The 57,671-nt window shown below is 61.2% G+C and carries 50 protein-coding genes, 1 tRNA gene and 2 pseudogenes (1 of these 53 only partly in view); 44 read left to right on the top strand and 9 right to left on the bottom strand.

The genetic code is table 11. The features are described from left to right. Positions 1 to 231 precede the first annotated feature (231 nt). From BLV09_RS37150 to BLV09_RS09590, 11 genes are all read left to right on the top strand, one after another. Positions 232 to 741: a hypothetical protein gene (locus BLV09_RS37150; RefSeq protein WP_433994388.1), complete on the top strand. Its 510-nt coding sequence runs from the start codon at positions 232 to 234 to the stop codon at positions 739 to 741. A 21-nt stretch (positions 742 to 762) separates the two neighbouring features. Beyond that, positions 763 to 1,752 (top strand): formylglycine-generating enzyme family protein, encoded by a 990-nt coding sequence (locus BLV09_RS09635; protein ID WP_146687123.1) that lies wholly within the window; start codon positions 763 to 765, stop codon positions 1,750 to 1,752. Between the two features lie 99 nt (positions 1,753 to 1,851). Further along, entirely contained in the window at positions 1,852 to 3,615 is a 1,764-nt protein-coding gene (locus tag BLV09_RS09630; protein ID WP_146691040.1) for an arylsulfatase, read from the top strand. 79 nt (positions 3,616 to 3,694) lie between these two features. Then, the gene (locus BLV09_RS09625) at positions 3,695 to 4,711 is read left to right on the top strand and encodes an HAD family hydrolase (protein WP_146687122.1); all 1,017 of its coding nucleotides are present in this window, start codon (positions 3,695 to 3,697) and stop codon (positions 4,709 to 4,711) included. A 13-nt stretch (positions 4,712 to 4,724) separates the two neighbouring features. Continuing rightward, entirely contained in the window at positions 4,725 to 6,131 is a 1,407-nt protein-coding gene (locus tag BLV09_RS09620; RefSeq protein ID WP_146687121.1) for a DUF1254 domain-containing protein, read from the top strand. Between the two features lie 12 nt (positions 6,132 to 6,143). Continuing rightward, complete coding sequence (locus tag BLV09_RS09615; RefSeq protein ID WP_146687120.1) at positions 6,144 to 7,190, top strand: DUF1254 domain-containing protein; 1,047 nt, start codon at positions 6,144 to 6,146, stop codon at positions 7,188 to 7,190. Between the two features lie 10 nt (positions 7,191 to 7,200). Further along, positions 7,201 to 7,446 carry a DUF3302 domain-containing protein gene (locus tag BLV09_RS09610; RefSeq protein WP_100381237.1) on the top strand — a complete coding sequence of 82 codons (246 nt, stop codon included), beginning with the start codon at positions 7,201 to 7,203 and terminating at the stop codon, positions 7,444 to 7,446. Then, positions 7,443 to 8,384, top strand: a complete 942-nt coding sequence (locus BLV09_RS09605) for an HlyD family secretion protein (protein ID WP_146687119.1) — start codon at positions 7,443 to 7,445, stop codon at positions 8,382 to 8,384. Before BLV09_RS09610 ends, BLV09_RS09605 begins: the two co-directional genes overlap by 4 nt. 111 nt (positions 8,385 to 8,495) lie before the next feature. Further along, positions 8,496 to 10,589 carry an adenylate/guanylate cyclase domain-containing protein gene (locus tag BLV09_RS09600; protein WP_146687118.1) on the top strand — a complete coding sequence of 698 codons (2,094 nt, stop codon included), beginning with the start codon at positions 8,496 to 8,498 and terminating at the stop codon, positions 10,587 to 10,589. A 178-nt stretch (positions 10,590 to 10,767) separates the two neighbouring features. Beyond that, positions 10,768 to 11,688 carry a methylisocitrate lyase gene (prpB, locus tag BLV09_RS09595; protein WP_146687117.1) on the top strand — a complete coding sequence of 307 codons (921 nt, stop codon included), beginning with the start codon at positions 10,768 to 10,770 and terminating at the stop codon, positions 11,686 to 11,688. Positions 11,689 to 11,886: 198 nt separating this feature from the next. Next, positions 11,887 to 13,146, top strand: a complete 1,260-nt coding sequence (locus BLV09_RS09590; protein WP_146687116.1) for an MFS transporter — start codon at positions 11,887 to 11,889, stop codon at positions 13,144 to 13,146. A 28-nt stretch (positions 13,147 to 13,174) separates the two neighbouring features. Here the strand turns inward: BLV09_RS09590 and BLV09_RS09585 are convergent, their stop codons facing one another. Continuing rightward, entirely contained in the window at positions 13,175 to 14,143 is a 969-nt protein-coding gene (locus BLV09_RS09585; RefSeq protein ID WP_146687115.1) for a LysR family transcriptional regulator, read from the bottom strand. A gap of 151 nt (positions 14,144 to 14,294) precedes the next feature. On the opposite strand from BLV09_RS09585, the gene BLV09_RS09580 reads away from it, so the two are divergent. The 8 genes from BLV09_RS09580 (at position 14,295) to BLV09_RS09545 (ending at position 22,338) form a co-directional block, all read left to right on the top strand. After that, complete coding sequence (locus BLV09_RS09580; RefSeq protein WP_146687114.1) at positions 14,295 to 15,539, top strand: MFS transporter; 1,245 nt, start codon at positions 14,295 to 14,297, stop codon at positions 15,537 to 15,539. Positions 15,540 to 15,600: 61 nt separating this feature from the next. Next, on the top strand, positions 15,601 to 16,854 hold the full coding sequence (locus tag BLV09_RS09575) for an FAD-dependent monooxygenase (protein WP_146687113.1): 1,254 nt from the start codon (positions 15,601 to 15,603) through the stop codon (positions 16,852 to 16,854). A gap of 70 nt (positions 16,855 to 16,924) precedes the next feature. Next, the gene (locus tag BLV09_RS09570) at positions 16,925 to 17,647 is read left to right on the top strand and encodes a PIG-L deacetylase family protein (protein WP_146687112.1); all 723 of its coding nucleotides are present in this window, start codon (positions 16,925 to 16,927) and stop codon (positions 17,645 to 17,647) included. Between the two features lie 55 nt (positions 17,648 to 17,702). After that, positions 17,703 to 18,551 (top strand): hypothetical protein, encoded by an 849-nt coding sequence (locus tag BLV09_RS09565; RefSeq protein ID WP_244549018.1) that lies wholly within the window; start codon positions 17,703 to 17,705, stop codon positions 18,549 to 18,551. Between the two features lie 18 nt (positions 18,552 to 18,569). Next, positions 18,570 to 19,526 (top strand): catechol 2,3-dioxygenase, encoded by a 957-nt coding sequence (locus BLV09_RS09560; RefSeq protein ID WP_146687110.1) that lies wholly within the window; start codon positions 18,570 to 18,572, stop codon positions 19,524 to 19,526. A gap of 226 nt (positions 19,527 to 19,752) precedes the next feature. Continuing rightward, entirely contained in the window at positions 19,753 to 20,712 is a 960-nt protein-coding gene (locus tag BLV09_RS09555; protein ID WP_100381248.1) for an ABC transporter substrate-binding protein, read from the top strand. 68 nt (positions 20,713 to 20,780) lie between these two features. Next, positions 20,781 to 21,566, top strand: coding sequence for an ABC transporter permease (locus BLV09_RS09550; RefSeq protein WP_244549153.1), 786 nt, complete (start codon positions 20,781 to 20,783; stop codon positions 21,564 to 21,566). Further along, positions 21,559 to 22,338, top strand: a complete 780-nt coding sequence (locus tag BLV09_RS09545) for an ABC transporter ATP-binding protein (RefSeq protein WP_146687108.1) — start codon at positions 21,559 to 21,561, stop codon at positions 22,336 to 22,338. The genes BLV09_RS09550 and BLV09_RS09545 overlap by 8 nt, the downstream gene beginning before the upstream one ends. A gap of 288 nt (positions 22,339 to 22,626) precedes the next feature. On the opposite strand, the gene BLV09_RS09540 is transcribed toward BLV09_RS09545, so the two are convergent. Then, positions 22,627 to 23,196, bottom strand: a complete 570-nt coding sequence (locus BLV09_RS09540) for an alpha-ketoglutarate-dependent dioxygenase AlkB (RefSeq protein ID WP_146687107.1) — start codon at positions 23,194 to 23,196, stop codon at positions 22,627 to 22,629. A 177-nt stretch (positions 23,197 to 23,373) separates the two neighbouring features. Further along, the gene (locus BLV09_RS09535; RefSeq protein ID WP_146687106.1) at positions 23,374 to 24,630 is read right to left on the bottom strand and encodes an Hsp70 family protein; all 1,257 of its coding nucleotides are present in this window, start codon (positions 24,628 to 24,630) and stop codon (positions 23,374 to 23,376) included. 239 nt (positions 24,631 to 24,869) lie between these two features. Here BLV09_RS09535 and BLV09_RS09530 point away from each other — a divergent pair, with 239 nt between their 5' ends. Continuing rightward, positions 24,870 to 27,206: a Tex family protein gene (locus BLV09_RS09530; RefSeq protein WP_146687105.1), complete on the top strand. Its 2,337-nt coding sequence runs from the start codon at positions 24,870 to 24,872 to the stop codon at positions 27,204 to 27,206. 46 nt (positions 27,207 to 27,252) lie between these two features. On the opposite strand, the gene BLV09_RS09525 is transcribed toward BLV09_RS09530, so the two are convergent. The 5 genes from BLV09_RS09525 to BLV09_RS09505 are packed head-to-tail and all read right to left on the bottom strand — an operon-like array spanning position 27,253 to position 32,636. Then, positions 27,253 to 28,452, bottom strand: coding sequence for a CaiB/BaiF CoA transferase family protein (locus BLV09_RS09525; RefSeq protein ID WP_146687104.1), 1,200 nt, complete (start codon positions 28,450 to 28,452; stop codon positions 27,253 to 27,255). Position 28,453: 1 nt separating this feature from the next. Then, positions 28,454 to 29,461 (bottom strand): NADPH:quinone oxidoreductase family protein, encoded by a 1,008-nt coding sequence (locus tag BLV09_RS09520; protein WP_146687103.1) that lies wholly within the window; start codon positions 29,459 to 29,461, stop codon positions 28,454 to 28,456. Positions 29,462 to 29,464: 3 nt separating this feature from the next. Continuing rightward, positions 29,465 to 30,262, bottom strand: coding sequence for a crotonase/enoyl-CoA hydratase family protein (locus tag BLV09_RS09515; RefSeq protein ID WP_167558670.1), 798 nt, complete (start codon positions 30,260 to 30,262; stop codon positions 29,465 to 29,467). Next, entirely contained in the window at positions 30,238 to 31,446 is a 1,209-nt protein-coding gene (locus tag BLV09_RS09510; RefSeq protein ID WP_146687102.1) for an ABC transporter substrate-binding protein, read from the bottom strand. The genes BLV09_RS09515 and BLV09_RS09510 overlap by 25 nt, the downstream gene beginning before the upstream one ends. Beyond that, complete coding sequence (locus tag BLV09_RS09505) at positions 31,443 to 32,636, bottom strand: CaiB/BaiF CoA transferase family protein (RefSeq protein WP_167558669.1); 1,194 nt, start codon at positions 32,634 to 32,636, stop codon at positions 31,443 to 31,445. Before BLV09_RS09505 ends, BLV09_RS09510 begins: the two co-directional genes overlap by 4 nt. A gap of 105 nt (positions 32,637 to 32,741) precedes the next feature. On the opposite strand from BLV09_RS09505, the gene BLV09_RS09500 reads away from it, so the two are divergent. From BLV09_RS09500 to BLV09_RS09490, 3 genes are read left to right on the top strand one after another with little or no spacing between them, the layout of a single operon-like run. Beyond that, positions 32,742 to 33,386 (top strand): TetR family transcriptional regulator, encoded by a 645-nt coding sequence (locus BLV09_RS09500; protein WP_197685031.1) that lies wholly within the window; start codon positions 32,742 to 32,744, stop codon positions 33,384 to 33,386. Further along, positions 33,383 to 34,462 (top strand): hypothetical protein, encoded by a 1,080-nt coding sequence (locus BLV09_RS09495; RefSeq protein ID WP_244549017.1) that lies wholly within the window; start codon positions 33,383 to 33,385, stop codon positions 34,460 to 34,462. Before BLV09_RS09500 ends, BLV09_RS09495 begins: the two co-directional genes overlap by 4 nt. An 11-nt stretch (positions 34,463 to 34,473) precedes the next feature. Continuing rightward, complete coding sequence (locus BLV09_RS09490) at positions 34,474 to 35,259, top strand: enoyl-CoA hydratase/isomerase family protein (protein WP_244549016.1); 786 nt, start codon at positions 34,474 to 34,476, stop codon at positions 35,257 to 35,259. A 475-nt stretch (positions 35,260 to 35,734) separates the two neighbouring features. Here BLV09_RS09490 and BLV09_RS37975 read toward each other — a convergent pair. Then, a pseudogene (locus BLV09_RS37975) lies at positions 35,735 to 35,901 on the bottom strand (site-specific integrase); the annotation flags it as partial. A gap of 366 nt (positions 35,902 to 36,267) precedes the next feature. Between BLV09_RS37975 and BLV09_RS09480 the strand changes: the two are divergent. From BLV09_RS09480 to BLV09_RS09385, 21 genes and pseudogenes are all read left to right on the top strand, one after another. Then, the gene (locus BLV09_RS09480; RefSeq protein ID WP_146687097.1) at positions 36,268 to 38,199 is read left to right on the top strand and encodes a sensor histidine kinase; all 1,932 of its coding nucleotides are present in this window, start codon (positions 36,268 to 36,270) and stop codon (positions 38,197 to 38,199) included. Between the two features lie 11 nt (positions 38,200 to 38,210). Further along, on the top strand, positions 38,211 to 38,804 hold the full coding sequence (locus BLV09_RS09475) for a response regulator transcription factor (RefSeq protein WP_197685030.1): 594 nt from the start codon (positions 38,211 to 38,213) through the stop codon (positions 38,802 to 38,804). Positions 38,805 to 38,977: 173 nt separating this feature from the next. After that, positions 38,978 to 39,346: a response regulator gene (locus tag BLV09_RS09470; protein WP_100381265.1), complete on the top strand. Its 369-nt coding sequence runs from the start codon at positions 38,978 to 38,980 to the stop codon at positions 39,344 to 39,346. A gap of 297 nt (positions 39,347 to 39,643) precedes the next feature. After that, the gene (locus BLV09_RS09465) at positions 39,644 to 40,570 is read left to right on the top strand and encodes a formylglycine-generating enzyme family protein (RefSeq protein WP_433994413.1); all 927 of its coding nucleotides are present in this window, start codon (positions 39,644 to 39,646) and stop codon (positions 40,568 to 40,570) included. Then, a complete protein-coding gene (locus BLV09_RS37970) occupies positions 40,567 to 41,040 on the top strand; it encodes a hypothetical protein (protein ID WP_244549015.1) in 474 nt (157 codons plus the stop codon). The genes BLV09_RS09465 and BLV09_RS37970 overlap by 4 nt, the downstream gene beginning before the upstream one ends. Before the next feature lie 42 nt (positions 41,041 to 41,082). Beyond that, positions 41,083 to 41,553: a YidH family protein gene (locus BLV09_RS09455; protein ID WP_146687095.1), complete on the top strand. Its 471-nt coding sequence runs from the start codon at positions 41,083 to 41,085 to the stop codon at positions 41,551 to 41,553. 167 nt (positions 41,554 to 41,720) lie between these two features. Beyond that, complete coding sequence (locus BLV09_RS09450) at positions 41,721 to 43,505, top strand: pyrroloquinoline quinone-dependent dehydrogenase (RefSeq protein ID WP_146687094.1); 1,785 nt, start codon at positions 41,721 to 41,723, stop codon at positions 43,503 to 43,505. Positions 43,506 to 43,555: 50 nt separating this feature from the next. Further along, on the top strand, positions 43,556 to 44,947 hold the full coding sequence (locus tag BLV09_RS09445) for a cytochrome ubiquinol oxidase subunit I (RefSeq protein ID WP_146687093.1): 1,392 nt from the start codon (positions 43,556 to 43,558) through the stop codon (positions 44,945 to 44,947). After that, complete coding sequence (gene cydB, locus BLV09_RS09440; protein WP_146687092.1) at positions 44,944 to 45,984, top strand: cytochrome d ubiquinol oxidase subunit II; 1,041 nt, start codon at positions 44,944 to 44,946, stop codon at positions 45,982 to 45,984. Before BLV09_RS09445 ends, cydB begins: the two co-directional genes overlap by 4 nt. A gap of 61 nt (positions 45,985 to 46,045) precedes the next feature. Further along, positions 46,046 to 47,590, top strand: coding sequence for an arylsulfatase (locus tag BLV09_RS09435; RefSeq protein ID WP_100381270.1), 1,545 nt, complete (start codon positions 46,046 to 46,048; stop codon positions 47,588 to 47,590). A 106-nt stretch (positions 47,591 to 47,696) separates the two neighbouring features. Beyond that, positions 47,697 to 48,956 (top strand): class I SAM-dependent methyltransferase, encoded by a 1,260-nt coding sequence (locus BLV09_RS09430; RefSeq protein WP_146687091.1) that lies wholly within the window; start codon positions 47,697 to 47,699, stop codon positions 48,954 to 48,956. Positions 48,957 to 49,061: 105 nt separating this feature from the next. Beyond that, positions 49,062 to 50,387 carry a H(+)/Cl(-) exchange transporter ClcA gene (clcA, locus tag BLV09_RS09425; protein WP_146687090.1) on the top strand — a complete coding sequence of 442 codons (1,326 nt, stop codon included), beginning with the start codon at positions 49,062 to 49,064 and terminating at the stop codon, positions 50,385 to 50,387. Positions 50,388 to 51,041: 654 nt separating this feature from the next. Next, positions 51,042 to 51,428 (top strand): annotated as a pseudogene (locus BLV09_RS37965) (cupin domain-containing protein); the annotation flags it as partial. A 185-nt stretch (positions 51,429 to 51,613) separates the two neighbouring features. Next, positions 51,614 to 52,087 (top strand): cupin domain-containing protein, encoded by a 474-nt coding sequence (locus tag BLV09_RS37960; RefSeq protein WP_244549014.1) that lies wholly within the window; start codon positions 51,614 to 51,616, stop codon positions 52,085 to 52,087. Positions 52,088 to 52,366: 279 nt separating this feature from the next. Then, a complete protein-coding gene (locus BLV09_RS09415) occupies positions 52,367 to 52,615 on the top strand; it encodes a hypothetical protein (protein ID WP_100386814.1) in 249 nt (82 codons plus the stop codon). A 505-nt stretch (positions 52,616 to 53,120) separates the two neighbouring features. Beyond that, the gene (locus tag BLV09_RS09410) at positions 53,121 to 53,306 is read left to right on the top strand and encodes a hypothetical protein (RefSeq protein ID WP_146687089.1); all 186 of its coding nucleotides are present in this window, start codon (positions 53,121 to 53,123) and stop codon (positions 53,304 to 53,306) included. Between the two features lie 4 nt (positions 53,307 to 53,310). After that, a tRNA-Gln gene (locus tag BLV09_RS09405) sits at positions 53,311 to 53,384 on the top strand. 635 nt (positions 53,385 to 54,019) lie between these two features. Then, positions 54,020 to 55,273 carry an ABC transporter substrate-binding protein gene (locus tag BLV09_RS09400; RefSeq protein ID WP_146687088.1) on the top strand — a complete coding sequence of 418 codons (1,254 nt, stop codon included), beginning with the start codon at positions 54,020 to 54,022 and terminating at the stop codon, positions 55,271 to 55,273. Between the two features lie 145 nt (positions 55,274 to 55,418). Then, complete coding sequence (locus BLV09_RS09395) at positions 55,419 to 56,282, top strand: branched-chain amino acid ABC transporter permease (protein WP_146687087.1); 864 nt, start codon at positions 55,419 to 55,421, stop codon at positions 56,280 to 56,282. A 13-nt stretch (positions 56,283 to 56,295) separates the two neighbouring features. Then, a complete protein-coding gene (locus tag BLV09_RS09390; RefSeq protein WP_100381277.1) occupies positions 56,296 to 57,288 on the top strand; it encodes a branched-chain amino acid ABC transporter permease in 993 nt (330 codons plus the stop codon). After that, positions 57,278 to 57,671: the 5' portion of an ABC transporter ATP-binding protein gene (locus BLV09_RS09385; RefSeq protein WP_146687086.1), read on the top strand. 374 nt of this gene lie beyond the right edge of the window; 394 of the gene's 768 nt are visible here — the first part of the coding sequence; it begins with the start codon at positions 57,278 to 57,280; its stop codon lies off the right edge, out of view. The genes BLV09_RS09390 and BLV09_RS09385 overlap by 11 nt, the downstream gene beginning before the upstream one ends.

Raw genomic sequence — 57,671 nt, 5'->3', positions numbered from 1 at the left:
GAATGATTGATGAATCCGCCGCATCATTTCATCGACGAGGTGAGGACAACCTCTGTGTTCGCACTACCTGTTCGTTGCGCCAGCCTAAAATTCGCTTTTCGGTCAATCTTGGGTTGACGCGCTGAGTTGGCTGGACGACTTTGTTCGAAGGCAGAAATTAAACAGGGAAGAGGTGCTGACTAATCGCCGCTGGGATCAACGACGCGGCGTCTAAACAGAAAGGGCTTGGAAATGCAATCGGCAGTGGTGACTTTCGTTCGTCAAACTGGCTGCGCACCGAAGACCTTCTACGGCATAACCGGCGCGGTCATCCTGAGTTTGGCCAGCTTAACCGTGATGTTTTCGTCGGCGTCGGCGTTTGTTTCCCAAGCGAGCTCTCTTCAACAGCAACTCAAGCAAGATCGTCCGATCACCGAGGTCGTCGTGCGGCGCGGAGGTGCGGCGCGCCGAACCACCGTTGTCGGTCCGCGCGGTGGCGCGGCGAGCCGTACCGTGGTGCGCCGGGGCGCCGTTGTCCGTCCGGGTGTCGCACGCGCGGGTGTCGTGCGTCCAGGCCGCTGGGTACGTCCGGCGCGTTACACCTGGAGGCCGGGCGGTGCGATCGCCGCCGGTGCCGCGATTGGCTTCGTCACGGCCGCGACCGCGGCGGCGTGGGCGGGCGCGCCACCCGTTGCCGGTTACTGCTGGTACTACACCGACGCGAGCCGCACGCAAGGATTTTGGGACGCCTGTCCGCAGTAGTGCATGTCTGGAGTTGGCGTCATGACGGTGCTGCGGACCGATATCAAGCGGGGCGATCGGCAATCGGAAGATAGCCGGACCACTGGCATGGTCTGGATTCCCGGCGGTACGTTCCGCATGGGCTCCGACAAGCATTATCCGGAAGAGGCGCCGGTCCATCAAGTGACGGTCGATGGCTTCTGGTTGGATCGGACGCCGGTCACGAACCGTCAGTTCAAGCAGTTCGTCAAGGCGACCGGCCATGTCACGACGGCGGAAATTCCTCCCGACCCCCGCAACTATCCCGGTGCATTGCCGCACATGCTCTATGCAGGCTCTCTCGTGTTCGTGCCGCCACGAGCGACCCGCGATCTGCATGACTGGAGCCAATGGTGGCAATTCATGAAGGAGGCCGACTGGCGCCATCCTTATGGTCCCAAGAGCAGCATCAATACATCAGACAATCATCCGGTGGTGCACGTCTCCTTTTCCGATGCGCTGGCCTATGCGCGGTGGGCGGGAAAGGAGCTTCCAACCGAAGCTGAATGGGAATTTGCTGCGCGCGGCGGACTCGACGGCGCGGAATTCGCGTGGGGTGATGAATTCACACCCGGCGGCGTGCATGTGGCCAACACCTGGCAAGGCGAATTTCCGCTGCAGAATCTCAACCAGGATGGATATGAGCGCACGTCACCCGTAAGCGCCTTCCCTGCCAACGGCTACGGCCTCCACGACATGATCGGCAATGTCTGGGAGTGGACGACAGACTGGTACGCGCAGAAGCATGAGGCCGATGCGCCGAAGGCGTGCTGCATTCCCGAGAACCCGCGCGGCGGGCGCGAGGAGGGCAGTTACGATCCCTGTCAGCCGAACATCAAAATTCCACGCAAGGTGATCAAGGGCGGCTCGCATTTGTGCGCGCCGAACTACTGCCGCCGCTATCGCCCGGCGGCGCGACATGCGGAGGCCATCGATACGTCGACCAGTCACCTCGGATTCCGATGCGTGAGGAGGACACCGGCCGCGGAATAATTGTCAGTCCTCATAGTGAAGAAGGAGCGTCAAATGCCCGGCGACACTAAAGACAAAGGACAAGTCAAAGAAAGCGCAAAGCAACTCGACAATGGCATCATGAGCCGCCGCAACATTCTGCTGGCGGGAACGACTCTCGCAGCCGCGACCGCGATCAACGCCGTCGATCGCACCCAGGTCGCACAGGCCCAGCAAACGCCGCAGACAACAACCCCATCGGGACGCAAACCCAACATCCTCGTTATCTGGGGCGATGACATCGGGGTTGCGAATATCAGCGCCTACTCCAATGGCCTGATGGGTTACGAAACTCCGAATATCGACCGCATCGGCCGCGAGGGCATCAAGTTTCTTCATTATTACGGCGAGCAGTCGTGCACCGCCGGCCGCGCGGCATTCCTCACTGGCCAGCATGGCATTCGTTCCGGCCTCACTAAGGTCGGCTTCCCCGGCGCGCCGATGGGCATGAGCCAGTTGGATCCCTCGATCGGTGGTCTGCTCAAGAACCTCGGCTACGCCACAGGACAGTTCGGCAAGAACCACGTCGGTGATCGCAATGAATCGCTGCCGACCGTGAATGGCTTCGACGAATTCTTTGGCAACCTCTACCATCTCAACGCCGAGGAGGAGCCGGAACTGCCGGACTATCCAAAGGATCCCGCCTATCTCGCCAAGTTTGGCCCGCGCGGTGTCCTGAAGTGCAAGGCGACCGACCGCGATGACCCCACCGTCGATCCGCGCTTCGGCAAGATCGGCAAGCAGACCATCGAGGACACCGGCGCGCTCACCAAGAAGCGCATGGAGACGGTCGACGACGAAACTTCGGCCGCCGCCGTCGATTTCATGCAGCGGCAAAGAGCCGCCAACAAACCGTTCTTCGTCTGGTTCAACTCGACCCGCATGCACCTGCGCACTCATGTCCGCGCTGAGCATCGTGGTCGCTACACGCATGGCGACAGCGAATATGTCGACGGCATGATGGAGCATGACGATACCGTGGGCCTCTTGCTTAAAGCCCTGGATGATATGGGCGTCACGAACGACACCATCGTCGTCTACTCCAGCGACAATGGCCCTCACATGAACTCGTGGCCTGACGGCGCCATGACCTGGTTCCGCAGCGAGAAGAACACCAACTGGGAAGGCGCCTTCCGCGTGCCGTGCCTGGTCCGTTGGCCTGGCGTCATCAAGCCCGGCACGGTCACCAACGAAATCATGAGCCACAACGACTGGATTCCAACGCTTTGCGCGGCCGCCGGCGAACCCGATATCATCAACAAGCTCAAGGCCGGCTACACGGCCAACGGCATCAACTACAAGGTACATCTGGACGGGTTCGACCAGACCGGATTTTTGCGTAACGTGAGCGGCACCGCAGGGAATAACAACGGGACGAAGAGCGCCCGCGACAAGTTCTTCTATTCCGATGATGACGGCTTGCTGGTGGGCCTGCGCAAGGGTGACTGCAAGTACGTCTACGCGGAGCAGCGGCTGCCCGGCACGTTGGGAGTGTGGGCCGAGCCCTTCACCAAGCTTCGCCTCCAGAAGATCTTCAATCTGCTGCAGGACCCGTTCGAACGGGCTGATATCACGTCCAACACCTTCTGGGACTGGCAGCTTAACCATGTCGGGCAGGTCTACGGCGCGATGGACGATGTCGGCGCGTTCGTGCTGACATTCAGGGACTTCCCGCCGCGTTCATTCCCGCCAAGCTTCGTGCCGGCCACCATCCTTGAAGAGACGTTGGACGACATCAAGGACAACAGGCAGAAGGCAGGCGAAAGGGCCAAGAGCGTCGATCGAATCCGCTCCGGCATAAATCAGATGATCGACCAGCAACTCCAGCAGCGCGGCGTCAAATAGCTGATGTCGCGCACATACCGGTCCGCCTGTGGCGGCCGGGTAGGACTCCGCTTTCGACCTCAAATCTACGAGGGTTGATATGTTCGCGTTGGTTGCGTTCGCCTTGCGGTTCACTTCCGTCGTTATTTTTCTTGCCTTCAGCCTGGTCGCCCTTCCGCACGCCAACGCTCAGACCGATCCCTTGCCGTCCTGGAACGAGGGCGCGGCAAAGAAATCCATCACCGATTTCGTCGCGCGGGTGACGACGCAAGGCGGCACGGACTTCGTGCCGGTGCCCGAACGTATCGCCACATTCGATAATGATGGCACGCTCTGGACCGAACAACCGTTCTATTTCCAGCTCGCGTTTGCATTCGACCGGGTCAAGGCGACGGCGCCGCGGCACCCCGAATGGAAAACGACACAGCCGTTCAAGGCGCTGCTCGACAACGACATGAAGGGGCTTGCGGCGGCCGGCGAGAAGGGGCTGCTGCAGATCGTGGCGGTGACGCATGCCGGGATGACTACGGAGGAGTTCGCCAGGACAGTCCTCGACTGGACGTCGACCGCGCGCCATCCGCGCTTCCACCGTCCTTATACCGAGCTCGTCTACCAGCCGATGCTGGAACTGCTGACTTACCTGCGGGCAAACGGCTTCAAGACCTTTGTCGTATCCGGCGGCGGCGTCGAATTCATGCGGCCCTGGATGGAGAAGGTCTACGGCATTCCGCCCGAACAGGTGGTCGGTTCGTCCGGCGTTGTGAAATTTCAGATCGGCGCCAGCGGCAAGCCCGAGCTGATGAAGCTTCCCAAGATCGAGTTCGTCGATGACGGTTCGGGCAAGCCGGTCGGCATCAACCGCTTCATCGGGCGACGTCCCATTTTCGCATTCGGAAATTCCGACGGCGACCTGCAGATGCTGCAATGGACTGCGGCGGGCGAGGGCGCACGCTTCGCCGGCCTTGTCCACCATACCGATGCGGAGCGCGAATACGCCTACGACCGGTCATCCAAGTTCGGCAAGCTCGACAAGGCCTGGGATGAAGCCGTCAAGCGCGGCTGGCTGGTCGTCGACATGAAGCAGGACTGGAAGACGGTTTTTCCGTTCGAGAAGTAAGGGAGAGACAAGCATGAAGATGCTGCTGATCCTCGCCATCCCGCTCGTCGCCGCAATCTCGCAAGGCTCCTTCGCGCAGACGCCGACACCAGACCAACTCGCGCAGCGCACCCTCGAGCGCCGCGCGGTCGAGGCCGTGAACTGGGGCATGTCGGCAGTCAACTATGACCTGATGCTGCAGGAGATGCTCAAGAAGACGAGCGGCAAGGTCAATCAGGTGATCTATTGGTCGCGTCCGCTCGACTGGCATAACCAGACGCTCACGCCCAATCCGGATGCGATCTACTTCATGGCGTTCTTCAACACCAGGGAAGGGCCGATTGTGGTGGAGGTGCCGCCTGCCGAGGGCGGCTCGCTCAACGCCAATTTTGTCGATGTCTGGCAAATTCCGCTCGAAGACGCGGGCCTTTATGGGATCGACAAGGGCGCGGGCATCAAATTCCTGATCCTGCCCCCGGGTTACAGCGATGCCGTTCCCGCGGGCTATACCGCGCTTCGGCCCGCGACGTTCGGCAGCTATGCGCTGCTGCGCTCGAACCTCGCGAGCCATGGTAGCGCCGATGTCACCAGATCGGTCGCCTATGGCAAGCGGGTCAAGGTCTATCCTCTGTCGCAGGCGGCCAACCGGCCAGCGACAACGTTTACCGATGCCGCGGACGTGGTGTTTGACTCCACGATCCGCTACGATGCGAGCTTCTTTACCTCGCTCGACCGCATCGTTCAGAGCGAGCCGTGGTTGCCGCGCGACCGGGCGATGATCGATCCGCTGCGGTCGATCGGGATCGAGAAGGGCAAGCCTTTCAATCCGGACGCCAAGACCAAGGCCGCGCTCGAAGCCGGGGCGCGCGAGGCGCAAGCCTGGCTCGAAGCCAAATACGACGCCGGACTGCCACCTTTCTATGAGAACAGCAAATGGACGGTGCCGGCTCTGCCTGAACTCCTTGCCGCCGTGCAGAAGGACTTCAACGATCCCGACAAATATCCAGTGGACGCGCGCGGGCTCACCTACTCCTTCGCCTATATCGGCATCAAGCGCCTCGGCGCAGGCCAGTTTTATCTGATCAGCATCAAGGACAAGGACGGCAACGCATTTGACGGCGGCAAGAGCTATCGCCTGACCGTGCCGGCGAACGCGCCGGTCGAGCAGTACTGGTCGGCGACGGTCTATGATCGCGCGACCCACGCTTTGGTCCGCGACCTGCCGCGCGCCAGCCGCTCTTCGCAAATTCCAGAGATGCAGAAGAACGCCGACGATTCGGTGGATGTCTACTTCGGCCCGCAGGCTCCGGCGGGCAAGGATTCGAACTGGGTGCCGACTGATCCGAAGCGCGGCTTCGAGGTCATGTTCCGCGCCTACGCGCCGACCAAGGCGTTCTTCGACAAGTCGTGGAAGCTGTCGGATATCGAGAAGATGAACTAGAGGGAGTAAGACATGAAGGCGAAGCTCGTGATTGGTGTGGCCGTCGCGACGCTTGCGGCAATCAACCCCATTCGGGCGCAGTCTTCCGGCCACTCAGAGGCCGGGGGTGCCGTGCCCGTTACCGTCGACAATTTTGCCCGCGCCGAGTCCGACTTGTATTTTGGGGGGATACTGAAGGACAGCGGCGGGATCGGAAAATTTCTGCATCGGCGCGAGCCGGCGCGGATCGACAATCAAACCGTGATCCGTCTCAACCGCGACACGCTTTACTCTTCAGCGGTGTTCGATCTCGATGCCGGACCGGTCACGATCGCGCTGCCTGACGCGGGCAAGCGCTTCATGTCGATGCAGGTCATCAACGAGGACCACTACGTACCGGAAGTCGTCTACGGCAAGGGCGATTACACCCTGACCAAGGATAACGCCGGCACCCGCTATGTCGCCGTCGCGATCCGGACGTTGGTCGACCCGGCTGATCCGAGGGATATCGAACAGGCCCATGCGCTGCAGGATGCGATCAAAGCCACGCAGAGCAGCGCCGGCAGCTTTGAAGCGCCCAAATGGGATCAGGCAAGCCAGAAGAAGGTCCGCGACGCGCTTATCGTACTGGCGTCAACGATCGCTGACTTCAAGAAAGCGTTCGGCACCAGGGAGCAGGTCGATCCGATCAGGCACCTGATCGGTACCGCGGCGGCCTGGGGTGGCAACCCCGACAAGGACGCGACCTATCTCAACGTCACACCAGCCAACAACGACAGCGGCACGATCTACAAGCTCAGCGTCAGGGATGTGCCGGTCGATGCGTTCTGGTCGGTCAGCGTCTACAACGCCGACGGCTATTACGAGAAGAATGCGTACGACGCCTACACGCTCAACGACCTCACCGCGAAGAAGAACAGCGACGGCTCGATTGCGATCCAGTTCGGTGGCTGCGACGGCAAGATACCCAACTGTCTTCCGATCACCAAGGGCTGGAATTACACCGTGCGGCTCTATCGTCCGCGCCCCGAAATCCTGAACGGCAGCTGGAAATTTCCGGAGCCACAGCCGGCCGGTTAAGGGATCGATCATGTCTGGTCTCGATATCTTCGCCTGGATCGTCCTGCTCATTCTGGCCGCAAGCGCGCTGGCGATGTTCTTCATCGCCGGCTGGCTGCCCGGCCATATCGCCAGGACCCGCGGGCATCCCTATGCGGAAGCGGTGACGGTGGCCGGCTGGGTGACACTGATCTTCGGATTTGCGCTGTGGCCGGTCGCGCTGATCTGGGCCTATGTCGACGTACCAGCGCGCCGCAACGCGGAGAGTGGCCGATGATCGCAGCCATTTTCAACGTCTATCTGGTGCTGCTGTTCGCGATCGTGCGGCTGGGAATCGTGCGCTTCAACCTGTTCTGGAAGGTGTCGCCGCTGATCGTGCTGCTGCTGCTGATGTTCGGGCTATTCATCCCGATGAACTGGGGTGCGCCGCAGGGAACGGCTCTGGTCGTGCGCAATTCGGTCGCCATCGTGCCTAACGTCGCAGGAGAAGTGATCGACGTTCCCGTTGAGGCGAACAAGCAGCTTAAGGCGGGTGACATCTTGTTCCGCATTGACCCCGTGCCTTACCAGGCGCAGGTCGCGGCGATCGAGGCGCAGCTAAAACTATCGGCCACGCGCCTCGCCCAGATGACCCAATTGTACGAGCGCGATTCGGGCCGCGCCTTCGACGTGGAGCAGCGCCAGTCGGAGGTCGATCAGCTCAAAGGCCAGCTCGAAAGCGCGCAATGGAATCTCGACAAGACGACCGTTCGGGCGCCGGCCGATGGTTACGTGACCAACCTTGGGCTGCGCAAGGGTGCGCGAACGGCAAATCTCCCGCTTTCGCCCGTGATGGCCTTCATCGACACGTCAGATACCATCATCGGCGTCGAAATCCCGCAGAACGATGCCCGCTATATCGAGCCCGGCCAACCCGTCGAGGTGACGTTCAAGTTCCGGCCTGGAAAGATCTACAGCGGGAAGGTCGAGAGCATCCTGCAGGCGATCGCAACCGGCCAGGTGCAGACATCGGGAGTGGCCGTGGCGCCCAAGGCCGATATTACGCCGCCGTTCGTGGTTCGCTTCCACCTGGACGACGCCGAGATCGCGAAGGCATTGCCGGCCGGCAGTACCGGCGATGCCGCGATCTACACCGATCACGTCAAGGTGGCGCATGTCATCCGCAAGGTGCTGCTGCGCCAGATTGCGATCTTGAACTACGTCAATCCATTTTGATTGTGGCTGAGATCAAAGAGAGTCGGGGAACAAAGAGCAAATAGACGGAGCATCAAGTATCGCTGCTTATGATCGACATCAATCGCGGGGGTGCAACCGGGTGAACCGAAAATGAAGAACGCAAGCGTTCAGTTCGGATTCAAGACATCCATCATCGCGCTCTTTGTCGCGATCGTTCTCGTGATCGGCCTGACGCTCGTCTATCTGAGTTTTTCGCGGATCACCGAAATCACCAATTCGGCGGCCAGCAAGTTTATCAACAAGGTGGCCGAGGAATCGGCGGACCGGATCGGATCGCAATTGAAGCAGGTCCGTGACAGCGTCGAAGTCTTAAAGGAACTGCCGTCGATTCAGTCGGCTGACATCGAGGACGATCGGCAGCTCAACGAATTGCTTGCCGCCATGCTGAGGGATAACAGGCAGTTGTTCAATCTGTATGTCGGTTACAACGATGGCTCGTTCATCGAAATGGACGCCATCGATAATGCAGGGAACGACGCGCGGGCGAGGCTTGAGGCGCCCGAGCGGGCCTCATTTCGCCTGGTGGTGATCTCGCGGTCCGACCCCGGCCACATAAAATCAAGAAGGCTCTTTCTGTCGGATCAGCTTGAGACGATCAGGGAATTGGCCGGTCCGCTTGATTACGATCCGCGCGAAAGACCCTGGTACAAGGATGCCGACCGCCACGACGGCAGCTGGCTGACCGGGCCTTACGTGTTCTTCGCGACGGGAAAGCTTGGCTACACCGTTCAGTCGACACTGGAGCATGGCAGGAGCGGCGTGGTGGCGGGCGACCTGCTGCTGAACGTGACGGAAGAACTTCTGAAAAGGGAACGGCTGACACCCTCAGGCGTGGCGTTTCTGTTTGACGACGACGACCGCATCCTGGCCCATCCGAACATGTCCGAGTTGCTCGGGCGAGAAGTGTCGGGCCAGGGCATTGACAGTATTCCTCACCTTCGCAAAACAGATATGGCAGGTGTGCTCAAGGCGATCCGAGCCTGGCGCACCAGCGGAATCTCCGAACAGTTCTTCCGCGATCCGGCACGGCGACTGTATGCCGCTGCGTTCCAGACGATACCTCATTCGGGCCCGGCTAATCTGCGTATGGCGATTGTGGCGCCGGTCGATGAGTTTTTCGCCAACATTCTTTCCGAACGCGGGCGGCTATTTGCGCTCACGCTCGGCTTCGTTGCACTGATGGTTCCGATCGTCTTTCTGATCGGCTCGCTGTTGTCTCGATCGTTGCGACGGCTGGCTGAGGAGACCGACAGGATTCAGAGGTTCGAGCCCTCGGCCGCTCCGCCGGTGCGCTCAATCATTCGCGAAATCGATGACCTCGGTCGCTCGGTCTCCACGATGCGCACCGTCACGCAGACGTTCTCGCGTTTCGTGCCGAAGCGGCTGGTCGAACGGCTGATCGAAACCGGGACGCCGCTTCAGCTCGGCGGCACGCGACGGGAAGTCACGCTGCTGTTTTCCGACGTCGTGAACTTCACGGAGATTACCGAAAAGGCCGACCCCACCAAGGTCATGCAGTATACTTCCCGTTACTTCGCGGCCATGTCGCATGAGATCATGAGTCATTCCGGCACCGTCGATAAATTCATCGGCGACGCCATCATGGCGATCTGGAACGCGCCGGCCGATGATCCCGATCATGCCGTCAACGCCTGCGCCGCCGCGCTTGCGTTTCAGCGCGCCAATAATCGCCTCAATGCCGAATTCGAGCGCGAGGGCTGGCCGATCTACCGCACGCGGTGCGGTCTGCATACCGGAGATGCCGTTGTCGGCAATATCGGGTCGGAGGATCGCATGAATTATACCGCGCTCGGCGCGACGGTGAATCTGGCCGCGCGGCTTGAAGGCCTCAACAAGAACTACGGGACGTCGATCCTCGTCAGCTCCGCTCTCAAGAAGCGCGCGGAATCCCGTTTTCACTTCCGCAGTGTCGACCGCATCAGCCCCAAGGGCTTTGCCGAAGCCTTCGAGATCTACGAACTACTTTCGGAATCAGGTGATGGCAGTGCAGATGACACGGAGCTCTGCCGCGAATGGGAGATCGTGTACGCGGCGCTTCGCAACGGGCCGTTGGTCACAGCGGAAGCCGAGCTGGCGGTGTTTCTGTCGAAATATCCGCAGGACAAAGTAGCTCGCTACCATCTGCAGTGTTGTGAGCCCGCGCCCCTCTCTACTCCCAGTTAAGCGCCCCGCTATCGCAAGACGCTGCTTTTTCGGCTATTTTTTGCGGCCGGTCTTTACGGATATTGCGAAGCCGGCGCGGAACGACGAACCGCCTTGCCGAGAAAAAGCCCGCATTCATCCCGCTGGAGGAGCGTGGTAAGGTCGCGATATCGACCCGCGCCGCCTGAGGGAATTCGCGATGAGCTATCTTGTCGGTGCCACCCTGGCCGATCACCCGGCCGGTGTCTGTTTCCGCGATCTTTTGAGTAAACCCGGCATCCTGCAGATGCCGGGAACGCATAACGGCATGGCCGCGCTTCAGGCGCGGGACGCGGGATTTTCCGCGCTGTACCTGTCGGGCGCTGCCATGACGGCGTCAATGGGCCTGCCGGATCTCGGCATTATTACGATGGAGGAAGTCGCTTTCTTCACTCGCCAGGTATCGCGGGCCAGCGGACTGCCGGTGCTGGTCGACGGCGACACCGGCTACGGCGAAGCCCTCAACGTCATGAACATGGTCCGGACGTTCGAAGACGCCGGCGCTGCGGCGGTTCACATCGAGGACCAGCTGCTTCCGAAGAAATGCGGCCATCTCAACGACAAGAAGCTCGCCGACGCGCATGATATGGCGGCCAAGGTCGCCGCCGCCGCGAAAGCGCGCCGGCATCTCTATCTCATCGCAAGGACCGATGCCGCGGCCAGCGAAGGCATGGATGGCGCGGTCGCGCGGGCCCAACTTTATCTTGAGGCCGGCGCCGACGCGATATTCCCGGAAGCGATGATCTCACGTGAGATGTTTGAGGAGTTCGCAAGACGCGTGCCTGATGTGCCGCTGCTCGCCAACATGACCGAATTCGGCAAGACGCCGTTCTTCACGGCATCCGAATTCGAGGCGATGGGGTACCGGATGGTGATCTGGCCGGTGTCATCGCTTCGCGTTGCCAACAAGGCGCAGCAGCAATTGTTCGACGCCATCAAGCGTGACGGCGGCACTCAGAGAATGATCGACCGGATGCAGACCCGCGCTGAACTGTACGCAACAATCGGGCTTCACGATTACGAAGCACTGGACACCTCCATCGTTCAGACCATTATCCCGCAGGGGATGCCGCAGAAATAAGATCAGGAGTCGAAAGGTCATGCGGTCGGGGCGAGCGCCGCGATCGTCGTATCCGCATTAACGGTATTCGCGTGATTGACACACGCGGTTATCGACGCTGTAATCCACTTTGAAAAAAGCGGCTCCAGAGCGGAGAAGTCCGTCTCATGGAATAAAAAATCGGGCAGGGTGGAACGCGATGAACCGCGGCATCGAGTTGTGAGCGGTCGCGCGCGGCCTTCCGCGCTCGCCCCCTTCCGCATCCGGAATTATCGCTTCCAGTGGCCATCCGACCTGCTCACGTCGTGGGCGTTCGAGATGGAGACAATCGTTCTTGGCTGGTACGTGCTGGCCGAGACCGGATCGGTTCTGCTCCTGACATTATTTGCCTCGCTCAACTATACGGGCACGCTGATTGCTCCGCTGTTCGGCGTGATCGGCGACCGCCTCGGCCATCGCGATCTGCTCGGCATAATGCGGGCATCCTATGCCGTGCTTGCCGGCACACTGATGACATTGGCGCTGACCGGCCATTTAACGCCCTCTTATGTTCTGATCATCTCGGCAATCATGGGTCTGGTTCGTCCGTCCGATCTCGGCGTGCGCGGGGCACTTGTCGCCAACATCATGCCACCGGATCAGTTGATCAGCTCGATCAGCGTTTCGCGAACGACCATGGATATCGCGCGCATCGCCGGCGCCTTGAGCGGAGCGGGATTACTCGCCGCTGCCGGCGTGGGGCCGGCCTATATCGTGATCGTCAGCCTTTACGTGGTCAGCACGTGGCTCACCTTTTGTATCGTGATGTCGGCGAAACGCCATCTCGTCGATGAGGCGGCTGGTGGTATGCCGCGGCGCTCGCCGCTTCGCGACCTCAGCGAAGGCGTCGAACACGTCTGGACTTCGCCACGCATGCGCGCGGCGGTCTGGATCGCGTTCCTCACCAACCTGACGGCCTATCCATTTTCCAACGGATTGCTGCCCTATATCGCGCGGGAGATTTACGGCGCCAGCCAGGCAGCGCTCGGATATCTCTCGGCCAGTTTTGCCATCGGCTCGCTGATCGGCTCGGTGATCCTGAGCCTGATCGGCGGGGTGAGGGTGGGACGGCTGATGATCGGCGCGACGGTCATGTGGTACGTCGCATTGCTGATGTTTGCGCAGATTCAGAGCGTTCCGGCTGCCGTCGCTTGCCTGATGCTGGCGGGAGTCTCGCAAAGCATGTCGATGATCACGATCGCGGTCGTCCTGATGCGCACCGCGGGCGAACACTTCCGCGGCCGGGTGATGGGCGTGCGGATGCTGGCCATCTACAGCCTGCCGCTCGGCCTCATGGCGGCCGGCAGCCTGATCGACGAGGTCGGATTTATCGCAACCGCGACGCTCTACGTGGCCGCCGGTCTTGCGCTGTTGATGGCCATTACGCTGCACTGGCGTGCGGATCTATGGCATGTCCATGCGCCGGCGAATGCCAAATAAGGCAAACTTTGCGTTCGAGGCTGCCGTATCACGTCAACATATCGCTCGCCGGGGGCTTGCCGGAAGGGGACTTCTCGATCTCCAGCAGCCGTTCGTTCTGCGATTGCAGCTGTGTTGCGCCAAGCTTCAAAAGGCGAACGAAATCAGCAGCCGCTGGAGACAGCGAACGATCATCGCGATGGGCCACGTCGATCTCGCGCGTGACGGGCGGGTCAACGAGCGGCCGGGCAACGAGCGATTGTTTCGGAATCACGGTCAGTGCGTAGAGAGGAAGCACGGTGACGCCAAAGCCAGCCTCAACCATGGATATGATCGTCGTCATCTGGTCGAGTTCGAATGCCGGCTCCGAGTCCAGCCCCGCTGCCGTATAGCCACGCTCGACCTGCTCGCGGATGCCGTTTCCGCGGCGGAGCGCAATCAACGGCACGCCCGCGAGATCGCTCCAGCGCGGACGCGTGTTTGCGGCGAGCGGGTGGTCTGCCCTGCACACCAATGCGAGCAGATAAGAGACCAGCGGGATTCGCGCGATGCCGTCTTCACTTCGCCGGAAAGTGCCGACGGCGAGATTGATCTCACCCTGTCTCAGTAAATCATAAATGGCTGAAACGGCGCGATCGACAAGCGTCACGGAAACGCCGGGGGATGATTGCGCAAAGGCGCTGATCACCTGCGGCAGCAGCGCTGCGGCGAGAAGCGGCGGAGCGCCGACCCTGATGTGGCCGCGCCGGCGGGCGCCGACATCGCGGGCCCGGCGAACCGCGCCCTCGATATCGCCGGCGAGACGCTGCGCATCCTGCAGAAACTCTGTTGCCGCCTCGGTGAGTTCCACGCGACGCGTCGTGCGATCGAACAGGCGAAATCCAAGCTCGGTCTCCAGATCCTGAATCAGGCCCGATACCATCGGCTGCGCCATCCGCAGCTTCTCTGAGGCGCGGGTAAAGTTGCGGCTCTCCGCCACCGCGATCAGCGCCTCGAGCTGCCGGAACGTAACGCTCACGCGGAATTTTCCCTTCGAAGCCAATTTATAAGAATTCCATATTACTTGATCGATGAAAGCCAAGTTGTCAAATAAATCGGTAAATCCTATGCTTTGGGCAATGTTGTCGCCCCGGTGAGATTTCCCAACAAGCGGCGCACTGGGGGGATTAATGAGCGATTCAGCCGTAAGAGAGCGTGTCGCAGCGCCTGTTTACCTCGAGCAGGTCAATTCCGGCTGGCTTGTCGTTCTGGGCTCCACGCTCGCCCTCATCGTGGGCAACGGTCCCATCATCCTCTTTACCTTCGGCGTTTTGCTGCAGCCGATCAGCGCCGAATTCGGCTGGCAGCGAAGCGTCCTCGCTTCCGCGCTGGTGGCATCGCACACCGCCGGAGCGGTCATGATGCCATTTGTCGGCATCCTGGTGGATCGCTTCGGCGTGGAACGGATCGCGCTTCCGGCCATCGTCATGTTCGCGCTGGCGACCGCTTCCGGCGGATTGCTCGGCGCCAGTCCGGCCGCGTTCGTTCTGCTTTACGCGTTTCTCGGTGTCGTCGGTGCCGGGCATTCGACGCTGACCTATGGGCGCGCGGTCTCGACCTGGTTCGACGCACGGCGCGGTCTAGCGCTTGGCGTGACGCTCGCCGGCATCGGCATCGGCGCGGCGCTGATCCCGAAATACACGCATTATTTCGTCGCCAATTACGGCTGGCGCGAAGCCTATTTTGCTTTGGGCGCGCTGCTCTTCCTGGTCGGTTTCCCTTCCGTGGCGCTGTTCGTCAGGGATCGTCCGCCGCAAAGCGGCAGGGAGCCCGGGCACTTCGAAGGCCTGACGTTGAGAGAGGCCATTCGAGGCTATCGTTTCTGGTTCACCGCTGTCGCGATGATGCTGGTTGCCGCCGCCGTGAACGGCACGATCGCGCATATCGTGCCGATACTTTCGGACCGCGGTATCTCAGCCGATACCGCAACCACCGCTGTTGGAGCGGCGGGGCTGTCTCTCATCGTCGGGCGCATGCTTTCCGGTTTGGCGCTCGACCGCTTCTACGGGCCCGCCGTCGCGGCATTCTTTTTCATCATCCCTCTGATCGGGATGGCGATGCTCGGCTTCGGCGCCGTGGGACCGTTTGCTGTCGTCGCGGCGATCCTGCTTGGCCTCGGCATCGGAGCGGAAGGCGACATCATGGCGTATCTGACCAGCCGCTACTTCGGCATGGCGCATTATGGTGTCATCTACGGCTGCGTTCTCGGCTTCTTCACGCTCGGTTCCGGTCTCGGTCCCTGGGTCATGGCCCATGCGTTCGATGCATTTCGTATTTATTCGGCGGGACTGATTGGACTTGGGATTGCTCTCCTGGTCGCGATCATCCTCGTCCTCACGTTGGGGCCATACCGATATCCGCCAGGCAGTCGCTGACGCGGAGAGGGATCTTTTTTGCACGCAACACCCCGCCGACCGGAGTGAATGAGAGAACGAGATGAACGAGAGAACCATATCGACCAGACCCCTTCGCGCCGCGATCGTGGGAGGCGGCATTGGCGGTCTTTCCGCCGCAAACGCCCTGCATCGAAGGGGGATCGAGGTCACTGTTTTCGAGCAGGCTAACGCGTTGGGCGAGGTTGGCGCCGGCGTTTTCATCTATCCGAACAGTTTGCGGCAATTGGAGCGGATGGGCCTCGGCGAAGCGCTGGCCGCGGTCGGGGCGAAGGTTGGCCGTGGTTCGGAATATTACCGGATGGATGGAACGGTGGTCGGGCCGATCCTCACCGCGGACTCCAGCGGCTGGAACGGCTTGTATGGCATGCATCGGGCCGACTTGTTGAATGCGCTCGCGGCAGCTCTGCCGCAGAGCGCGATACGGACCGGCTACCGCTGTATCGGAATCGAACAAAGTGCCGCGACAGTGCAGTTGAAATTCGCCAATGGCGAGAGCGCGGAGACGGATTTGGTGATCGCGGCCGATGGGATCCACTCGGGCCTGCAGAAATATATCGTCGAACCAAAGCCCCCCGAATATTCGGGCTCGCGTGCCTATCGCGGTCTGATCGCGCGCGATAAACTTCCCAACTGGCGGAATGAGGCGCATCAGGTCTGGATGGGCGACGGCAAGCATTTCATGGTGTTTCCGGTTCGGAGCGGCCAGCTTCTGAATTATGTCGGCTTCGTTCCGACCAAAAACGAGACGATTGAGTCATGGTCGGCGGTCGGAGATCGCGACGAACTGGCGGCATCCTTCGAGGGATGGGACCTGCGCGTCACCGAACTGCTTGGAAAAATCGAGAGTTGCTTTTGGTGGGGGCTATACGATCGCAGGCCGTTGACCACCTGGACCAAAGGACGGCTGACCCTGCTGGGTGACGCGGCCCACGCGATGCTTCCGCATCTCGGCCAGGGCGCCAACCAGGCCATCGAGGACGGCGTCGCTCTGGCGGTCCTGCTCGAGGGGCGCTCTGCGTCCGATGTTCCCGACATCCTGAAGCAATATGAACAATTCCGCCGCGCGCGCACCGATATGATTCAGGCTGAGGCGCGGCAAAACGGGCTCCGTTACGATTCCAAATATGCCAGTCTCGAGCAGCGCGATCGGGAAATAGCGAGCTCGGCCGCATTCCGCAAATCGCTTTACGATTACGATGTCGAAAAGGCAGCCATGACGTACCTAAGCGACAGCCGACACCTGCAAACACCCGCCGCTGCAGCTAGCGCTCCGACCAGCCAGTCGCTCAGATAGCGCGAGACATATCGATCGGGAATGCGGTGATTGCTCGGGTTCGACAGTTGATACAGAGAGGAAAGATCTGATGTCCAATCCCAAAACGGGTCTGGTGGTTTCGGCACACCCCGGGGATTTTGTGTGGCGGGCTGGCGGCGCGATCGCGCTTCACGCCAAGAAAGGCTATCGCGTCAAAATCGTCTGCCTGGCGCTCGGCGAGCGAGGGGAATCCCAGTTTGCCTGGAAACAACCGGGCATGACGCTTGAGAAGGTCAAGGCCGGCCGCAAGGACGAGGCAGAACGAGCCGCCGCGGCGCTCGGTGCCGAAATCGAATTCTTCGATGCTGGCGATTACCCGCTGCGCCTCACCGAGGCGCATATGGATCGGCTGATCGATATCTATCGCGAGCTCAACCCAAGCTTTGTGCTCACGCACTCGCTGGAAGACCCTTATAACGTCGACCATCCGGCGGCGGCAGCCTATGCGCAGGAAGCGCGCATCGTGGCGCAGGCGATGGGCCACAAGCCGCAGGCCGAATACAGCTACAACGCCCCGCCGGTTTTCCTGTTCGAGCCGCATCAGCCGGAGATGTGCAACTTCAAGCCGCAGGTCATCCTCAATATCGACGAGGTCTGGGATATCAAGCGCAAGACGTTCGAGATTCTTGCGGCGCAAAAGCACCTGTGGGCCTATTACGAGCGGGTCGCGCTTCAGCGGGGTATGCAGGGCGGCCGCAATTCCGGCAAGGCCATGACCTACGGCGAGGCCTATCAGCGGCTATTTCCGATGGCGCTGGAGGAATTGGCGTGAACACGGTGGTTGTCCGCAACATCGTCAGGACCGACGCGGGGCGAGTGAGATGACGATGCGACTGCGCACCTTGCTTGGCACCCATCCTTGCACCGCGGCGCTCAAGGATGGGTCGATCAAGTCCGATTCAGTGGCGCTTGATTTTGCGGAGTATTCGCCGGCCCATAAGGGCTTCAAGCCCATGGTGCGCGATGCGGCCTTCGATGTCTCGGAGATGGCGATCGTCACCTATCTGATGGCGAAGAGTTTTGGCAAGCCGATGGTGCTGCTGCCGAGTGTGGTCGTGGCGCGGTTTCAGCATGCCTATGCGCTTTACCGGGCTGAACTCGGTGAGTTGAAGCCACGCGATCTCGAAGGCAAGCGCGTCGGCATCCGCTCCTTCACGACCACGACCGGCGCGTGGCTGCGTGGTATTCTCGCCAACGATTACGGCGTCAATCTCGGTTCGATCGATTGGGTCACGTTCGAAGACGCGCATGTCGCCGAATTCAGGGATACGACCAAGCGCGCGCCGCAGGGCAAAGAGATCATCCAGATGCTGCTCGACGGCGAACTCGACGCGGTGCTCGGCGAGAAAGTCGAGCGCCCGGGCCTGAAGCCGCTGTTTCCGGACGTGGGCTTGGAAGAAAAAGCCTGGTTCGCAAAACACAAGGTACGACCGATCAACCATATGGTTGTGGTCAGCGAAGCGCTATCCGATAAACATCCCGAAGCGGTACGGGAAGTTTTCAGGATGCTGCAGGAGCGCGCGGCCCGTGCGCCGGCCGCGTCGCCGCGGTTCAGCACCGAAGAAATGAGCCGCTCGCTGGCGATGATCAGCCTCTATACCGCGCAGCAGGGGCTCATTCCCCGGGCCTTTTCCGTCGATGAATTGTTTGACGACCTGACGCGGTCGCTGCGCTAGGTCATACGGGAGCTTCGCATGCAGCCAGAACCGATTTTCGATCTCGCCCATCTCGGCCACATGGAATTGCTGACGCCGAAGCCGGACGAGAGCCTGAAATTCTTCGTCGACGTCATGGGCATGACCATCAGCGGCCGCAAGGGCGAGTCGGTGTATTTGCGCGGCTGGGACGATTATGAGCGCTATTCGCTCAAGCTCACCGCCTCGAAAACCTCTGGCATGGAGCACATGGCGCTGCGCGCCCGCAGCCCGCAGGCGCTGGAGCGGCGCGTCGCCGCGCTCAAGGGCTCGGGTTTCGACATCGGCTGGGTCGATGGCGACATGGGGCAGGGGCCGGCGTTTCGCTGCAGGGATCCCGACGGCCATATCGTCGAGCTCTATTACGAGACCGAATGGTACGAGGCGCCGGCCGAACTCAAGCCTGCATTGAAGAACCAGGCGCAGCGCTTTCCCGCCCGCGGCATCAATGTCCGCCGCCTCGATCACCTCAATTGCCTGGCGGTCGACATCAAGGCCAACCGCATCTTCTTTGAGACGTATCTGGGCTGCCGGTTGACCGAGCAGATCGTCCTCAACGACGGCACCGAAGCCGCGATGTGGATGACGATGTCGAACAAGAGCTACGACTTCGCCTATTCACACGATCACTCCAATACGCCCGGCCGATTCCACCACGTGACCTATGCGCTCGATAGCCGCGAAGAGATTTTGCGCGCTGCCGATATCTTCCTGGAGAACGGCATCTACATCGAGACCGGCCCGCACAAGCACGCCATCCAGCAAACGTTCTTCCTCTATGTCTACGAGCCCGGCGGCAACCGCGTCGAAATCGCCAATGCCGGTGCGCGGCTCATTCTGGCGCCGGACTGGAAGCCGATCGTATGGACCGAAGAAGAGCGCAAGAAGGGCCAGGCGTGGGGCCTGAAGACGATCGAGTCGTTTCATACCCACGGGACGCCGCCGGTCACGCGGTGAGGCGCGATGTCGGCTGTTTCTTGATCAGTTAGGACCTCGACAGCCCAATTTTGATGCAGCACGGGGAGACAGGTTTCCCCCCGTGGCCTTCCGTGCCCGCGAAGGCCGGCTTGGTTTGCATCATCGCGCGGTCTATGCGTCACAGCGAGGTGAACGGCTCGGCAGCCAAGATCCTGTGTATCGGCATGTTTGTTGCATTTTGCGGAGCAACAAAGGAGTTGTGTCGATGACATCTGGAATACGCCGTCGTGAATTCATTGCCGGCCTCGGGGTGGGGCTGTTTGCGGCGCCCGCGATCGTGCGGGCCGAGGGCGAGCCGATTGTCATTCGCGCCGGCGCACTGAAGCTGATCCATTCCATCGCTCCCTATTTCTACGATCAGTTCGTGCCGGCGGGTTACAAGATCGAAGTGCTGCCGTTCGAAACGCCGACCGAATGCAAGAATGCCGTCGTGACCAAGTCGGTCGATTTCGGCGCGTTCGGTATCGCGGCCGCGATCCTCGGCGCCGCCGCCGGTGAGCCGGTCGTGGTGATTGCCTCGACCTGCAATCGCGGCATGGCGATCATCGCCAAGAAAGGCGAGGGCATCACCTCGATCAAGGATCTCAGAGGTAAGCGCGTTGCGGTGTTTCCGGGAACCACGCAGGAGGTCTTCTTCCTGGAGCGGTTGCGCATGGAAGGCATGAGCATCAAGGACGTCGAGCCGGTCCGCGTCTCCTTCAGCGAAATGCATATCGCGTTGTCGCGTGGCGACGTCGACGCCTATGTCGGCGCCGAGCCCGGTCCCGGCGTGTCGCTGTCCAGCGGCGTCGGCACGCTGGTTGAATATCCGTATTCGACGGCCATGGGCTCCCTCAACATGGTGTTCGGGACACATCGCGACCTGATCACCGAAAAGCCGGACCTCGTCCGTGTGATGATGGGTATTCACCAGCGCGCAACTGACTTCGCAGCGACCAACAAGGACGCGATGGTCGCGATGGCGTCCAGCAAGCTCGGGCAGAAGAAGGAGGCGATCGAGGCGTCGGTACCCAATGTCGAATTGACGTGGCGGCTTGGGCCGAAGGAGATCGAGGAGTCAAAAGTCTATGCCGACCACATGCTGGCGCTGAAACAGATCAAGCGCGTGCCTGACTTCGCCACCTTCATCGACACCAGTTTCGTCGATGCGATGAAGCCGACCTGATCGTGACCACGCTCGCGTCCCATACCGAGGACGACGCTGCTGCCGCACGCGAACCTTCGGCGGCGGCGGTGTGGTGGCCGCGCCTGCGGCCGGTGTTGCTGGCGATTACATTTCCCGCGGTGCTGCTCGCCTTCTGGCATTTTTCCACCGCGGGGCGGCCGGGAAGTCTCATCCCGCCGCCCTATGATGTCTGGCTGGAGCTGCGGGATCTCGCCTTTGGCGGCATCAATGACGATGCCTATAGCCGGACCCTGCACGTCCATTTGCTGGCTTCGGTCAGCCGCGTCTATGGCGGCTTTGCGCTGGCCTTGATCGTCGCGCTGCCGCTGGGAATGCTGATCGGCCGCGTGCCGCTGGTCCGGCAACTCGTCGATCCCACCATTCAGATTCTTCGCCCTGTCCCGGTTACGGCGTGGCTGCCGCTGGCGATGATCATCTTCGGGCTCGGGCCGCGCTCTGCCGTCTTTCTGGTCTTTCTCGGCGCGTTCTATCCGATCCTGGTGAACACGATATTCGGGGTGCGTTCGGTCGAGCCGCGATTGTTCGAAGCGGCTTCAATGCTTGGCTGCAGCGGCCCGGCACAGTTTTTCCGCGTCGTGCTGCCCGCCGCGTTGCCGTCCATCTTCACCGGCATGCGGCTCGGACTGGGCTTTGCGTGGGTTGTGATCGTTGTCGGGGAAATGACCGGCGTGCAAACCGGCCTCGGCGCCATCATCATGGAAGCACGGCAGCTCTCGCGCACCGAAATCGTGATTTCCGGCATGATCGTCATCGGTATTTTCGGCTTCCTGTCCGACCAACTTGTCATGCTGATCGGGCGCCGGCTTTTGGCCTGGAGCCCGTCGCATGGCTGAAGCCACGATTCCGATTCTGGAAATGAAGAACGTCGGCAAGACCTATTCGCAGAACGGGCGGCCGATCGAGGCGCTGCGCGGCGCCAATCTGCGTGTGAAAAAGGGCGAATTCATCTGCCTGATCGGCGCCTCCGGCTGCGGCAAGTCCACGCTGTTGCGCATGGCTGCCGGTTTTGAGACCGCAACACATGGCGACAATCTGATGTGGGGCGTGCCGATATCAGGACCAGGTCCCAGCCGCGGCATGGTGTTTCAGGACTACGGGCTGTTTCCCTGGCTCAACGTTCGCGACAATATCGGCTTCGGGCCGAAATCGAGGGGGCGCACCAAGGCCGAAATCCGCGAAACATCCGATCATTTCATCAATCTCGTGGGTTTGCAGAACTTCGCCGATGTCTACCCGCACCAGCTTTCCGGGGGGATGAAGCAGCGCGTCGCCATCGCTCGCGTCCTCGCCAACGATGCCGAGATCGTGCTGATGGACGAGCCGTTTGGCGCGCTCGACGCCATGACGCGGGAGCGGTTGCAGGATGAACTGGTCGAGATCTGGTCACGAACCGGCCTCACGGTTCTTTTCGTCACGCACGCGATCGAGGAAGCGATCTTTCTAGCCGACCGGGTTGTGGTCATGTCGCCCGGACCCGGCCGGATCGACACCGAGTACAGTATCGATCTGCCAAGGCCGCGCGATATTGCAAGCGCAGAGTTCAACGAGTGGCGGCGCCTGCTGTCATCGCAATTGCATAGCCATCACGGGCGCAAGGCGGGTTAATCCCGTTATTTGCTGACTTATTCCCTGGCGCTTTTTCCTTCGCTTTCTCGTCGGATTTTCCGGACGTCGCTTCGAACCGAATACCTGCACGCTTCGACCAATGCGCGGCTACCAGGCGCGCCGGGATTCGAATAGGCGTGTCGGGGTCGACGATGGCATTCAAGTTTCGAACCGGGACATTTGCCGCATGTGCTGGGTGATTTCCGGCTCGCGGTGCCGGCCTCCGTCTTCACGAGATATCTTGCCCCGCAGTGGAAAGACCTGTTCATCCCAGGCTGACGCGCGAGCCTATTGATCGACCATCGTCCGAAACGTGATCGAATAGCGCGGAGCCTCGACGGAAGGAATGCTGTGTTCCCATTCTTTTCGGGATGGGCCCGACATCATGTAGATCGAGCGCGGCTCGGCGTTGAGCGTGAAGCGCTGCCACTTTTCGCCAGCCGGCCGCCGAAAGCGAAATTTGCAGGCGGATCCCAGCGACAGGCCGAAGACCCTGTCGTATTGCGGTTTGTCCCGGTGCCAGCCGATGCCGACGCCGGTGTCGTATTCGGTGCAGAGAATTTGCCGGATGCGGGTTGCCGGACCGCCGAACGCCTCGACCTCTGTGATAGTTGGGTTGAGCCATTCCGGGATCGGGTTAGCTTCCTGCATACGGCGCAGCGAATAATCGTAGCGAAATCCGAACGAGGCTACCCGGCGTTTGCCTTCGTATTGGCCGAACTGGAACGGCTGTAGCGGCAGCGCCGCGATGCGCGCGATCAGCTCCCGTTCAACCTCGGGAGAAACGAAGTCGGCAGCGTAGCGCAGGCCCTCCGGAGAAGCGGGCTTGTTGGCAAAAAGGGCAAGCTGCTCAGACAAGCCGGCCTTCCTTTGGCGAATGGTTGATCACCAAAAGATAGGATGCTGCGGCGGCAAATGAAGAGCCGCTTCCGGGGAACCCGGGAGCAGGGGGCTGGCCCAAAGCGGAAAACTGAATCGAACGAGCTCAGTTTATCTTTGGCTGGCCGCGGCGGCGAATAACGTTCCGTGCCGATCTCAATTCCTCGGCCCATATCGCCGCAGCGCCTCGAGGGTAAGACCCTTGCCGACCGCACCAAAAGTGTCACCTTCGACGATCCGCGCCGATGGCACAGCCTTCGTAATCGCCTTGCGGACATGGGCGAGCCTCACCGAACCGCCGGTCAGGAACACGGCGTCGATGTCTTCAGCGGACAATCGCGCCTGCGCCAGGCAGATCTTGATGCGGGCGGCGATGCGATCGGCCAGTTGCCTCGTGTGGCTCACAAGATCGGGGCGACCGATGGCGGCGCTGAGGCCCGGCGCGACCCATTCCAGCGGAATATCCGCCCGACGCTGGTCGGACAGCGCGATCTTGGCTTCCTCGACCTCCATCGCCAGCGTATGGCCGCGCTGTTCGTCGACCACACGCACCAGCCGGTCGAGCAGGGCGGGCTCAGCGGCCTCGTGCCGAACCCGGCGGATATCCGCGATGACGCCCGGCTCATACATGCGGTTGATGTTCGACCAGGTCGCCAGGTCGTGGAAATAGCTCGATGGCACATCGAGGCCAGGGCGCTTCATGGCGCTGCCAAAACCAAACAGTGGCATGACGACACCGAGACTGAGTTGCCGATCAAAATCGGTGCCGCCGATGCGCACGCCGTCATTGGCGAGAATATCCGCAGAGCGATCACCCTTGCCGTGATGCTGGGGGCCAAGACGCACGATCGAAAAATCCGACGTGCCACCACCGATATCGGCGATCAATGCGACTTCCTCGCTTGAGATCTCGCGCTCATAGTCCAGCGCGGCGGCAATCGGCTCGAACTGAAATGTGACGTCATCGAAGCCGATCTCGCGCGCAATCTCCCGCAGGGTTTGCTCCGCCTTGCGGTCGGCGTCGGGCGCGTTGTCGACGAAGTGCACCGGCCGGCCGTGGACCACGTCACGCAGCTCGCGACCGCTGGCCTGTTCGGCACGCCGTTTGACCGCGCCCAGGTAATAGGCGATCACATCGCGAAAGCTGGTCCGTTCGCGTCCGAGCCGGGTGGTCTCGTCGATGAGCGACGTACCGAGCACTGATTTGAGGCTGCGCATGAGGCGGCCGGGTGCGCCGTCGACATAGGCTTCGATCGCTTTGCGGCCGATCAGGACGGCGCCGTCCACCTCGTAGAAGATCGCGCTCGGGATCGTCGTCTGGCCGGTCTCCAGCGCCGTCAAGACCGGCGCATGGCCTTCGATGGTGCCGAGCGTCGTGTTGGATGTTCCGAAATCTAGTCCGCAGATTGACATGAGCGCTCCAGAAGGAACGCCCGTCTACACATTAAAGCGCCATCGATCCACCTTTATCTTGTCGTGCAAATGCATGCGAGCCATCCCGCCCAAACCGGATCAGGCAGCAACTGAATGACCTCCATCCACAGAACAATTTGTTTGATGTGGTGGGTTGAGAGTTCGATCGCTGATGGTTCATAAGCGGTCTCCCCGCGGCCGACGATTCACGCGCCGCCACTGCTTCAGAAAGATTTCGCTTGGCTAACATTCATCGACAGATTGCCCAAGAACTTGGTATCCGCGAGCAGCAGGTCGAGGCGACGGTCGCGTTGCTCGACGGCGGCGCTACGGTCCCCTTCGTTGCGCGCTACCGCAAGGAAATGACCGGCGCGCTCGACGACGCGCAATTGCGCACGCTGGAAGAGCGCCTGAACTATCTGCGCGAACTTGAAGAGCGTCGCGTCGCGATCCTCAATTCGGTCCGCGACCAGGGCAAGCTCGATGCCGCGCTGGAAGCGGCCATTTTGGCGGCCGACAGCAAGGGCCGTCTCGAAGACATTTATCTTCCGTTCAAGCCGAAGCGCCGCACCAAGGCCGAGATCGCCAAGGAGGCGGGACTGGAGCCGCTGGCCGAGTTGCTGTTGACGCAGCCGCAGAACGATCCGCAGGCCGCCGCCGCGCCGTTCATCAATGCCGACAAGCAGGTGGCCGATGCCGCGGCCGCGCTCGACGGCGCCCGCGCCATTCTGGTCGAGCGCTTCGCCGAAGACGCCGACCTGATCGGCGCGCTGCGCGAGCAGATGTGGTCAAGCGGTCTGATGGCATCGAGCGTGCGCGACGGCAAGAAAACCGAGGGTGAGAAGTTCAAGGATTATTTCGATTTCAGCGAGCCGCTCACCAAACTACCGTCGCACCGGATCCTCGCGATGTTCCGCGGCGAAAAGGAAGAGATTCTCGACCTGCAGATGCAGCCAGAGCCGCCAAGCTCGACGCCGGCCGCGGTCAGTCCCTATGAACTGAAGATCATGCATCGCTTTGGTATTTCCGATCAAAGCCGTCCCGGCGACCGCTGGCTGGCGGAGACCGCGCGGTGGGCGTGGCGGACAAAAATTCAGCTCCATCTCAACATCGATCTGCGCATGCGGCTATGGACGTTGGCGGAAACCGAAGCCGTGCGTGTGTTCGCATCGAACCTGCGCGACCTATTGCTGGCAGCGCCCGCCGGCGCCCGCGTCACCATGGGTCTCGATCCGGGTTTCCGTTCCGGCGTCAAGGTTGCCGTCGTCGATGCAACCGGCAAGGTGGTTGCGACCGCCACGATCTATCCGCACGAGCCAGCGCGGCGCTGGGATGAAGCGTTGGCGGTGCTGGGCAAGCTCGCGCAACAGCATCGCGTCGACCTGATCGCGATCGGCAACGGCACCGCGTCGCGGGAGACCGACAAGCTCGCGACCGATCTGGTAAAACTGCTGCCGGAACTCAAGATGTCGAAGATCGTGGTGTCGGAGGCCGGTGCTTCGGTCTATTCGGCGTCGGCCTTTGCTTCCGAGGAACTGCCGGATCTCGACGTCACCCTGCGCGGCGCGGTATCGATCGCGCGGCGGCTGCAGGATCCATTGGCCGAGCTGGTCAAGATCGACCCGAAGGCGATCGGGGTCGGGCAGTATCAACATGACCTCGGCGAGAGCAAACTTGCGCGCTCGCTCGACGCCGTTGTTGAAGACTGCGTGAATGCCGTTGGTGTCGACGCCAACACCGCCTCTGCGCCGCTGCTGGCACGCGTGTCGGGGATCGGTTCCGGGCTGGCGCAGAGCATCGTCCAGCACCGCGACGCCAACGGCCCGTTCACATCACGCAAGGCGCTGAAACAGGTCCCGCGGCTGGGGCCGAAGGCGTTCGAACAATGCGCCGGATTCCTGCGCATCACCAATGGCGACGACCCGCTCGATGCTTCCGGCGTTCATCCGGAATCCTATCCGGTGGTGCGGCGGATTCTGGCGGCGACCAAGAGCGACATCAAGGCGCTGATCGGCAACGCGGAGATCCTGCGCCAGGTCAAGCCGCAAAGCTTTGTCGACGACACCTTTGGTTTGCCGACCGTGACCGACATCCTGCGCGAGCTGGAAAAGCCCGGCCGCGACCCGCGTCCGGCCTTCAAGGCCGCGGTGTTCAAGGAAGGTGTCGAGACGCTCAAGGACCTCAAGCCCGGCATGGTCCTCGAAGGCGCCGTCACCAACGTCGCGGCGTTCGGTGCCTTTGTCGATATCGGCGTGCATCAGGATGGCCTGGTGCACATCTCGGCGATGTCGAGGTCCTTTATCAAGGATCCGCGCGAGGTGGTGAAGTCGGGCGACATCGTCAAGGTGAAGGTGCTGGAGGTCGATGTCGCCCGCAAACGTATCGCGCTGACGCTGCGTCTCGACGATGAACTCGGTGGAAAGACCGAGCGCCCGCAAGGCATGCCGCGCGACAATTCCCGCGCGTCGATGTCGTCATCGGCGCGCAAGCCGCAACAGCCCTCCGGCGGCGGGGCGCTCGCGGAAGCCTTGCGCCGCGCCAGCGAGAAGGCGGGGAACGGCAAACCGAGGACCTAGTGGGAGTGAAGCCGGTAGATCGAGTGCGTATAGATTCGGCTAAAGCCTAGCTTGCTGCCTCGCGGACCGCCCCGGAACTGACGAGTTGATCTACGGTTCGCTCGTCGTATCCGTTTTCGAGCAGCACGGCCCGGCTGTGCTGTCCGACATCCGGCGCCGCCGTCAATCCATCCTCGTGTTCTCCCGTCAGCCCCGGCGTGCGCGCCACGTGAACGATACCCATACCCGGCGTGTCGGTGGCGATCGCAGCACCAATCGCCTTGACGTGGGTATCCTGAAGCCAATCGCCGTTGCTCAGGATCCGGTCTGCGATGATATCGGCTGCCTGCAGGCGGCGGAGCCAGGCCTCCGTTGTGTCCTGCAGAAAGGCTTGGGCAACTTCGGCGATCAGTTGATCCGCGGCGTCCGATCGCTTGGCAAAATCATTGTAGCGCGGGTCTTGCGCAAGATCTTCGCGCCCAAGCACCCGGCACAGGCGCTGGTATTGCGGCTCGCTCACGAGCGTCACCATCAGCCAGCCGTTGCTGGTGCGGTACGAACCCGCGGGCACATTGAGCGCGCGCGGGGTACCTCCCTCAAGCATGTATTCGGCCAGTTTGTGTCCGACTAGCGCGGCCGTCGATTGCGTCAGGCTGACGTCGATCCATCGGCCGGTGCCGACGGTCGCGCGCGCAAACAGTGCCGCCTGCACGGCCTGAAACGCGTAGACACCGGTGGAGATATCGGAGACCGTCGTGCCCACGCGATGCGGCACCTTGTCGTTTCCGAGATTGACCGAAACCAGGCCGGAAAATGCTTGCGCCACCGAGTCCGTGCACGGGCGCTGGTTATAGGGTCCGGTTTGGCCAAAGCCGCTGATCGAAAGATAAATCAGCCCCGGATTTTCGCGCGATAAGGTTTCGTATCCCAGACCCAATCTGGCCGCGACACCCGGCCGAAACCCTTCGATAAAGACGTCGGATTTGCCGGCGAGCCGCTTCGCTATCTCGAGGCCCTTGGCGTTCTTGAGATCGAGACAAAGGCCGCGCTTGCCGCGATTATAGACGGCCGAGAGCGCCGAATGCCTTCCATAGGTCGTCCCTAGCCGGCGCGCCCAATCGCCTTCAGGCGGCTCGACCTTGATGACATCCGCGCCGTAGCTCGCGAGCAATTCACCGCAATAGGGCGACGCAACGCCCTGGCCGAGATCAAGAACCCTAAGTCCGGCGTAGGGCGCGTTGTGAGACGGCGTGTTTGATTTAATCATTTTATTCTCCCGGTCTCAGGACGACCTTGCCGATCGACGCGCGCTGTTCGACGCGCCGCAGGCCTTCGGCGAAATCCGCAAGCGGCAGCGCCACATCGACGAGCGGGTGCAGCAGGCCCTTATCGAACAGCGAGAACAGCTCCTCGAAAAGACCGCGCACCTTTGCCCGCAAGGCATTATCAGGCCGCTGTTTTGCCCAGCCCATGTAGTAACCCCAGTACAATCCGATCACGGTGAGGTTCTTTACGAGAACCAGATTGGCGGGAATTGACGGGATCTGGCCCGACGCGAAACCCATCGGAATCAATCGCGCGAGCGGCGCGACGCACCGCAGTGACTTGTCGAATACCTCGCCGCCCACGGGATCGAATACGACATCGGCGCCGCGGCTACCGGTCAGGTCAAGCACCGCTTGCCGGAAATCATCGCGCCGATAGTCGATGGCGTCGTGCGCGCCATGCTCTCTCGCGATTGCAATCTTGGCATCGCCGCCCGCGGTTGCGATGACGCGGGCGCCCAAGGCGCGGCCGATCTCGACGGCCGCAAGTCCGCTTGCGCCGGACGCGCCATGAACCAGCAACGTCTCGCCGGGCTCAAGCGCGGCGCGCCACTTCAGCGATGAATAGGCTGTCGCATAAATCGTCGGGAAGTGTGTCGCTGCATCGAAGTCCAGGCTATCGGGGATCTTGAAGACATTGTCTGCTTCGATGACAGCTTGTTCGGCGAAGCTGCCGGACGGTTGTCCGGCGCAGACACGGTCTCCGACCCGAAGCCCGGTGGACACGTCAGCAGCGATCTCGGTGACCACGCCGGCAATCTCGGTGCCCGGGATGAACGGCAGCGCCGGCTTGTTTTGATGTTTGCCCTCGATGAACAGCAGGTTCGCAAAACTGATGCCGGCGGCGCGGACGTCGATCCGCACACCGCCGGGTACCATGGCCGGCGGGGGAACCGTCTCGAGCCTCAGATTGTCGATGCCGCCGAACGTGCGGCCCACGACAGCGCGCATGGGCTAGGCCTCCCGTTTCGTGCCGTGCCGTCCGGCGCCGGCTGCGAACGAGGCTGCGCCAGCGCGCGCTTCGAGGCGGCGCGCTTCGGCGGCAAGCAGCATCTCCTGCGCGATGGCTTCCGCCTCGGACAGGTCCCACTGGCGGATGGCGGAGAGCCGGTCCGAGCGCATGGCGATCTGCGGAAAGGCTGATATCTCGTGGGCGAGCTCGATCGCCATCTTCAGCGCCTCGCCATCCGGCGCCAGCCGGTCGGCAAGGCCGATGGCCACAGCCTCTTCGCCGCCGATCTTGCGCGCGGTCAGCAGCATATCCAGTGCGCGTCCGGTGCCCACCAACCGCGGCAGGCGAACCGTGGTCCCGTCGCTCATCGGGACGCCCCATCGTCGCGACAGCACGGCGAACGTTGCGGAGCGTTCCGCAACGCGCAAATCGCAACGCAGCGCGATGCCGAGCCCTCCGGCGCAGGCGAAGCCGGCGACGGCTGCGATCACCGGCTTGCCGAGGATATCATGACAGGGACCATCGACGTCGCCGGCCCAGGGCTTGTAGTCCTGTCCCGCCGCAAGCACTTTCAAATCGGCGCCGGCACAGAAATGGCCGCCGGCGCCGGTCAGGACCGCGACTTTGGCGTCCGGGGATGCATCGAAGGCGCGCAGCGCCTGTGTCAGCGACGCGGCGGTCTCATTGTCCAGTGCGTTGCGGACCGCGGGCCGGTTGATGGTGATCACCGTCACCGGCCCGTCGGTTTCGACCAGCAATTTCGGGTCTGTGCCTGTCATTTCGACGTCAGCAGCGGGCATTCGCTCTCCTGTGCCGGCCGCCAGGCCTTGTCGCCCGGGATGGTCGCGATGATCTTCCAATAGTCCCACGGTCCCTTGGACTCCGCCGGCGTCTTCACTTGCGTCACGTAGAGATCGCGCAGCAAACGGCCGTCGGCCCGGATGGTCGCGTTGTGCGTAAACGCATCGTTGACCGGCATCTCGTGCATTTTCGCCGCGACCTTGGTGCCGTCATCGGTACCGGCCGCGGCCACCGCCTTGAGATAGTGCACAACGGAGCTGTAGACGCCAGCCTGCACGATGGAGGGCGGCCGGCCCATCTTGTCCCAGAAGCGTTTGGCGAAGGCGCGGCTGCCGTCGTCGAGATCATGATAATATGTTGTCGACGAAACCAGGCCCTGGCCGTTTTGAAGGCCCATGGCGTCGACGTCGTTGATGAACATCAGGAACGTCACGACCTGGGTCTTGCCGCCGATAATGTTGAACTCATGCGCCTGCTTGATGGCGTTGCTGGTATCGCTTCCGGCTGTTGCCAGCGCCAGCACTTTGGCGCCGGACCCCTGCGCCTGCAGCAGGAACGAGGAGAAGTCCGGGGTGTCGAGCGGGGAGCGCACGCCGCCGACGACCTTGCCGCCAGCGGCGACGATCCGCTTGGTCGCTTCGCTCTCCATCGATTTACCGAAGGCATAATCGGCGGTGATGAAGAACCAGGTATCGCCGCCGTTCTTCAGCACGCCCTCGGGCGGTGCGGCGGCGAGCGCATAGGTGTCGTACATCCAGTGGAAGCTGTAAGGCGAACATGATTTTCCGGTGACTTCCGCGGTCGCGGGTCCGGACAACAGGATGACCTTCTTGCGCTCGCGCGAGACGTTCTGCATCGCGAGCGCCGCGGCCGAGGACCCGCCATCTGCGATGACGTCGACGCCTTGTGAATCATATTCCTGACGCGCCAGATTTGCCGCGATGTCCGGCTTGTTCTGGTGATCGGCGGAGACGATCTCGATCGGACTGTTCAATACCTTGCCGCCGAAGTCTTCGGCCGCGAGCTCTGCCGCGATGATCGAACCTTTTCCGCCGGCGTCGGCATAGATCCCGCCCATGTCGTTGACGATGCCGATCCGAACCACGTTGTCGGATACCTGCGCGGCCGCCGGCGATGCCAGCATGCCCGCAAGGATCAAGGCACTCGAAAATACTGTTCTCATGATTTCCCCTTTTCTTCTTTTGTTACGTTGATGACTGCACGGGAACCAACAAGACTTTCGATCTCGGAGGCCCCGTAACCGTATTCGGAGAGGATTTCCCGCGTGTGCGCGCCGAGCGCGGGAGCTTGAGGCAGCTTGGTTCCCGCTTCCCCTGTGCCGGGCAACAGCATCAGCGGCATCCCTTCGAAGCCGCCGCCGGTCAGCGTCGCGACATGCGCGGACTGGCGCGTGTGAACATCGTCGAGGAAGGCGTCGTAGTCCTGGACCGGGCCGCAGAGCACGTCGTGCGCTTCGAAGGCGTCTATCCAATGCTGGCCGGGTTGCGTCGCCAGGATCGCCGTGACCGCAGATGTGATCTCGCTGGCGTGCGCAAGCCGGCTGCTTTCCGACGCGAAGCGGGGATCATCGATCCAGTCTGTTCGGCCGATGGCACGGCACAGGCCATGAAACATCGCCGTCGACACGCAGGACAGATTGATGTGACCGTCCGAGGTCGCAAATGTCCCGATCGGTACGCTCAGCGGCGGACCCGGCTGCCCTCGATGCATCGCGTGATCGATGATCGGCATCGACTGGAATGCGGCTGCCACTTCGACCAGGGATATCCTGATGTGACGGCCGCCGCGCCCTGCGAGACGGGAGTACAGCGCCGCGCCGACTTGTTGCGCGGCATAGACACCGGCCGCGGTATCGACCGCCAACATGCCGATCCGGCGCGGTGTACCGCGTGCGTCGCGGTTCATCACCATCATGCCGGTAAAGCCCTGGATCACCGTGTCCGTCGCGGGCCGCTTCGCGTAGGGGCCGGGGCCGAAACCAAGGATCGACAGGTAAATCAGGTCAGGCTTATCCAGGCGAAGCTGCGCATCGCCGATCCCAAGCCGCTCAACGGCGCCCGGGCGGAAATTCTGGATCACGACATCGACTTGCTGTGCCAGGCGCAGCAGAACGGCGCGCCCGTCGGGCTTCGTCCCGTCGATGCAGATCGCGCGCTTGCCGATATTCGGGACCAGACTGAACGCCGTATGTCCGTCGATCGCGCCGCCGATGGTGCGCGCCCAGTCGCCGGCCGGCGGCTCGACCTTGATGACGGTGGCGCCGCCACGCGCAAGGATGGCCCCACAATACGGTCCCGCGAAGCCTTGGCTAACGTCCAGCACCCGTAGCCCCGCATAGTCCGCAGTAGTCACGCTTCGCTCTCCCGTTCCCACCCGTTTTTAGATACCGGGTAGTATGTTGAGGATCAAGCTACTGCGTAGTATGTTGATCGTCAACCAGGCCGGAGGGAGATGATCGTGCGTCACAAGGAACAGGTCGATGTGCCGGATCAGCCGCCGGCGGGTGACCGAAGGATCGAAATTCTCGATGCCGCGGCACGCGCGTTCATGCGCCAGGGCTTCGCCGCGACCTCGCTTGATCGCGTCAGCGACGAGATCGGATCGACCAAGGGCGCGATCTACTACTATTACCGCAGCAAATCGGATCTGTTCTTCGGCGTGCACCGGCGTGGCATGGAACTGACGGAGGCAGCGATCCGGCCGCCGTTCGAAAAGCATGCCGGCGCGCGCGATCGGCTGCATGCGATGGCGTTTGCCCACACGCTATTGGTGATGGACCAGCTTCCCTATCTGCGCGTGATCGCGCAGGGACTGGAACTGCATTTGCTCGAACGCACCAATGAAAGCGAAAGAGCCAACCTTGCCGAGGTCGCAGCCCTGCGTGAGGCCAACGAAAATCTTTACATCCGCGCCATCAAGGAAGGCGTGTCGTCGGGAGAATTGCGGCCGGTCGACGCAAAACTCATCGCAAAGCCGGTTTTGGGCGCATTAAACTGGACATCGCGCTGGTATCAGCCGCGGCCGGGCGAGACCGCGGCCGCACGCAAGCGGCTGGCGACCTCGATCGCGGATTTCGTCGTGGCAGGACTGGTGAAATCATGATGGCAAAGGCAGAGGTAGGGGCCCGCGAGAAAACGGTGGATGGCGCCGCCTACGCGGCGATCGAACTCATCTATCATTCCTATCTGACGGGTTTGATTTTGATGCTGGCATCGCGTGCCGGCGCCTCGCGCACGTCGGAGGTGGTGTTTCGCACCTTCCGCCGCCAGCAGCTCTCCCGCTTTTTGCCGGGCCTGAAGAAGCTCGGCCTCGACAAGCTTCCGCATGCGGTTGCCTGCGCGCAATATCACTACCTCTCGAACCAGGTCGGCGGCGTGAAAGTCGAATACGTCTTGGAAAGCGACCGGAAAGCCTGGGTCCGCTACCCACCGCCGCGATGGATCTGGTCGGGCACTGCCATTTGCGGCATCCCGTCGGAAGTTTCGCGTGCAATGCTGCGCGGATGGCACGCCAACAACGGCGTTGTCCTTGGCAACCCGCGGCTCGGTTTTGTCTGCACCGGGCAGACCGTAGACGGCCAGCCGGGTCTTGAGGGTTATTACAAGGAATGGGATCACGATCTTGCGCCGGAGGAGCGGCTTCAGTTCTCTCCCGGAGAAACCTGTCCGCCGTTCGACGTGGATGCTGCGCCGAAATTACCTGAGAACAGCTGGCCCAACGAACGGTTGCAGAAAGTGCTGCGCAACTACGCGATGGAATATATCACCTCGATCCTGCCGGAGACGATCGCTGTTCTTGGCCCGGAGGAGGGCGGACACCTCGCGGGCGCCGCGGCTCGCCTCGTCGGCATGCATACTTTCGACGAGGTTTCCAAGCTGCTGGGAGGGGTAGGTGAGGGCGTCGCGGGGTTTGCCGAGATGCTCACGCGGTTGTCGGCCGGTCAGGGCGACGATGCCGCCGGTGCTATCGATGGTGGAATAGCCACGGTGCGACAAACGACATGGCGGCTGATGCAGGATCGGCCGCAGCTTTCGCCGCGGGTCTTCGACGCCTGGAACGAATTGTGGATTGGCGCGGCGCTTGCGCACGACCGCTTCCTCGAGATCGAGATGACCAAAAGACGGGATCGCGACGATCCATGTTGGGAATGGCGGATAGCCCGCGGCCCGACGAATTAAGGAGCGCGCTGGTGTCCGAGACCAACCCCGTCAACGAGAGCGTGCGGTACGAATTATCCGGCAACATCGCCCGGATCACGCTCGAGCGTCCGCCGGTGAATGCGCTGAGTCTGGAAATGATCCGCGCGGTTGTCGCTGCGTTCAGGCGCGCTGCGTCGGATCGCCAGGCACGCGCTGTCGTGCTGTCGAGCGCGCTGGCGAAGCGTTTTTCGGCCGGTCTCGATCTCGACATCCTGCTCGGAAAATCCGGAGAGCATATCCGGGAGTTTCTTCAGGAGCTGTATGTCGGATTGTACGATGCGCAGTATGATCTGGGAAAACCTTCGATCGCGGCGGTGGGTGGTGCGGCGCGCGGCGGCGGCATGACCATGGCGGTCTCGTGCGACGTGGTGCTGGCCGGTGAAAGCGCGACCTTCGGCTATCCGGAAATCGACGTCGGTGTATTGCCGGCGATTCATTTCGCGCATCTGCCGCGGCTGATCGGACGGCATCGCGCCTTCGAGCTTCTGTTCAGCGGCCGCGCCTTTGATGCGCGCGAGGCCTTCGAACTGGGAATTGTAAACAAGGTTGTCCGGGATGCCGAACTCGATGACGCCGCGATGGGCCTTGCCGGGACGTTTGCTGCAAAATCAGAGACGGTCGTGCGCATGGGCCGCGCTGCCTTCATGCGCCAGATCGATCTGGACTACCGCCGCAGCATCGCGAACGCGGTGGAGGATTTCTGCAATGTTGCCGTGACCGATGCGGCGCAGGAAGGATTGAGGGCATTCGTGGAGCGGCGAAAACCCAATTGGTGAACGACAGTCGCGGAAGGAGCCGCGCTAGTCCCACGAGCGCGGACCCGCTGGAAAGGCTGGGGTTTGTGCGTCATGCGACGGTCAAATTTCTCTGAGCCATCAACAGTTATCAAAGCCTCGACGCCACCAGCACGGCGATGACGATCACCAGTGCTGCCACTATCGTAACGATTCCTTCAGCGGTGAGATGCAGTCCCCAGAAGCTGACGTGCAGTCGATTGCGCATGGCGCGGCTCTCCATTTGTAGGAAGATGAGAGCCATCGGGGACGGGGACAGTTCATGTGCCCATGATCGGATAGGTCGGTCAATGGTTTGATTCGAGGCACTTTTCCTTGGTAGGGAACATGGCGCCACCGGCAAGATCTTGATGTTGCGCGTCAATGAGCGCCCGATCGAATCCGCTGTGTCAGTTTTGTGCCAATCCGCCTTTTGCTTTTAGCGAACTGTCCACAGTTGATTGCGCCGCTGGCTTTTCTAACCCCAAAGTCTGCTCTCAGCCTCGGCAAGCTTGGCCGAGTCATCACCCGAGGAAAGAGGTGCCCGTAGGTATCGAGGGTGACCGTGATCGAGGAGTGGCCAAGCCGTTCCTGCACGACCTTTGCAGGCAGTTCTAACCCGCCATCGGCCTCGCGGTTGATGCACCGAACACCAACCAAGGGTAATGCGTCAGATTATCCATGACCTCGGTCGACAGTCGGATCCGTGCGCACGCTTTGAGTTCCTGAGTGACGAATAGTGTAGAGGAAGCGGGCGTTGAACCATCACAGTGAACACGTGTCGGAATAGGTGGAAACTTGGCCACTGCCGAAGGGGAGTTCGGTCCTCCTTTCCGCGGCCCGGCCGAGAAGCTGCGACGGCGGCATCAGAGGCAGCGCCGGTCAATCGCACTTATCACAGCTTCGGTCCGTTTCTACATAGTCGCGGCCTGATAGCGGGGGTACTGTAGTAGGACCGCCTCGGATTTGGGTTCGAACTGCTGACCTTTTTAGTATCGCGTGAGGCCGCCCTTGATCGCTTTCCTGAGCGATACGAATCCGATGAACCTTGCCAGCAAGGCGTCGGTGAAGCTCGCGGGTGGCCTCGCACGCTTGCTCGTTGCCGCTATGGCGCTTTGTTTCATGACGGCGCCGCTGCGGGCGGTCAAACCGGAAACTCGGGTCCTGTTCCTCAACGCCACAGACCCTTATTTACCTGCGTATTTGGCAATCGACGCAGCCATGCGCGAGATCCTGGCAAAAAATGCAACGCCACGATTTCAGTACTTCACCGAGACACTCGATGCTCAACGGTTCGCCCTCAGAGATTTCGAGCCGGAACTCATGGCTCTGCTCGTCAAGAAATACAAGGCACTGCAGATCGACATCATCGTCGCTGTCACACATCCTGCACTCGATTTCGTAGTTCAGCACAGGAAAGAGCTTTGGCCGGATGCCAAGATACTCTTTCATAGCATTCCGGCGAAATCGCTCGAACGTATGACGCTTCCGGAGGGCACGGAGGGCGTCGTGGAGAGTCAGAAAATCACGGAGACCGTCGATCTCGCCCAGCGAATGCAGCCCGACGCGCGGCGCCTCCTCGTTGTCGCTGGGGTATCCGACTATGACAAGAATATTACGAACGATACCCGCAGAGTGTTGGCCGAGCGGCGCAACACAATAGAAACGGAATTTCTACTAGGGCTCCCGCAGACGGAACTCATAGAGCGGATAGGACGCGAGCCGGCAAGCACAATAGTATTGTATCTCGCGCAGTTCCGCGATCGCGACGGCCGTCCGTATACGCCGGGTGAGGTGGTCCGCGCTATCAGTACAGTGTCGTCTGCGCCGATATATGGCCTATTTGAAACCTATCTTGGCGGCGGCATTGCGGGAGGAGTCCTGGAGTCCTACAAAGACCAAGGGCGTATGGTAGCTGAGCGACTGATCCGGTTGGGATCGGGTGGCACAATTCCAGCTGTGTCCGAAGTTCCTGCTCGATGCGTAGCGGACGCTCTCGCTCTGCGCAAATGGTCGTTGGACGAGCACAGCTTGCCCCCCGGGTGCGAAATCCGCTTCGCCGAGCGGCCTTTATGGCGCGAATATCCGCTGCAGGTCTTCGCTGCGCTGGCCGTTGTAGTGTTTCAGGGCGCGCTGATCGCGTGGATGCTGTTCGAGCGTCGACGTCGCAAGCTGGCCGCCGAGCAGATGGGAAGGGCTAAGGTTGAAACAGAACAGTATCGCGAAAATCTTGCGCACCTGGTGCGTGTCCATGCCGTCAATGACATGTCTGCGGCGATTACGCATGAGATTAATCAGCCGCTCGTCGCAATAAAGAATTACGCGCTCGCGGCGCGCCGGCGACTAGCCGGCACCGTGGATGCAGCCAAGGTTGAAGACCTGCTGGACAAAATCGGAGAGCAAGCCTCGCGCGCAGGCGATGTGCTGCAGTCGCTTCGTACCATGGTGAAGAAGCATGAACCGAAGAACACCAGAATTGAAGTTGGGCAACTGGTCGCCGATACCTTGAAGCTGGTGGAAATGGAAAGTCGCAGCGCGAATATCAGGTTCGAGTCCGTGATCTCGAGGGATCTTCCACCGATCTTCGTCGATGGGGTTCAGATTCAACAGGTGGTCCTGAACCTGATCCGCAATGCCATTGAGGCGATAGAGGAAGCTGGAATCACCACCAATGTCATCAAAGTTGGAGTTTCGGGCACGGCGGAAAATGAAATCGCCGTGAGCGTCACCGATTACGGTCCGGGAATTAGCCCCGACGCTGCCACGCATATTTTTGAGCCGTTCTATTCGACGAAAGGAGCAGGATTGGGAGTCGGGCTTTCGATCTCCCGCGCTATCATTGAAGCGCATGGCGGCCGGATATCGCTGGCCCCGAACCTGGATGGTGGATGCGTTTTTCAATTCACGCTGCCTATCCCTCATAAAGGGAAACTGACGGCATGAGTGAGCCCACAGTGTTCATCGTTGACGACGATGCCGCAGTATTGGATTCGATTGCAGAACTGGTGATGTCGGTCGGACTGCGAGCGGCTACGTTTCGTTCCGCGCGGGAGTTTCTTGACGGGTTCGATCCCGAGCAGCCGGGTTGTCTCGTGCTTGACGTCCGCATGTCACATATCAGCGGGCCTGCGCTCCAGGACAAGTTAAACACGATTGGTGCGCGCGTTCCGATCGTGTTCATCAGCGGCCATGGAGACATCGCGGTTGCCATCAAGACCATCAAAGCCGGCGCCGTCGATTTCGTTCAAAAACCATATCGTGAGCAGCAATTGCTGGATAGCATCAACGAGGCGCTCCGCCTCGATGCCGAGTCTCGACTAGTGACCGGCACTGGCGAGGGCTTCGCCGAACGCCTGGCAACACTGACCGAACGTGAGCGCGATGTGCTGGAGCAGGTCGCTAAGGGTTTATCCAGTAAATCGATCGCCAGGGTGCTCGACATCAGCTACCGGACCGTAGAACTGCACCGCGGTCACATCATGGAAAAGCTGCGGGTCCGTTCGGCCGCCGAACTGATCCGGCTCGTGATCGAGCGACGCAATAGTTGAGCGGTCGGCGGCCGATGCGCGGCTACTATAAGGGTCCTACGTATTTCCTCATATTGTTCGTTGGCCCGACACCGATCATCCTCACCGCATGTCCTTTGACGCTCCGGCCAGTTCTGACGTGGCGGTCACCGCGTCGCCCGACCATCGTTAGCATGCCCGGATGATGAGGGCTCATGGCCGAAACCGTCTATATCGTCGATCCGCTTCCGGATGAGCGCCGTCGCATCGTAGACGCACTCGCGGGCGAGCCTGTCGTAGTAAAGAGTTACGAGGGAGCCGTACAATTCCTCAACGAAGTTGCCGCAACCGCCTCGGGATGCGTTCTCGTGCCCCTCGATCTTCCGGGTATTGGACTGCGAGCGCTGATCCACGAGATTAATCGCAGGCAACTTCCGCTCGCGGTCGTCGTGATCGGACGCGATTCGGAGTTCGCGATTGCGATCGAGTTAGTGCGCTCCGGCGCTTTCGACTTCCTTGAGCACCCGTTCTCGGATCGCCGGCTGCGATCGGTCGTGCGCTGCGCAATCAGCGGCTGCGCCTGACTGAACTCACTACAGTGCGATTCAAGTATGGCGCGTATCTTCCGAGCGCCAGCACGTGAAGTCGGTAGCTCTCATGCAAATCGGCAACAGGTATTTCCACCTATTCCAGCACGTATTCCCTGTGATGGTCCAATTCCATTCTCTACTTTAGCGTCATGTTGCGATCCCAACCCTGCCTCGGCGTGTTGCTTTTTTGTATCTTCATTTAATAGCGGCCGCCCAACGAGCGTTTGGCTCATGAGTATTTCGACCGATACTCTCGTCAAGGCCGAAAACCGGCAGCGTTCATCGGCGCCGATGGTCTTCATTCCGGGCGGCATTTTTCGGATGGGATCAGACAAGCATTATCCGGAAGAAGCGCCCGTGCATCGCGTTAGGGTTGCTGGTTTTTGGATAGATCCAACCCCTGTGACGAACCGCCAATTTCGGCACTTCGTCGAGGCGACTGGGCACATTACCTTCGCTGAGATTGCCCCCGACCCGAAGGATTATCCGGGGGCTCTGCCGCACATGCTGAAGGCTGGCTCTCTGGTCTTCAGTCCACCGGATCATCCCGTCGATCTGCGCAATTTCGCGAATTGGTGGAGCTTCACGTTCGGTGCCAATTGGCGTCGCCCATACGGCAAGGGCAGTTCGATCCGCGGCCTCGACGATCATCCGGTCGTACACATCGCGTACTCCGACGCGATGGCCTATGCGGCGTGGGCCGGCAAGGAATTGCCGACCGAGGCGGAATGGGAATTCGCCGCGCGCGGCGGGCTCGACGGCGCTGAATATGCCTGGGGTGACGAGTTCAAGCCCGGCGGCAAGCACATGGCCAACACCTGGCACGGGGAATTTCCGCATCGGAAGATCAATACGGATGGCTTCGAACGGACCTCACCGGTCGGAGCGTTTCCGCCGAATGGCCACGGCTTGCACGACATGATCGGCAATGTCTGGGAATGGACTACCGATTGGTACTCGCCCAGGCACGAAGCGGACGCACCGAAAGCTTGCTGCATTCCCGAAAATCCGCGAGGTGCTCGTGAAGATGCGAGCTACGACCCGCGCCTGTCCAACATCAGGATTCCCCGCAAAGTCATCAAGGGCGGTTCGCATTTGTGCGCACCAAACTATTGCCGCCGCTACCGCCCGGCCGCACGTCACGCAGAGCCAATCGACACCTCCACAAGTCATGTGGGGTTCCGATGCATCGTCAGGCAGGCGGGAGCAGCGCCATGACCGATGCCAATCCGCAGGAACTGGGCCTTCTGGCCAAGTTGGTCGTGGTGTTCGGCATCGTGCTGTTCGTCGCCGGCGTGCTGTGGCACGGCGTTACGGTCGCAACCTTCCAACGATTCTGGCACGACCTGGTCGAGCGGCCGGACGAGCCGATGAGGTTCCGCTTCGTCCTGCAGCCGTTGATGGCCGTGATCGCAGCTATCCACGATGGCCGCGCCGACGCGCGGGCCGGCCGCTCTCCGTATTTCATGACGGTGCTGCGCAATTCGCAGGAACGCGTTGGACGGCTGCGCGAGGGGTTGAATGCGACCGCCAGAATCATCCTTCTGGGGCTGGTGATCGACCTAATCTATCAGCTGCTCGTGCTCAAGACGTTCTATCCGAATGAGGCGCTCGTCGTCGCGTTGTTGCTTGCATTTGTACCGTACTTGCTAGTCCGAGGCCTTGTCGCGCGCATCGCGCGCAGGTGACGCGATGGCACATCCGCGCACAAATCTGGTGAGGACACCGAAATGAACGCCAGCAATGAAGCACCCGGCACGGCAGACCAACACTCCGCCCCAAGCGCGGGCAGGTTCGAGGTAAGAGTAACCTCAGACAGCCACTTTAGCTGGATCCGTACTCGCCTGAGCATCGAGCGCACGATGATGTCGTGGATACGGACTGCAACCGCGCTGATCGGCTTCGGCTTCGCGATCGTCCAGTTCTTCGAACGCCTGGAACAGATGCCCGGAGCCCGACCTGCTGCTTATCCAAGCGCACCGCGCGACCTCGGGCTGGCCCTGATCTCATGCGGTGTCCTGGCGCTACTCATCGCGGTTTGGCAGTACTTGTGGATCATTCGTTACCTTTGGGGTGGATCGTTCGCTCCAATTGCCGGACCGACAAGGGAAGGAGTGGAGACGCCGGTTCTCGCGATCGCCGTCCTCCTCATCTGCATCGGCCTGTTTGCCTTCTTTGCCGTGCTGCTGCGCCTTGTGTAGCCGCCGGGGGAAATTGCGAGTGAAAGGGGTTCCGCAGTGACTGACTCAAGCCCGACCATCGTAAACAGGTTCATCAGCATGAGCGTAAAAGCGAAGCTCTTGCCTTCGAAGGGCGGTTGCCCCTCGACAGTGGAAAACCCGCTTGTAACCAAACAAGGGAGGCGGAGATGAATCGCAGACTCGAACTCTTCAGCATCGTGTTCCTTGCGCTAAACGCGGTCGTGGTGGGCGGAGGAGTCACCTCCGCGCTTGCGGACGAGGCCGGAGTCGAGGCGCGCGTCGGCGAGTTGCGCGGCGAAATTCTGTCGCTCCTTGCGCCTGCGGGTGCCGTAGCCACGGAAACGAACCCAAATTACAAGGGCGCTGCGGCGCCCGCGCCTGCGGCTCCTGCCTCGCCTGCCGCCGCGGACTGGCCGAGCTACAACAAAACGCTGACTTCCGAGCGCTTCTCAGACCTCAGCCAGATCAACACGAAGAACGTCGCCAAGCTCAAGGTCTCATGTACCTACGACACCTGGCGATTGACCAGCTTCGAGACCGGCCTGATCATGGTGGAGGGCGCGCTCATCGGGACGACCGAATTCGATATTTTCTCGATCGACCCCTCGACCTGCGCCGAGAACTGGCGCAGGCACGAGGAATATCCGGCTTACATTATCCCGACCAATCGGGGCGCGGCTTACCTCGACGGGAGTTTGTTCCGTGGGACAGACGACGGGCGCGTGCTGGCCTACGACTTCAAAACCGGCAAGCGTCTCTGGGAGACGACGATCGCGGACGTGAAAAAGGGCGAAGACGTGCCAGCGGCACCGATCGCCTGGCAGGGCCTCGTCTTCGTCGGCAACGCCGGCGGAGACTTCAAGGGCGCCAAAGGGCACATGTACGCGCTCGACGCCAGGACCGGCAAGATTGTGTGGCAATTCTTCCTCGTGCCCAAGACCGAGGGCGATACGGTTCGCGGGCCTGAGGGCACTTCGCCGCTCGACACTTCGACTTGGAAAAACGTGCCTGGCGCTCCGATCAGCGGCGGGGGAGCCTGGACTTCTACGACCTTGGACCCGGCTTCCGGGCTCTTGTATGTGCCGGTTGGCAATCCCGCGCCTGACTACGACAACAGCGTCCGCCAGGGGGACAATCTCTTCACCGGCTCCGTCGTTGTCCTCGACGCCAAGACCGGCGCGTACAAGAACCATTTCCAGCTTGTGCCCAGGGATTGGCACGACTGGGACGTCTCCAACCCGCCGGCTTTGATCAAGACGAGGGGGGGCAAAAGGCTCATGGCGGTGGCGCCAAAGGACGGGCACCTTTACGGCTTTGATCTTGCTGACAACAAGCTCTTGTACCGGACGCCGGTGACGAGAATCGAGAATGTGGAAGAGCCCTTCGCTGTCGACAAAGACGTCCATTTTTGTCCGGGCGCGGCGGGCGGGGGGGAATGGAACAGCCCGGCCTACGACCCTGTGACCAATTTCATCTTCACCGGCCAGGTCGACTGGTGCGTGACGGTGAAGCTGCAGACCAGGGAAGAAATGGCGGCTGTCCCGCTCGGGCAGGTGTGGACGGGAGATAGAAATCTCAATCCGTTCAACGTGTTCGGAAAGTTCTCGCGTGCCGACGGCTTCTGGGCGGGATGGCTTCACGCGGTCGACGCCGACACAGGGGTGTGGAAGTGGAGGCTGAAGTCCAATTATCCGATCATGGGTGCTGTGACGCCGACCGCTGGGGGCCTTGTGTTCTTCGGTGACCTGGGCGGCAATTTCTATGCGCTTGACGCGGCGACCGGCCAGAAGCTGTGGGGCAAGAAGATCGGCGGCGCGATCGGTGGCGGGGTGATCACTTATACGGTGAACGGCACTCAAAAAGTTGCGGTGACGACCGGCTACGTAGCTCCCGCCTTTCCTGCCGAAATCAGGAGGGCAAAGATCGCGATCCTCGGTCTCGAGGGCTACTGAAGCAGCCGACGGCGCCGCCGCCGCCGCGCGAGCCAATGAGGAGTCTGGTCATGGAGCTTGATCCCGTTCTGCTGTCGCGGGTGCAGTTCGCCTTCGTCATCAGCTTCCATATCATCTTCCCGGCCTTCACGATTGGGCTCGCCGCATGGCTTGCGACTCTCGAAGGCGTGCGGTTGTGGACCGGCAACCAGCTCTATCGGCGGATCTTCGACTTCTGGCTCAAGATATTTGCTCTGTCGTTCGGCATGGGCGTGGTCAGCGGCATCGTGATGGCCTTCCAGTTCGGCACCAACTGGAGCGTACTGGCCGAGCGCACCGGATCGATCCAGGGGCCGTTGCTGGGCTATGAGACCTTCACGGCCTTCATGTTGGAAGCAACATTCTTTGGCGTCGTGCTCCTCGGTCGCGACCGCGTGCCGCCCTGGTTCTACTTTCTCTCCTGTTGCATGGTCTCGCTCGGCACCATGTTCTCGTCGTTCTGGATCCTCGCCAACAACAGTTGGATGCAGGTGCCGCTCGGCCATGTCATGGTCAACGGCAGGATCGAGCCGGGCGACTGGTGGGCCATCACCACCGGGCCCATCATGCGGATTCGATGGCCACACATGCTGCTGGCCGCCTTCTTGACCACCGGCATGGGCATCACGGCCACCGGCGCCTGGTACCTGCTGCGTGGCAAGGACGTGCCGGAGTCGCGCGCCATGCTGCGCTGGGGGCTCGGGCTCGTCGCCGTTATGATTCCGGTGCAAATGGTGTTCGGTCATTTGACCGGCATTTACGTGCTCAACTACCAGCCGGCTAAATTCGCTGCGATCGAGGCGCGCTGGAAGACCCAGCAGCCGGCAAGCGAGGTGCTGATCGCTCTGCCTGATCCATTCGAGGAGCGGAATCTCTTTGCGATCGAAATCCCAGGGCTCGGCAGCTTCATCGCCTCCGGCAATTGGACCGCGCGCGAGATTGGGCTGGAGACCTTCCCGCCCGAAGACCGCCCACCGGTGATCATTCCCTTTTTCGCGTTCCGCGTCATGGTGGGAATGGGCCTGATAATGCTCGCGGTATCTTGGTTTGGAAGCTTTCTGCGCTGGCGCGGCCGGCTGGAGAGCACTCGCTGGTTTCTGTGGGTGGCGTTCCTATCCTTCCCGAGCGGCTTCATCGCCGTGCTGGCAGGATGGTTTACCGCCGAAGTCGGCCGCCAGCCCTGGGTAGTCTACGGCCTTCTGCGTACGAAGGATGCTGTAACGCCGTCGTTGACGACGGGGGACGTGCTGTTTTCGCTGGCGTGCTACGTCATCGCCTACGCGACTATATTCGGCTTTGGTCTATTTTTCATTCACCGACTTTTGCGGGATGGCCCCGGGCGCGATGCGTCGGACCGGGCGAAAATGACTCCGGCTCGGCCGCTCGCTGTTGCAATGCAATCCTCCACGGAGGAACCGCGATGAGTGCGACGGACCCCTCAGCGCTCGCCCTGTTCTGGGTCGCCGTGATCGGCGTGGCGATTCTCGCCTATGTCGTCCTAGACGGCTTTGACCTGGGCGTCGGGATCCTTTTTGGCGCCACCAAGGACGCGGCGCTGCGCGACGAAATGATCGCCTCGATCTCTCCATTTTGGGACGGCAACGAGACTTGGCTGATCGTGGTGGGCGCCACGTTGTTCGCAGCCTTCCCCGCCGTCTACGCAGTGTTCCTGGGGGCCTTTTACATCCCGGTGCTGCTGCTCCTCTTGGGACTGATATTCCGCGGCGTCGCATTCGAATTCCGCGCTCGGGGCGCTGCACAAGGATTCTGGGATCGCAGCTTCGCTGTCGGCTCGCTCGTTGCGGCCTTTGTCCAAGGCGCAGCGGTCGGAGCCATGATCCGCGGAATACCGGTCGCGAATGGCCAGTTTTCCGGAGGCTCGTTCGACTGGGTCGCAGGGCTTCCGTTCCTGTGCGGGATCGGCCTCGTGCTTGCTTATGCGCTGCTGGGCGCGGGCTGGTTGGTCCTTAAGTCCGAAGATCCGCTACGCAGCTGGGCGCGCAGTCGCATACCGGTGCTTGCCGGTGCGGTTGTTGCGGTCCTGTGCGTTGCCGTCGTGATGGCGTTCATCGATCGGGCCCGCATGACTGGAAGCCTCTTCCTCGACCGTTCCTGGGGCTTTGTCTTTCCGCTGATCGGCATCATCGCGATCGTTGGCATTTTTTCGGGTGCGCGTCAGCTTCGCGACTCATGGCCGTTCGCCATGACGGTCGCGCTCTTCGTCGCCGCCTTTCTCTCGCTCGCGGTGATGTTCTGGCCGTACATGATCCCCTACAGCGTCACGGTGGCCGCGGCGGCAGCGCCTGAGGCTTCCTTATCTTTCCTGTTTTGGGGCGCCGGACTGTTCGTGCTGCCGGTGATCAGCGCCTACACCGCGGTCGTCTACTGGATGTTTCGCGGTAAGCAGCGCAAAGGCTACACCCCGACAAGCGCGCCGCGCTCTACCGTAAAGCGATCGTAATGCACGGAGTCATACCTCACTACTACGCCTGCAACTGCAATGCCAACAGGAGGAGATTGAAATGGCCAAGACGAAAAAGCCGAACATCCTCGTCATTTGGGGCGACGACATCGGCATCTCTAATCTGAGCTGCTATTCGCACGGCCTCATGGGTTACAAGACGCCCAACATCGACCGCATCGCCAAGGAAGGCATGATGTTCACCGATTGCTACGGCGAGCAGTCGTGCACGGCGGGACGCTCCTCCTTCATCACCGGGCAGAGCGTCTATCGCACCGGCCTCTCCAAGGTCGGCATCCCCGGCGCGCCGATCGGCATGTCGGAGAAGCTCGCGACCATCGCCGCCTGCCTCAAGAACCAGGGCTACGCGACCGCGCAGTTCGGCAAGAACCATCTCGGCGATCTCAACCGCATGCTGCCGACCAACCACGGGTTCGACGAGTTCTTCGGCAACCTCTATCACCTCAACGCCGAAGAAGAGCCGGAAATGGAGGACTACCCGAACGAGAAAGATTTCCCGAACTTCCGTAATAGGTTTGGACCGCGCGGCGTGATCCATTCCTGGGCGACCGACAAGGACGACCCGACCGACGAACCGCGTTGGGGCAAAGTGGGAAAACAGAGAGTGACCGACACCGGCCCGCTCACCAAAAAGCGCATGGAAACCTGCGACGACGAATTTATTGCGGCAGCCAAAGATTTCATGAAGCGCCAGAACGGCGAGGGGAAGCCCTTCTTCGTCTGGCTGAACACGACCCACATGCATCTCTACACCCATCCAAAGCCCGAGAACAAAGGACAGGCGGGACGCTGGCAGTCCCCCTATCACGACACGATGGTTGACCACGACAAGAACATCGGCCAGGTGCTCGATTATCTCGACCAGCTCGGCATCGCCGACAACACTTTCGTCATGTATTCGACTGACAACGGCCCCCACATGAACTCGTGGCCGGATGGCGGCATGACGCCGTTCCGCAGCGAGAAGAACACCAACTGGGAGGGCGCCTTCCGGGTCCCGATGGTGGTGCGCTGGCCGGGCAAGATCAAGCCGGGCCAAGTCTCGAACGGGATCGTCCAGCATCACGACTGGTTCCCGACCTTCCTCGCCATGGCCGGCGATCCGGATGTCGTCGAGAAGCTGAAGAGCGGTTATCAGGCGATCGGCCGCACCTACAAGAACCACATCGACGGCTACAATCTTGTGCCCTACCTCACCGGCGAGGCAAAGGAGAGCCCGCGCGAGTTCTTCATGTATTTGAGCGATGACGGCGACGTGCTGGGCTTGCGCTACGACAATTGGAAGATGGCGTTCATGGAGCAGCGGTGCCACGGCACGCTACAGGTCTGGGCGGAGCCGTTCACCCGGCTCAGAATACCGAAGATGTTCAATCTTCGCACCGACCCTTACGAGCGGGCGGATCAGACGTCCAACACCTACTGGGAGTGGTACATTCATCACATTTACCTGTTGTACGGAGCGCAGGCGGCCGCCGCCCAATGGGCGGCGACCTTCAAGGACTTCCCGCCGGTTCAGAAGCCCAACACCTTCACCCTCGACGACGCGTTGAGGATGATGCACGAAACCGCCTCCGGAATGCATTGAGCCCACATTCGGCTTCGGGCGGCAGGCTTTTGGCCTGCCGCCTGTGGCGCTCGACGTTGAGCGGCTAGGGGCGGGCGCTGAGGCCGGAAATCCGAGGAGGTCCGACGTGAACCGCAGCGAAGAAGTCCGCGACTTCTACGAAAGGATGCCCTATCCGGCCCCACGCACCAGTCTGGACGCGCACCGCGACCACTACAAGAACCCGGACCGTCGCCGGGCCGAATTCCATCTGATGTGGCCGGCCAAGCAACCGCAGGGAGGACAAGAAATCCTGATTGCCGGATGCGGTACTTCGCAGGCCGCGCGGTACGCGCTTCGCGAGCCCGATGCTCGAATCACGGCGATCGACATCAGCGACACGAGCCTGCGTCACACGCGCGATCTTCAGCGCAAGTACAATCTCGAGAACCTCGAGCTCCATCAACTGCCGATCGAGAGCGTCCAGGAGCTTGGGCGCTGCTTCGACCTCGTGGTCTGCACAGGCGTGCTGCATCACTTGCCCGACCCGGATCACGGCCTTCGCGCCCTTCGCGATGTGCTGCGTCCGGGCGGCGCGATGCGCCTGATGGTCTACGCACGCTACGGCCGGGCCGGGATCTACATGATGCAGGAGTACTGCGGCCTGCTCGGAATCAGCCCGTCGGCAGAGGATCTACGAGATCTCGGCGCCGCAATCGAAGCATTGCCGGCGGACCACCCGATTTCAGGCCTGCTGCGCCGGGCGGCGGATTTCCGGCGGCCGGAAGCGATGGCGGACGCACTCCTCCATCCCCAAGATCGCGCCTACACCGTCCCGGAACTGTATGCATGGCTCGATCGGTGCGGCATGTCCTTCGGTCGCTGGATCGAGCAGGCTCCCTACCTGGCCCAATGCGGGATGGTGGCGCGCAGCCCGCACGCCGCGCGCCTGGCTTCGTTGCCCTCGCGACTGCAGCACGCCGCCGTCGAGCTCTTCCGTGGAACGATGGTCTCGCACAACTTCATCGCGTACCGAGACGATCGTTCCGATGTGGGCCAGCCGATTAACTTTGCCGGCGATGCATGGCGCGACTACGTTCCCGTTGCGCTGCCGTGGACGGTGTGCGTTCGGGAACGTCTGCCTCCTGGTAGCGCCGCGGTGTTGATAAACCGGAGGCACAAGTTCACCGATCTTGTTTGTACGGTCGACTCTTTCGAGGAACGGCTGCTCGGCACCATCGACGGGAACCGAACCCTGGCCGAAATTCTGCAATTTGCAGAGCAGGACGGCGACGGCGAGCGCCGAGTCCTGAGGTTCTTCGAGCGCCTTTGGCAATACGACCAAGTGGTCTTTGACGCATCGCGCGCCGCCGCAAAGCTTCGGGACCGTGAGAAGGAGACACAATGAATACGCCAGACTGCGCGACCGCCTCATATCCAGTTTTAAGGTTGTCAACGGAAGGATTGTTGGTAGCCATTTCCGAGTTCTAGTTCCCCCCAATTCGGAACGCGAATGACCCCAGAGCAGAGACGAGAGAGCGACCGAGATAGCGGCCATGGCAGCCTCCTGGTGCTTGCTGTTTTGGCGCTCATCGTTGGCGCAGTTTCAGGTTTGGTGGGAGCGCTCTTCCTGCTCTTGCTTGAACGGGCGGACAGGTTTCGCGATGCCGTCATTGTCTGGGCGCATTCGGAAGGTTTCGCCGGCTTTTTGGTCGTTAGCGTTGCTTGTGCGGCCGGGGCGGGGGTAGCGGCCTGGCTGGTTCGCCGCTACTCGCCTCACGCGTCAGGCAGCGGCATCCCACACGTCGAGGCGGTGCTGAACGAGGAGCTGCCGCAGGCGCCGTTTCGCATCATACCGGTGAAGTTCGTTGCCGGGGTGCTGGCGATCGGTTCGGGGCTCGCACTCGGCCGTGAAGGCCCGAGCGTCCAGATGGCGGCGACCATCGGGCATCTTGTCGGCAAGGAGTTTCGACGCAGCTGGCCTGACTGCAGAGTGTTGCTTGCCGCCGGCGCGGGAGCAGGGCTAGCCACTGCGTTCAACGCGCCGATTGCCGGCGCCATTTTCGTCCTGGAGGAGTTGGTGCGGCGATTCGAACTACGGGTTGCGATAGCGGCGCTCGGCGCATCGGCGACCGCCATCTCCGTGTCCCGTGTGCTCCTCGGCGACACGGCAGACTTCCATGTTGAAGCGTTGGCCTATGCTGGTGCCGCAACGAGGCCGCTCTACTTTATCCTTGGGGCGGTCGCCGGACTTGTGGCGATCGTCTATAATCGCTTGCTGCTTGGAACCATTGCGACGATCGATCGGTTCGACCGATGGCCTGTCGAGCTGCGTGCGGGTCTTATCGGCGCAGCAGTTGGAATGCTGGCTTGGTTCGCGCCCAACCTTGTAGGGGGCGGCGATGCGATTACGCAGCGCGCTCTCGCCGGGGCCGATACGCTCGCCGTGCTACCCCTCGTTTTCCTGCTCAGGCTCGGGCTCGGCGCCATATCGTATGCGGCGGGGACGCCGGGGGGCCTGTTTGCTCCCATGCTTGTACTGGGAGCGCAACTCGGATTGTTGTTCGGACAGCTCTGCCAGCTGGTATTTCCAGATCTGAACATTCAACCTGAGGGATTCGCGGTGGTCGGGATGGCCGCCTTTTTCACCGGTGTTGTCCGCGCCCCGCTGACTGGCATCGTCCTTGTCGTCGAGATGACGGCAAACGTCACAATGCTGTTGCCGATGTTGGGCGCCTGTTTCATGGCTATGCTGGCACCAACTTTGATGCGCGATCCGCCAATCTACGAATCGTTGCGGGAGCGCACTCTCGAGCGCGAAAGAACACGCCTTAAGTAGCGGAACGCGCAGCTCCGAGATTGACTACGGTTTGCCTTGTCGTCTTCAGAGTCGTGGTTGCAATCTGCCAGAGTGCCGGTCGCTACCGCATATCCGCGGGGCGTCGAATCTCGGCCGTCGATCATCATCGCCGGGGCTAATCCTTTTGCTATGCAAAAATCTTGATCGCAATCATGAGAGGATCTTGCGGAATGCCGCGCCGGTTGTCCCTGGGCCTCGGTCGTGCGTCCCTGTTCGTCGGTTTCTTTGTTGCTATGGGAAGCGGTGCTACTCTTCCATCTTGATATTGACTGCCTTGGCAACCTCAGTCCATCGCGGCGATGCCGGCTGACTGAATGCGTAATCTCCTCCGAAGAGTTGACGAAGTATTTGACGCCGAGCGGTTTCAGACGGTTGATCACATCCATTGAAATATAGCGTGTCTTGACGTCTTAGCGCGGAAGTCAGCAGCCCTTGCACGTCGGCAACAGGTGTTCCTACGTACTCCAACACGTGTTCCCTGCAATGGTTCAACGCAATTCCGTTCCTTAGTGTCAGGCTGCGATCTAAACGCCGCCTTGGCGGGTTGCACGTCAGTCGCGACCGCACAACAGGGGTTCTGCTGGATGAGTATTAAGTCCGGCGAGCGCCGATATTGCGGCCAGGAGATCAGATATGAGCGACCCGGCTCTGCCATCGTTCCGCTACCGCTTGGAACAGCAACCGCCGCGCACTAGCTGTGGCGGTCTCGTACGGGGCGCATCTGTCCGGCAGTTCCCTGTTAGCCAGGGCATCGGCGGCGCCTCTATGCGCTTGCAACCCGGTTGCCTGCGCGAACTGCATTGGCACACGACTGCTGCGGAGTTGGGTTACGTCGTATCTGGCAGTTGCCGCACCACTGTATTGAGCCCCGACGGAGCGGCGACCGATACGTTCGGACCGGGCGATGTTTGGTATTTCCCTAGCGGCTGGGGTCATTCCATCCTGGGGACCGGGCCAGGCGAGTGCCATTTCATTCTGATGTTCGACAACGGCGCCTTCTCTGAGGATCATACACTTAGCATCACTGATTGGTTGGCCCATACGTCGCCTGCCATCGTCTCACAGAACCTCGGCCTCGGCATGGAGTGGACGGCCAAGATTCCGAAGGGAGAGACTTACTTTGCAGAGCGGCCCATTCTCGATGACTCCTTCGCACGTGCTACGCCCGGGCGAAGCCGACCCTTTCAACGACGCACCGCTATCCATTGGGCGCTCAGCAGCCGCAGCGCGTGCCGGGCGGCGGTGCACAGTGGAAGGTTACCGCGGACGAGTTTCCGATCTCGACCACATTGTCCGTCTCGGTGCTGGAGATCGAGCCGGGCGCCATGCGTGAACTTCACTGGCATCCCCATGCCGACGAGTGGCAATACTATCTTGAGGGTGCGGCTGAGATGGGTGTTTATTTGGGGATGGGTCACGCAGTGACCGAACAATTCGAGACAGGTGACATCGGTTACGTGCCGATGGGCGCCGGACACTACATCCGCAACACCGGTAGCGGCATCTTGCGCTTGCTGGCCGGATTCAACAACGGGCACTATCGTTCCCACGACCTCAGCGCATGGGTAGCCTCGAATCCGCCCGATGTGTTGGCTGCCAATTTAGGCCTGCCACGAAACGTCGCGGAAGCGCTTCCTAAGGAGAGGCTCTTTATCGCACGCCCCCCAGATGCGCGATGACAAGTCGCTCCTCCACGAGTCATGTGGGCTTTCGATGCATCAGGCGAGGAGCCTCGATGCGTCATAAACAGGAGAGTACCGCCATGTTTGACTGCATATTCGAGCAAAGACCGTCTGGTACCCGAAACGCGCCGCGCAAGACGGCAGCCGGGAATCGCATCGGCTGGATGATCATCGCCATTGGGCTATGCGGCGGCGGCTTTGGTCTGCCGCGACGAGCAATTTCCCGTGCATCCACCGGGCGCTGACCGAAGGCGCCATCTGCAGGAGGGCTCCAGAATGAAGAAGACATTTGCTGCCTTCGTCGCGGTCGCAACGATCGCTGGTTCGCTCGCCGCGACGCCAGCTAGCGCGCAGCGTGGCGTCGCTGCAGGCGTCGCGGTTCCGGGCTACAATTCTGGGCCCGGCTATTCGTATGCACCAGGTCGCGGGCACATTTACGATGATTTTGGCAGTTGCGAATGGGTGACACAGCGTTTCTGGGACGGCCATGGCTGGCGGGTCCGCCGGGTGCGAGTCTGCGGCTGATCCGCGATTACGGCGAGATTGAACGGCTCATAGCATTCATCGACGTCGAGCGGAGGCATAAGCGATCCGGGACGGCTTCGAGCGAGAGCGCGCCGCGGTTGCGGCGTGGATGGCCGAGGCAGATTGGCTTCAGAAAGTCGATTGGGGCTTGACCGCAGAAATGCAGGTGAGCTGGATTTCGCGATCATCGTCAGTAATCAGCGATTCAGGCTTCGGATGATGCGAGCATCGGGGTTCCGAGAGCCCCGATACTGTCGATGGCATTGCTGAACTCTGTCTGGGCGCTACATGCCTTTGGTGGTCCATTTGCTGCGCGTCTTTAGAGCGTCGAGGCGCGGCGTGGCGCCATCGGTGTGGTGTACAAATGCGCGGTGTTCATCGGGGACCAAATCCTTCGATGAGTCCGAGCAGCCTATCCGCGATATCTGCGGCGTGTTCGAGGTTCTTTCTGATCTCGCTCGGGGGTGATACTGGAGCTTCGGCAAATCGGCGGTAGAGGTCGGGCTTGTTCTCGATTGGCAGACGCGCGGCATCCGGCAATTTCAGCCGCGCAGGAAATGCCCTGTTTTGCGTGCTTGCCAAGGCCGGGACTGAGCTAGTAGAACCGCACCGACATGCGGCGATTTCGCGCAAATCCCGCTTAAGCTTGATTATCCAGCTCGCCTATCAAGATATTGATTTTACTGGATAATTATTGGGGAATGGTGTAACGGTAGCACAACAGACTCTGACTCTGTTTGTCTAGGTTCGAATCCTAGTTCCCCAGCCAGCGCTAACCGACTGAGATCCTTGATGCCTTCCGGAAAGGCCTGTCCCCGACGGGCCTTTCTATGTTGCGCTTATGTCACGTAGCCTTTGTTGATTTTTAAGGCTTTTTATTATCTAAGGGTGTCTCGACGCGACACGCTCGCGACATGTCCGAGGCTGGCTGCCGATGACGGACGAGCAGTGTTCTACCCTCACCGTTCGGTGCGCGGGCGAAGCAATGGCCGTCTTTGTGAGACCTGTGTGACGGCCGGGTTTCTGACGAGCGGTGATGTCCGTACCGGACGCCGCCACGATCGCGATCGGGAAGCCTGTAACCTTGCCAAGGGCGTCGCGCCGGCATCCATCTCCTTACGACAATAGTCGAAGGACGCGTTGGCCGGCTCGTTCTTGATCGCAAGGTGTGTGTGCTTGAACGCCCCGGCGTTGCTTATCCGCAAGGCAACTGCACCGTCCAGCCAATCACCGACGCAACTCGCAAGCGACACTTGCGCGCGCAAACCGCCGGCAACTTGCCGATGCCAGGCGGGCATGCGATGCTGAAGCACCAAAAATATGGGGAGCGAAGGCAATGACCTTCGCGCGTCTCGGGCCGTAAGAAGTCCGACGTTGGATGGGAATGTTTTGGAGAGTATCAGCATGAGATTCAAGCACGTCCTCGGGCTGCTTTGTGCGGCTTCGATTTCTGTCGCGCTGGCCGGCGCGGCTTCTGCGCAGGACAAAACCGTCAAGATCGGTGCGGTTTTTCCGCTGAGCGGCAACGCCGCCAGCGCCGGCATTCATGCCAAGTTCGCGATCGAGACCGCGATGGACATCATCAACAACGCGCATCCCGAGCTCGGCAATTTCCCGCTCGCCAAGAATGCCGGATTGGCCGGCCTTGGCGGCGCCAAGGTCGAAGTGGTGTTCGCAGACAATCAGGGCAGCCCCGCCACGGGTCAGAACCAGACGCTTCGTCTGATCACCGAGGAGAAGGTGGTCGCGCTGACCGGCGCCTATCAATCGGGCATTACACTCACGGCGAGTGCGATTGCGGAAAAGTACGGAATTCCTTTCGTCAATGGTGAATCGGTTGCCGCCAATCTCACCGAACGCGGTTTCAAATGGTTCTTCCGCACCACGCCGGTGGCGTCCGACTTCGCCAAGATCTACTACGACTTTCTAAAGGACATGAAAGCCGCCGGCGTAAAGACCGACAATGTGGCGCTGGTGCATGACAACACCGAATACGGCACCTCGGTCGCAAGCGTCGTCACCAATGTGTTCAAGGAAAACGGCCAGAGCATCGCTCTCGATATCGCCTACGCGGTCAATGCGACCGACGTGCAGAGCCAGGTGCTGCAGCTCAAGGAGAAGAAGCCCGACGTCGTGATCATGATCGCCTATGCCTCGGATGCGATCCTTTATCAGAAGACGATGCAGGCGCTGGACTACAAGCCGCCGATGATCATCGCCGACGATTCCGGCTATTCCGATCCGTCCTTCATCAAGGCGGTCGGCAAGATTTCGCAGGGCGTATTCAATCGCTCGTCGTGGAGCGTCGGACCTCCGGGTTCACCGACGGCCATTATTGCCGACATGTACAAGAAAAAGAGCGGCGACGAGATGGACGACACCGCCGGGCGTCAGATGCAGGCCTTCTTCGTGCTGGTCGATGCGATCGACCGCGCCGGCTCGACCGATCCCGCCAAGATCCAGGCGGCGCTGAAGGCGACCGACCTCAAGCCCGACCAGCTCATGATGGGCTACAAGGGCGTGAAGTTCGACGACAAGGGACAGAACATCCTCGCATCAGGTCTGATCATTCAGTTGCAGGATGGCGAGAACTATGTCGCCGTCTGGCCGAAACCCAATGCCGAGAAGGCGCCAGTGACGCCCTACAAGGGCTGGTGAGAAAAAGGGGCGGGGAGAGTTCATCCCCGCCCAGTTTTTGTTCTTGCCGAGGCTTTCGTTCGCGTGGACGATCGGCTGACTCTGGCGATCGATTGCTCGAAGTAATCCCGTTGGCAACCGTCCAATCGTAAAGACGCGCGGCTTCATGTCCTCCATTCTTGTTCAGGTAATTGTCGGCGGCCTTTTACTGGGCGCGGTGTATGCGCTGTTTTCCTCCGGCCTCACGCTGATCTGGGGCATGATGAACATCGTCAATTTCGCGCATGGCGATTTCGTCATGCTCGGAATGTATGTTGCGTTCGTGGTCTGGACGCTGTTCGGCGCGGGGCCGATCGTTGGTGCGCCTGTTGCCGTGCTTGTGTTGGCGACGCTCGGCGTGATCGTCTATTTCGCGCTTATCCGCAGCATCATGAAAGGGCCGATGCTGGCCCAGATCCTCGGCACGTTCGGACTCGCGCTGCTGTTGCGCTACGCCGCATTCTGGTGGTTCGGAGCCAATTTCCTGTCGTTGCCGGAGAATATCGTCGGCGGCACCTTCGATGTATTCGGGATCCGTATCCAGGCCTCGCGGCTGCTGGCAGGCGTCGTTGCCTTGGTCGTGACCGGTGGGCTTCATGTGCTGCTCACGCGCACCACGCTGGGCTCGAAGATGCTGGCAGTCTCCGAGGATTCCGCCGCCGCGCAGCTGATGGGTATCCGTCCCGACACCATGCAGGCGATCGCCTGGGCCATTGCGGCCGGCGTGACCGGTATCGCGGGCGCACTGATCGCGACGTTCTTCTACATCGTGCCGACGGTCGGCGAGACCTTAGGCATTGTCGCCTTCGTCACGGTATCGCTCGGCGGCTTCGGCAGCGTGCCGGGCGCGCTGGTGGCAGGCCTGCTGATCGGTGTGATTGAATCCTTGTCGGCCTACTGGATCGGCGCGGTCTACAAGGACATCGTGGTCTATTCGCTGTTCCTCTGCTTCCTCTGGTTCAGGCCGCAAGGCCTGATGGGGAAGACATGATGGGGAAGATGTGATGCGGCGTTTGCTTTGGCCATCGGTGGCGCTCGCGCTGGTGATCGCCTATCCCCTGTTGTTTTCGACGCCATTCCAGCAACGGCTCGGCGCACTCGTGCTGCTGTATGCGATCGCCGCGTCGGCCTGGAACATCGTCGGCGGCTATGCCGGGCAGGTCTCGGTGGGGCACGTCGTGTTCTTCGGTTGCGGCGCCTATGCGGCGATGGGCGCCTACGCGCATTTCGCGTTGTCGCCGCTGGTCGGCATTCCCGTCGGCATCGTCGTCAGCGTCGCGATTGCCGCGGTGATCGGCGTGCCGACGCTGCGCCTGTCCGGCCATTATTTCAGCATGGCCACGATTGCGGTGGCCGAACTCGTAAGATTGATTGTCACCAACACCGACTATCTCGGCGCGGGCGTCGGGCTCAGCGGACCGACGGTGCCGCGCAACGTGTTCGATCTCTCGTTCATTTCGGCGCTGCCATATTACTATCTGTTCCTGACGGTTCTGGTTGTGACGCTCGGCATCACCTGGTGGATGACCGAAAGCCGGATGGGCTTCTATCTGCGGGCGATCCGGGATTCCGAGCGGGCCGCGCGCTCGCTCGGAGCGCCTGCCAGCCGCATCAAGCTGTACGCCTTCATGTTGAGCGCCGGCCTGACCAGCGTCGCCGGTGCGCTGTATGCGACCATTTTCGGCTTCGTCGATCCGGAATCCGGACTCGGCATTCTGATCTCGGTGAAGATGCTGATCATGGCAGCACTTGGCGGCGCCGGTCTGTTGTTCGGGCCGCTGGTGGGCGCAGCGATCCTGGTGCCGCTGGAAGAAATCTCCAACAATCTGCTCGGCGGCCAGGGGGCGGGCCTGACCTTCGTCGTGTACGGCGCCATCATCGTGTTGATCGCGCGGTTTCAGCCGGGCGGTATCCTGACGTTGATCAAGCGGCTCTGGGCCAAACGCGGCAAGACGCCGGATACCTCGACTGAGGCGGGAGCAGCCCATGCTCCTTGAAGCGCGCAGCGTCACCAAGGCCTTTGGCAGCTTCAAGGCGGTCGACGCGGCTTCGGTCACGCTCGAGCAGGGCGACGTGCTCGGGCTGATCGGACCGAATGGAGCCGGCAAATCCACATTTTTCAACTGCCTGACCGGCGACCTGCAGACGACGTCCGGCAAGGTGCTGTTCCAGGGCCAGGACATCACCGACGCGACACCGGAAGCCCGGGCAGATCTCGGCCTCGTCCGTTCATTCCAGGTGCCTCAGACCTTCGAAGGCATGACGGTGCTGGAGAACGTGATGATCGGCGCGTTTCTTCGTACCTCCCATCGCTCGGAAGCAGAGACCAAAGCCCGCGCGGTGCTGCAGCGCGTCGGCTTGAGCAAGCTGGCGGATGCAC

The sequence above is a fragment of the Bradyrhizobium canariense genome (genome assembly GCF_900105125.1).
In the GTDB taxonomy this organism is placed as follows: Bacteria; Pseudomonadota; Alphaproteobacteria; order Rhizobiales; family Xanthobacteraceae; genus Bradyrhizobium; species Bradyrhizobium canariense_A.
This window is presented reverse-complemented; position numbering and strand designations above follow the sequence as displayed.

Excerpts from the sequence above, each read along its gene's own strand:
- BLV09_RS09470 (WP_100381265.1), top strand. The coding sequence starts at position 38,978 with ATGGCCGAAACCGTCTATATCGTCGATCCGCTTCCGGATGAGCGCCGT.
- BLV09_RS09455 (WP_146687095.1), top strand. The coding sequence starts at position 41,083 with ATGAACGCCAGCAATGAAGCACCCGGCACGGCAGACCAACACTCCGCC.
- BLV09_RS09525 (WP_146687104.1), bottom strand. The coding sequence starts at position 28,452 with ATGATTAAATCAAACACGCCGTCTCACAACGCGCCCTACGCCGGACTT.
- BLV09_RS09580 (WP_146687114.1), top strand. The coding sequence starts at position 14,295 with ATGAGCGATTCAGCCGTAAGAGAGCGTGTCGCAGCGCCTGTTTACCTC.
- BLV09_RS09635 (WP_146687123.1), top strand. The coding sequence starts at position 763 with ATGACGGTGCTGCGGACCGATATCAAGCGGGGCGATCGGCAATCGGAA.
- BLV09_RS09515 (WP_167558670.1), bottom strand. The coding sequence starts at position 30,262 with ATGCCCGCTGCTGACGTCGAAATGACAGGCACAGACCCGAAATTGCTG.
- BLV09_RS09510 (WP_146687102.1), bottom strand. The coding sequence starts at position 31,446 with ATGAGAACAGTATTTTCGAGTGCCTTGATCCTTGCGGGCATGCTGGCA.
- BLV09_RS09555 (WP_100381248.1), top strand. The coding sequence starts at position 19,753 with ATGACATCTGGAATACGCCGTCGTGAATTCATTGCCGGCCTCGGGGTG.
- cydB (WP_146687092.1), top strand. The coding sequence starts at position 44,944 with ATGAGTGCGACGGACCCCTCAGCGCTCGCCCTGTTCTGGGTCGCCGTG.
- BLV09_RS09535 (WP_146687106.1), bottom strand. The coding sequence starts at position 24,630 with ATGTCAATCTGCGGACTAGATTTCGGAACATCCAACACGACGCTCGGC.
- BLV09_RS37970 (WP_244549015.1), top strand. The coding sequence starts at position 40,567 with ATGACCGATGCCAATCCGCAGGAACTGGGCCTTCTGGCCAAGTTGGTC.
- BLV09_RS09610 (WP_100381237.1), top strand. The coding sequence starts at position 7,201 with ATGTCTGGTCTCGATATCTTCGCCTGGATCGTCCTGCTCATTCTGGCC.
- BLV09_RS09465 (WP_433994413.1), top strand. The coding sequence starts at position 39,644 with ATGGTCTTCATTCCGGGCGGCATTTTTCGGATGGGATCAGACAAGCAT.
- BLV09_RS09615 (WP_146687120.1), top strand. The coding sequence starts at position 6,144 with ATGAAGGCGAAGCTCGTGATTGGTGTGGCCGTCGCGACGCTTGCGGCA.
- BLV09_RS37150 (WP_433994388.1), top strand. The coding sequence starts at position 232 with ATGCAATCGGCAGTGGTGACTTTCGTTCGTCAAACTGGCTGCGCACCG.
- BLV09_RS09445 (WP_146687093.1), top strand. The coding sequence starts at position 43,556 with ATGGAGCTTGATCCCGTTCTGCTGTCGCGGGTGCAGTTCGCCTTCGTC.
- clcA (WP_146687090.1), top strand. The coding sequence starts at position 49,062 with ATGACCCCAGAGCAGAGACGAGAGAGCGACCGAGATAGCGGCCATGGC.
- BLV09_RS09520 (WP_146687103.1), bottom strand. The coding sequence starts at position 29,461 with ATGCGCGCTGTCGTGGGCCGCACGTTCGGCGGCATCGACAATCTGAGG.
- BLV09_RS09620 (WP_146687121.1), top strand. The coding sequence starts at position 4,725 with ATGAAGATGCTGCTGATCCTCGCCATCCCGCTCGTCGCCGCAATCTCG.
- BLV09_RS09545 (WP_146687108.1), top strand. The coding sequence starts at position 21,559 with ATGGCTGAAGCCACGATTCCGATTCTGGAAATGAAGAACGTCGGCAAG.
- BLV09_RS09435 (WP_100381270.1), top strand. The coding sequence starts at position 46,046 with ATGGCCAAGACGAAAAAGCCGAACATCCTCGTCATTTGGGGCGACGAC.
- BLV09_RS09395 (WP_146687087.1), top strand. The coding sequence starts at position 55,419 with ATGTCCTCCATTCTTGTTCAGGTAATTGTCGGCGGCCTTTTACTGGGC.
- BLV09_RS09565 (WP_244549018.1), top strand. The coding sequence starts at position 17,703 with ATGCGACTGCGCACCTTGCTTGGCACCCATCCTTGCACCGCGGCGCTC.
- BLV09_RS09575 (WP_146687113.1), top strand. The coding sequence starts at position 15,601 with ATGAACGAGAGAACCATATCGACCAGACCCCTTCGCGCCGCGATCGTG.
- BLV09_RS09415 (WP_100386814.1), top strand. The coding sequence starts at position 52,367 with ATGAAGAAGACATTTGCTGCCTTCGTCGCGGTCGCAACGATCGCTGGT.
- BLV09_RS09495 (WP_244549017.1), top strand. The coding sequence starts at position 33,383 with ATGATGGCAAAGGCAGAGGTAGGGGCCCGCGAGAAAACGGTGGATGGC.
- BLV09_RS09600 (WP_146687118.1), top strand. The coding sequence starts at position 8,496 with ATGAAGAACGCAAGCGTTCAGTTCGGATTCAAGACATCCATCATCGCG.
- BLV09_RS09605 (WP_146687119.1), top strand. The coding sequence starts at position 7,443 with ATGATCGCAGCCATTTTCAACGTCTATCTGGTGCTGCTGTTCGCGATC.
- BLV09_RS09560 (WP_146687110.1), top strand. The coding sequence starts at position 18,570 with ATGCAGCCAGAACCGATTTTCGATCTCGCCCATCTCGGCCACATGGAA.
- BLV09_RS09570 (WP_146687112.1), top strand. The coding sequence starts at position 16,925 with ATGTCCAATCCCAAAACGGGTCTGGTGGTTTCGGCACACCCCGGGGAT.
- BLV09_RS09630 (WP_146691040.1), top strand. The coding sequence starts at position 1,852 with ATGAGCCGCCGCAACATTCTGCTGGCGGGAACGACTCTCGCAGCCGCG.
- prpB (WP_146687117.1), top strand. The coding sequence starts at position 10,768 with ATGAGCTATCTTGTCGGTGCCACCCTGGCCGATCACCCGGCCGGTGTC.
- BLV09_RS09450 (WP_146687094.1), top strand. The coding sequence starts at position 41,721 with ATGAATCGCAGACTCGAACTCTTCAGCATCGTGTTCCTTGCGCTAAAC.
- BLV09_RS09625 (WP_146687122.1), top strand. The coding sequence starts at position 3,695 with ATGTTCGCGTTGGTTGCGTTCGCCTTGCGGTTCACTTCCGTCGTTATT.
- BLV09_RS09400 (WP_146687088.1), top strand. The coding sequence starts at position 54,020 with ATGAGATTCAAGCACGTCCTCGGGCTGCTTTGTGCGGCTTCGATTTCT.
- BLV09_RS09390 (WP_100381277.1), top strand. The coding sequence starts at position 56,296 with ATGCGGCGTTTGCTTTGGCCATCGGTGGCGCTCGCGCTGGTGATCGCC.